This is a genomic window from Nitrospiria bacterium (assembly GCA_035498035.1).
GTDB lineage: Bacteria > Nitrospirota > Nitrospiria > JACQBZ01 > JACQBZ01 > JACQBZ01.
Window position 1 is genome coordinate 1 of record DATKAN010000034.1, and the last position, 57671, is coordinate 57671.

Consider the following 57671-nt stretch of genomic DNA (forward strand, 5'->3'; position numbering starts at 1 on the left):
GATCATTTCGATATCCATAAAAATTTCCTTGAGATTCCCCGCGATCGTGATTTCCTCCACCGGATAGGTCAACTCGCCGTTTTCGATCCAAAGTCCCATCGCCCCCCGCGAATAATCTCCGGTGACGTGATTGACTCCGAACCCGATCGTCTCCACGACATACAGACCCCGCTTTACGGAGCGCAGGATCTCCTCCGGGCTGTGCGTCCCCGGGACCAGGTAGAAATTCGTGTGCGATACGGACGGGACGTCTCCGACGCTCCGGGCCGCGTTGCCGGTGGAGCTCAGCCCCAATTTCCGGGCGGAGTAGCTGTCCAGCAGATAACTTTCCAGGACCCCTTTCTTGATCACGGTCGTCTTCCGCGTCGGCAGGCCCTCTCCGTCGAACGGCCGGGAGCCCAGCGCCGAGGGAATCAGACCGTTGTCCAGGACGGTGACGGACGGAGCGGCCATCGGCCGGCCCAGATTCCCGGCCAGGAACGATGCGCCTTTATAGACGGCGTACCCCGACACGCAGGCGCTGAGGCTTCCGATCAACTCGGCCGCAGTTTCGGGATCGAAGATCACCGGTACCTCCCCGGTCGCGATCTTCCGCGCCCCGAGTCTGCGGAGCGCACGCTGGGCGGCCGTGCGGCCGACCGACTCGGGAGAGGCCAGCTCCTTGACCTTCCGCTTGGCCGAGTACCAGTAATCCCGCTGCATCAAGCCGTTCTCCGTCGCGACCGGCGACACCGAAAACGAGACATGGCTGACCGGATAACTGCCGATCACATCGTTCGTGTTGGCGTACACCACGCGGCGGGCGGCATGCGAAAGTCCCGCCCCTTCGGAATTGGCGATCCGGCGGTCGTATCCCAATGCGGCCGCTTCCGCCTGCACGGCCAGATCGATTTTGTCCTCCATCTTCCACGCCGGCAGCGTGTCGTCGTAGAGGTCCAGATCCGGCAAGACCAGTGCGGTCGGCTCGGGAAGACCGGCATGCGGGTCCTCGGCCGTGCATCGGGCCAGATAACAGGTATCCTCCACCAGTCGGTCGACGGACTCGACCGAAAAATCGGAGGTCGAACAGACCGCGCTCCGGTTCCCGAAAAAAAGCCTCAACCCCAACCGCTTTTCATGGGCGTTGCTCAGCTTGTCGATCGATTTGAGCCGGACCTGAACGTCGAAGCTGTCGCCCTCCACGATCACGACATCGCCCGCCGTGGCCCCTTTGGTCCGGGCCTTTTTCAATACGGAAGTGACAAGATCCTCGTATGGAATCATTCCCGTGCTTTCCCGCCTATCCCGCCGTGCCGCCGACGGTCATGCCGTTGATCCTCAGGGTCGGCAGTCCGACGCCCACCGGCACCGACTGGCCGTCCTTGCCGCAGGTGCCGACGCCGGCGTCCAATTGAAGATCGTTGCCGACCATGGTCACGCGCTTTAAAACATCCGGACCGTTTCCGATCAGCGTGGCGCCTTTCACCGGGGCGGTCACCTTCCCGTCCTCGATCCGGTAGGCCTCGCTGGCCGAAAAGACGAACTTGCCGCTCGTGATATCCACCTGCCCCCCGCCGAAGGACACGGCGTAAAGGCCGTTCTTGACCGAGCGGATGATCTCGTCAGGACGGGACTCCCCCGCCAGCATGAACGTGTTTGTCATGCGCGGCATGGGAATATGCATGAAACTTTCCCGGCGGCCGTTCCCGGTGGGCGTCATCCCCATCAGCTTCGCGTTCAAGCGATCCTGAAGGTAGCCCCTCAATATGCCCTTTTCGATCAAGACGGTCCGATGAGTGGGCGTTCCCTCATCGTCGATGTTCAAGGACCCGCGCCGTCCCGGGATGGTTCCGTCATCGACAATCGTGCAAAGCTCGGAGGCCACCTGTTTTCCGATCAGGTCGGTAAAGGCCGATGTCCGTTTTCGGTTGAAATCCCCTTCCAAACCGTGGCCGATCGCCTCATGCAGAAGAATTCCCGGCCAGCCCGGCCCCAAGACCACGTCCATCATGCCCGCCGGGGCCTCGACGGCCGAAAGATTCAGGATGGCCTGACGGGCGGCTTCCTTGGCGTACGTTTCAAAAAGGCGGTTCTCCAGGAAAAACGAGTACTCGACCCGACCGCCCCCTCCGTGACTGCCAACCTGCCGGTTTCCGTTTTCTTCCGCGATGCAGGTCACGTTAAGACGGGAAAGCGGCTGGATATCGCCCACAATCCGGCCCTCGGAGTTGACGACAAGTACGGCTTTGTGCTCGCTGGCGAAGGAAGCCATCACCTTTTTGATCCTCGGATCGTAGCGGCGCGCCACGCTGTCGATCTGGTGCAGGAGGTCGATTTTTTCTTGAACTGAAATGTCCGAAACGGGCGTCCGAACCGGATAGAGATCCGGTCGGGCGACATCGCCATGGACCGGCACGGGCTTTCCGATGGATCGATCCGTCGTGATGTATCGCGCCGTTTGCGCGGCCGACTCCAGATTTTTTAATGTAATCTCATCCGAGTAGGCATAACCGGTTTTTTCATCGGCCACGGCCCGAACCCCGACGCCCTGGCCGATTGATTTGGCGGCCTTTTTAACCATGCCTTCTTCAAGGCTGACCGATTCGTTCGTACGGTACTCAAAATAAAGATCCGCGTAATCAATCTGTTTTCCCAGCGCCTTTCCAATGGTCTGTTCCAGCTGGATCGTATTCAGATTGAATTTCCTAAGGAAAAACTCTTCGGCCTTCGTAAGCTCCTTGGCCACAGCGTATCCTTTCTAATGATTTAAGGGATGTTTATACGGTATTATACGGAGAAACTAAAGCGAAATCAATAAGAAATAAACCATAATTCCGTATAAAGCGGCGGGGGAATAAATATAACATATTATTTTATATAGATTAATAGCCAATTTTCCACCGCCGTTTTCGGTCTGAAATGTCAGTGGGGAAGGCTCCGGATCAACTTTTCTATTTCTTCCTTTAATTCAGGTATTTCGGACATGTTATTTCGTATCGCTCCCAGGATTTTTTCCAGACGGGCCTTGCTTGTCATTCTTTTGTCTCGTAATACTTTTTCATCAAGCGTCCGATAGGCCCCGGAAAGACGCGGCTCCAATTCCGGACGCAAGGACTGAATACCCTCATAAATCTGATGAATGGTGGGGTCGATCTTTGATACAACAGTAAAGGTCCCGTCCTCCATCAACAAAACGGCGCCTATTCCATCGTTCAGGGGGACAACTTTGTTGATCTTCTTGCCCAAGGCTTCGGACCAGTTTAAGAATAACCCGGGGAACTTCTTAATGTAGGCCGCCTTTTCTTCATTGGCGGCCCATTTCTCCTCGATGGCGGACATTGGACCTTCTCCTGGGATCTTCCCCTGTTGGTTGTGGAAACCGAAAGGCGGCAGGGACGGTTCTAAAACCTCACCTATTTTTTATTATTATCGGGCATCAAAAGACGCTCTACAATTTCACCCTTGACGATATGACGATCCATAATCTCATCGGCATCCTCGAGGGTCCGAACCGTATACCAGACACCTTCCGGATAGATCACAACCGACGGGCCGTATGCGCAATGGTCCAGGCAACCGGCCTTGTTGGCCCGAACCGTTCCTTTCAGACCCCGCCGCTTAACCTCGGAGGAAAGGTGCTCCTGGATCTGTTTGGAGTTCTTCGCCGAACAACTTCCCCGCGGATCGTCCGGCGTCCGCTCATTGATGCAGACGAAGATATGTTTTTTGAAGCCCGGCATCACGGTTCCCTTTCCGACGATAAATAGACTTCTAGATGGCGTTCCACCGATCGGGCCAGCGCATCCAGATTGTATCCCCCTTCAAGGCAGGACAGGACCTTTCCCCCGCAATAAAGGCCGGCCCATTCCATCACCTTGCGGGTCATCTCCCCGAAACCCTCTTCCGTAACGCGCATGTTGGCCAGCGGATCGGCCCGATGGGCATCAAAACCGGCGGAGACCAGTATGAAATCCGGACGAAAGGCCTCGACGGCGGGACGGAGCGATTTCTCGAAGACCGAAAGGTATTCCTCATCCCCCTGACCCGGCGACAGCGGACAGTTCAACGTATAGCCTTCACCCGCGCCGCGGCCGTGTTCGTCCGCCCGCCCCGTTCCGGGGTAGAGGGGAAACTGATGAACACTGAAATAGAAGACGGTCGGGTCTTCCTCAAAAATATGCTGCGTCCCGTTACCGTGATGGACATCCCAGTCGACGATCATCACACGGGATACATGATGGCATACTTGGAGGTAGCGGGCCGCGACCGCGATATTATTAATAAGACAGAACCCCATCGAACGATTGGACTCGGCGTGATGGCCCGGCGGCCGAACGGCGCAAAACGCGTTTGTAAACCTTCCGGACATAATCCCGTCCGCCGCCGAAAGCGTTCCCTCCACGGCCAGGAGCGCCGCGTCGTAGGAATGGGGAGACATCACCGTATCCGCATCGATTCGGGCGAGGCCCTTGTCCGGCCCTAGGCGTTGGAGTCGTTCCTGGTAACCGGGCTTATGAACACGGGCGATCCACTCGGACAGACCCGTCCGGGGCGGATTCGGAGAGCAAACCGTCAGCTTTTTAATCAATCCGGTTTCCTCCAGCCGACCGATAATCGCTTTCAGGCGGAGGGAGGATTCCGGATGCTGGGGGCCGGTGTCGTGCAAAAGGTAATCGGGATGATAGATCAAGGCGGTCCGTTTCATGGGCCTATGCTAACACAGGAAGGGCGACAGAACAAGGGATTCAACCCAGCGAAAAAGGCAAGCGAGAGCCGGTGAAAGCGAGGATCGGGCTTTGCACGTCCGAGCGCGGGGTGTGGGGGCATCGGAGGAGCGAAGCCCGCACGGGCCCCAACATCGGATTGTCGCGACCCGAGCCCCTATAAATAGCATTGCGGATTTGGGCCAGTTCGGCTACAATGGGCTGAACCTTCTCAAGGAAGACCCATGCCGAAGCCCTTTCCAGTCCTGGTCTTTCTCCTGATTGTCATCATGACCGGATGCCATCCCCGAACCCCGGCCCCTCCGCCGCCCAAATTATTCAGCGGACCGACGAGTTACCCGGTCGGCACCAATCCCACGGCGATCGCCGAGGCCGACCTCAACAATGACGGAAATCTGGACTTGATCACGGCCAACTTCGGCAGCAACGATCTTTCCATCCTGCTCGGCAGCGGCGACGGCACCTTTCAGGATCAGAAAATCGTCAAGGTCGGTGTCCAGCCCAAATCGATCGTGGTCGGCCGTTTCGACGCCGATCCCTATCCGGACGTCGCGGTGATCCACAACTCCGACGCGTCCTTGATGATTCTCGCGGGAGAAGGAAGCGGGAACTTCCACGTGACACAGCGTGAAGAATTCCACAAGACCCCGACGGCCATCGCGGCGGCCGATTTCAATCAGGACGGAAAGCCCGATCTGGCCGTTTCCCTGCTGCTGGACCGCGTCCTGATTTTTAACGGCGAAGGCCATGGACGCTTCACGGCCGGCGACAGCTTCGATCCCGGCGACACGCCCACCTCCCTGGAACCGATCGACCTCAACCACGACGGTCATCCGGATTTATTGATCGCCGACAACGGCGAAATGCAACCGGGAATCGCGGTCTTTCTGGGCCGGGGAAACGGCAGTTTTGAAAGGTCGCAATTCTACAAAACACGTCTCCGGCCTCTCATCGTCAGTACGGGGGATTATAACGGGGACGGCATCACCGACCTGGTGGTGATCTACAGCTCCCAGAGCACGATGGCCGTTTTTCTCGGCCGCAGCGACGGCACGTTTCAGGATGGGATGGAGTTCGGATCGGAGGGCGGCCCGACCGCCGTGCTCACGGGAGACTACGACCACGACGGCAAACAGGACCTCCTCACCACGAATGATCTCACCGGTAAATTTTCGATTTCCTTCGGAAAGGGGGATGGAACGTTTGCCTATCCGCCCTCAATGTACCCTTCCGGGGACGGTCCGTTCGCCGTCGTCACCGGAAAGTTCAACAAGGAAAGCCCAAACGGCCTGGCGATCGCCAACAACGTCAGCAACACCGTTTCGATATTTCTCGCCAGGGAACGCCCAGCCGCCGGAAAACCGTAGGGGCGAATCTCGTATTCGCCCCCGTGTAGGCGATCACATGGATCGCCTCTGCCATCCATCATCCCCGACGCACCAGCCGGAAGATCATGCTCATACCGGGTTGAAGTTGGTTCATCCTGGCAAAGCCGGCCGCGGCCTGCATCACATACAGGGCCTCGGGTTCCTTCGGCCCGTAGGTCGGACAGGGATCGTCCGCGCAGGGCGGGGCCGCCTCCTCAATATGCAGTATCTTTCGATCGCGATCGAGCCAGAGAATGTCGATGGGGAAATGACTGTTTTTCGTCCAGATGGGGTGTGAATCTTCGTCGTCGTAAATATAAAGCATCGCCTGGTCGGGCGAAAGCTCCCTGGTAAAAAATAACCCGACCACCTGTTTCTCGGGACTGTCGGCCACCTGGGCCAGTATCTGTTTCCCGTTGGGGAGCTCGACCATAAAATAATTCGTCTCCTGATTGCCCATCATGAAGGGCATGGCGATCCCCATCGCGACTAGGGCGAGGACGAGGAGGATTCCTTTTTTAAGGTTTTCTTTATCAACCGCCATGAGGTGTATGATAGGTGTCCATGACCCAAATGTCAATTGTAACCGGGGCCCGTCCAGTATGTAGGGGCGTAGCATGCTACGCCCCTACGGCAGAAAAAAAGCCCCTCCGTCACCGGAGGGGCTTTTGTGAAACAGGACTCCCGGCCTTATTTAAAGCGATACGTGGCCGAAAGTTTCGAGGACAGTGTCTCCGGAACACCCGAAATCGCGTAGGTGCCGCTGAAGATAACATCCTGGTTGATCACGGCATCGATCATCAGGTTATCCATAACCGCCCACCCGAGTCCCAAACTGAACGTCGCAGCCCCGTCTGAAACAGTATTCGACTTGTCCAGACCCCCGACAAAAATGGGGCAGCCCCCCCCGGTGGGTGTACTATCTTTACAATTCGAACTATTGTAAAGAGGTTTAGACAATCCAATACGTGTCTTTACGACTTTAAAGGTTTGATGTTCAACTGCAATATTCACCGGGATCGCAAGGTTGTCTAACGTGACTTTGCCTCCACCTTGATTTACTTTTGCTTCACGGTTTGCACCCGCAAGGCCGATACCGGCCACAACCAGGGTGTCCGGATTCGGCTTGGAGTTCAAGGCCGTATCGAGCCTCCAGCCGAGGGTCGTGTCGTCAACCTTGACCCCCGTCCCGGACGAGTCCTTGGTCGAGGCATCAATCGATAGAATTTGGGCCGTGGTCAAGAGCTTGCTGTTGCCCATGTTTGCATGATGCCGGACCAAAATCGCAAAGCTGGGCCCCGCATCGCTTTTATACGTGTTGCCGCAGGACGGGGCGGCATTACTGCACTTGGATGAGGGTACGGTAATATCCACTGTGCCATCCAGCATCCCACCGCCAAAGATCCCGCCGGCTCCTAGATTCCACTCCGTGGACTCGTCCTTGCTTGTGACACCACCCACGGTATTCTTCTGATATTGATCGGCATAGCTCAGATATAAACCTATCGGCGTTGCGCTGTGCAGTCCGTAGAAGAGATCAACCCGGTTATTGCCCAATGGGGACCCAGTACCCGAAGGACCAAAAGCTGCCTGCTGATTCATCATCCCCAGAGGGCCGCTCAAGTTAAAACTGCTAAGTCCCAGAGGGGATGCTCCATTAATTGAGCCGTTGGTAGGTCTTCCAATATAAACGCCCCACGATCCGTAGGAGACGTCCATATTCATACCGCCCCACTGACTGCCCGAATTCATACTGTCATTGAAACCGGTCCCGGAAATCGCACCGCATCCGCCTACCCCTAAAGGAATACTCACACTACACGGCGACGATGTCGACTCGGTTCCCAGCTCCCCGTAGATGTTGTTTTTGTAATTGGTGACCTGTGCGGGATTGATCCAGATATTGAAATCGTCCTCGATCTGCCAGTTCGCCACGCCCAGACCGTCCATACGGGCATTGGTCGAGGGATTCGTGATCACCTGGGCCGAGGCGGTGGAAGCGAAAAGAAGGGTGAAAATCACTGCAGCAAGCTTCTTCATGCTCTGTTCCTCCTTGATAGGGTGTGTATACCGAGTTACGATATCAAACGATTGGTGCGGCTCTATTCCAATGCGGTCAAGTAAACAACCCTAAGACCTGCTGTATTTTGCGATCAGGCCCTTCACCTCCTTTCAAGTCCGTCCCATCCGACTAAGGCGTTTACGGCCGCGGCGGCCGTAAAACGACCGCGATCCGGAACCTCCCTCATGCCGAAGTCCGATCGTCCCCGATAGCAAAATCGGCGGCACTATACCACGAGCCTGATGACGTGTCAAGCTTTTTTTCTTTTTTTATCAAGCCGGAAGCGGATCGGGCCCCACCGGTGGGGGATTGTGTCCCCGGCATCCCATATGAGGGGCTGCATTTAGTACGATTAATATACTTAGTATACCGGCGTATTCGGCCGTCTAACCGACACCATCGGTGCCCATAAACTTAAACATCCAGATTCGTCCCGGCGCACATCTCCTGGCATGCTTGTGGCATGCGGCATCAGTGAAAAAGATCCTTCTGGACCGTCCAAGTCGTCCATCACACGGTCCAGAGACGAGCCCTCGTTTTCCACGCCCAGAGCCGCTCCTCCCTTCGCTTATATCGCGGTGAGCGCTTGAACATCTCCAAGGCGGTCCGATAGGCCAAGACCGCCTTCGTCCGGTCGCCGGCCCGCTGATAGGCCATCCCAAGAAGGTAATGACCCTCGACGCTGGAAGAGAAGATGGATCGGAACTGCTCGAGCCGCTGGGCGGCCTCGTCCGCCCGTCCCCGGTGGAGCAGGAATTCGCCCCACCGGAGATAGGGCTCGCCGTACCGGAGCTTCGGACTCCGTTCCATGGCTTTCCGGATCAAGTTTTCTCCCTCCGTAACTTTGCCGGTCCAGAGATAGGCCAGTCCGAGGTCGCAGACCGTTTCGTCCGAGTCGGGCATCCGATCCATCGCCTTTTCGAGATGGGGAACCGCCTCGCCGAAACGGCGGGCCTCGATCAGAATCCTTCCGAGGTCGCGGCGGGCCGTCGCATCGTGAGGATTGACCGAAAGCTCCCGGTTGAGCGCCCGGACCATGCCGGCTCGCCGGAACCGCCCAAGCAAGCGCCGGGATATACCGATGAATTGGTAGTCCAGGGCGAGATAGACGGCCAGTATCACCAGGAGGGCGAACACCGGACTGCCGGTTAAAAGAGTGATCAGAAAAAATAGAAAGAGATTTCGCATTTACACTAAAGCGGCCGCCGGGTCAATTTCTCGAGCGCCTGCTTGGCCGCCTGCTGCTCGGCTTCTTTCTTGCTCCGCCCCCGGCCGATGCCGAAGACCTCTTCCTTGATCATGAGCTTGACTTCGAAAAGTTTCTGGTGATCCGGACCGGATTCGCGCAGAACCCGGTAGGTAGGCAGGACATCAAATTCCCTCTGGCAGCATTCCTGGAGCTCCGTCTTGTAATCGATATCTTCCCGACCCTGGTCGAGACGACGAAACTCCTCCTCGAATATTTGAATGAGAACGGCCCGGGCGGTTTCAAAACCGCCGTCCAGATAGACGGCCGCGATCACGGCTTCGAGCGCGTCCGCCAGGATGGAAGGTTTTTCCCGACCGCGGGTCCGTTCCTCCCCGCGTCCGAGCAGCAGGAATTCGCCGACACCGAGACCCCCTGCAACCCGCGCCAGCGTGACCTCGCTCACGAGCCGGGCCTTCATTTTGGAAAGATCCCCTTCGGTCGACAAGGGATACAGCGAGATCAGCCGCTCGCTGATGGCCAAATCCAGCACCGCGTCGCCTAAAAACTCCAGGCGTTCATTATCCTGGGTCGCGCCCTCTTTTTCTGACGCCCGCAGCTCATTCAGATACGATTTATGGGTGAGGGCCGCGCGAAGATGATCCGGTTTGCGGAAAGAGTAACCTAAGATTTTCTGGAACGTGTCGAGGGGTTCAAGCGACATGGCGCTGTTTTAATGTTCATCATGCTTTTGAAAGACCAGGCAGGCGTTCGTGCCTCCAAACCCGAAGGAGTTGCTCAAGGCCGCGTTTAATGACGCGCGCCGGGCGGTATTGGGAATGCAGTCCAGATCGCAATCCGGATCCGGATGTTCGTAATTGATGGTCGGCGGAAGGATGCCTTTGACCAGCGCCAGGATCGTGAAGACGGCCTCGACGCCGCCGGCCGCGCCCAGGAGATGACCGGTCATGGACTTGGTGGAGCTGACCGGAATCCGTTTGGCGTGGTCCCCGAACACGGTCTTGATCGCCCGCGTCTCGATCTTGTCCGCAAAGGTGGAGGTGGCATGGGCATTGATATAGCCGATCTGGGCCGGCTGCAGTCCCGCGTCCTTGAGAGCCAGGGACATGCAGCGGGCGGCCCCGATCCCGCTGTCCGGAGGCGCCGTGATGTGGTAGGCGTCGGCCGTCATGGCATAACCGACCACCTCCGCATAGATCCGGGCTCCCCGCCGGCGTGCCGACTCCCGTTCTTCCAGCAGCAAGAGTCCGGCCCCTTCGCCCAACACGAAACCGTCCCGCTCCAGGTCAAACGGCCGACTGGCATGAACGGGATCCTCGTTGCGCGTGGAGAGGGCGCGCGAGGCCGCAAACCCGGCCACGCCCAGCGGCGTAATGGCGGCCTCGGTTCCGCCGGCGATCATGACATCCGCCTCGCCCCGCTGGATGATCCGAAAGGCATCCCCGATGCAGTTGTTTCCGGTTGCGCAGGCCGTCACCGCGGAGGAGTTCGGGCCCTGGAGCCCATACCGGATCGCTATCTGCCCGGAGGCCAGATTGATGATGGTCATCGGAATGAAGAACGGGGTCACCCGCTTCGGTCCCTTTTCCATCAGAATGCGATGCCATTCTTCAATGGCATTCAGGCCGCCGATGCCGGACCCGACATAGACCCCGATCCGTTCCGCATTCTCAGAGGTGACCTTCAACCCGGAATCGTCCATCGCCATCTGGCCGGCGGCGAGGGCGTAGTGGATGAAGGTATCCATCTTCTTGATCTCTTTCTTATCGATATAATTCGCCGGATCGAACCCCTTGACCTCGGCCGCGATCCGCACCGGCATCTGGGCCGCATCAAAACGCGAAATGGGACCCACGCCGCTGACGCCATCGCATAAGGCCCTCCACGTCGGATCCACCCCGATTCCCAACGGGGATACGACTCCCAAGCCGGTGACGACCACGCGGCGACTCAGAACCCCACCCCCTTCCTCAAAATGCCCGACACGATTGACATCGATCCATCCCTCAAAGACCGGCCTCCGGCGGATCTTCGTTAAACCCGTTCTTTGATGTAATCCATGACGTTTTGCACCGTGAGGATCTTTTCGGCATCTTCATCCGGAATCTCGATGCCGAACTCCTCCTCAAAGGCCATGACCAATTCGACCGTATCGAGAGAATCTGCGCCCAGATCATCGACAAAGGAGGCATCCGGCGTCACATCCTCTTCGTCCACTCCGAGTTGCTCCACAATGATCTTCTTCACCTTTTCATCCACGGCTGCCATTGGCTTGTACACCTCCCCTCTTGGGTTTATCCGATTTACTGCACCAATCAAATTGACGATGAATTCGCCATCGGTTCATACCATCAACATCCCGCCGTTGACATGCAGGACGTGTCCCGTTATATATCCGGCCTCCTCCGATACCAGAAATCGAACCGCATGGGCGATGTCCTGGGGCGTCCCAAGGCGGCCCAGGGGAATCTGTTTCATCAAACCCTCCCGAACCTCGGACGACAGGTTCTGGGTCATCGCCGTGTCGATGAAGCCGGGCGCCACTGCATTGGCGGTGATTCCCCGGCCGGCGTATTCGCGCGCCACGGACTTTGTAAATCCGATCAACGCGGCCTTCGATGCGGCGTAGTTGGCCTGCCCCGCATTGCCCATCACCCCCACGATCGACGCGATGTTGACGATCCTCCCTCTTCGCTGCTTGCTCATCAGGGGCAACACCGATTTCGTGCAGTGAAAGGCCCCCTTTAAATTTACGTTCAAGACCAGATCCCAGTCTTCCTCTTTCATCCGAAGAAGAAGGCCGTCACGGGTGATGCCGGCGTTGTTGATCAGGATATCGATCCGACCGAACTCCCGGATCGCCCGATCGACCATCCCGGCCACACCCTTGCCGTCGGTCACATCGGCCCCCACCGCCAGGCATCGGCGACCGGAGGTGGCCAGCTCATCGGCCGTCTGCTTCGCCTCCCCCAGATTGACGTCGGAGATGACCAAATGGGCGCCGTCTTGAATCAGGCTCTGTGAAATCGCTTTTCCGATGCCTCGGGCGCCTCCCGTGACAATGGCCACGCGTTCCTTTAAAGTCATGTTACCCTTTCGCTCCAATGAGTGACCCCTGGATTAAGCGGCCAGTGCACCGAGGGTCTCCTCCAAACTTTCCGGGTCCTCAATGTGATACGTTCTCGCCTCTTTGGCGATCCGCTTGACCAAACCGGACAAAACCGTCCCCGGTCCGATCTCGACAAACGTGGTGATTCCCTCTTGAACCATGCGTTGAATGGTATCGACCCAGAGAACGGGGGAGGCCAATTGCCGAACCAGCGCCTCCTTCGCCAAATCACCGGAGGTGATCGGCACGGCGTCCACATTCGTCACGACCGGTATCCTCAGCCGGAGGAGCTTCACGCCGTTTAAATCCCGGCTCAGGCGTTCCGCCGCCGGTTTCATTAAGGAACAATGGGAAGGAACGCTGACCGCCAACGGCATGATCCGCTTCGCTCCCCTCTCTCTGGCCAGCGCCATCGCCGCCTCGACCGCGGGACGTTCCCCCCCGATGACGATCTGAACGGGAGAATTGATATTGGCCGCCGAAACGATGCCCTGGCCAGAAGCCGAACGGCAGATTTCCTCCACCGTCCTTCGGTCCAGACCGAGGACGGCCGCCATCGCCCCGATCCCGGCCGGAACGGCCTCCTGCATGTACCGCCCTCGGTTCCGGACAAGCGTTACGGCATCGGAGAAGGCCAATCCGCCGGAGGCGACCAGCGCGGTATACTCGCCCAGGCTGTGCCCGGCCAGCATGGAGGCCGAAAGCCCTTTTTCCTCCGCCCATCTCAGGGCCGCGAGGCTGGTCGTGAGAATCGCCGGCTGCGTATGCTCGGTCAGATCCAGCCGGTCGGCCGGGCCCTCATGACATAGCTTTGCGATATCAAAACCCAGCGCCTGCTGCGCCTCGCGGTAAACCTGTCGGGCCGCATCGGATGCCGCGTATAACTTTGCGCCCATTCCGACATATTGAGACCCCTGGCCTGGGAACAAAAATGCAACCGTCATCGTCAAAGTATTCAGATATTGCTTAAATCGGATCTCGAAGTCAACAAAAAAATATCGTTTTATCGCACGAAAACGAGCGGATGAACGGGAATGAGGGGGGTGCCTCCGCCGGGATGCCTTCGCCGTGGCGGAACCTTGGCCGCCCGGACCGGATCGCCTACCACCGGACAAGGGCCGAGGCCCAGGTTAAACCGGCGCCAAAGGCCTCGAACAGCAGCAGATCTCCGTCTTTGACGCGCCCTTGGCGAACCGCCTCGTCCAGGGCGATAGGGATCGACGCGGCCGACGTATTCCCGTACCGGTCCACATTGAGAACCACTTTATCCATGGCCAATCCCAGCCGCTGAGCCACCGCTTGAATGATCCGAAAGTTGGCCTGATGGGGAATCATCAGGGAGATGTCAGAGGGTTGAACATGAGCCGACTTGAGGGTTTCGTACACCGCTTCCTCCAAGGTCCGGACCGCCACTTTAAATGTTTCATTCCCTTTCATTTTAATATACGGCTTCCTTTCGGCCAGCATCGAAGGAGAGGGAGGGATGCGCGACCCTCCACCCGGCACCTGAATGAGATCCCACAGCCGGCCGTCGGAACGGAGATGGGTTGACAGGACCCCATGCTCGCTTTTCGTTCGCTGCAGGACGGCCGCCCCCGCGCCGTCCCCAAACAGGACGCAGGTATTTCGATCCGTCCAGTCGACGATCCGGGACATTACCTCGGTCCCGATGATCAGCACGTTTTTATAAACGCCGTTTCGGATGTACTGGTCGGCAATGGAAAGGGCGTACAGAAACCCGGAACAGGCGGCGGAAAGATCAAAGGCCGCCGCCTGAGGCGCCCCCAGCCGGTCTTGAACCAGGCAGGCCGTCGATGGGAAAAACATGTCCGGCGTGATGGTCGCCACCAGAATCAGGTCCAGATCTCTTTCATTCAGGCGGGCCATCTCCAGGGCCCGACGGGCCGCGGGGACCGCCAGGTCCGACGCCGCCTCGCCCGGGTCGGCGATCCGCCGCTCCCGGATGCCCGTTCGCTCCACGATCCAGTTTTCGGTCGTTTCCACCATCCGTTCCAGGTCCCGGTTCGTCATGACCCGTTCGGGAAGATAGGCGCCGGTACCGATGATTCGAGTTTTCATTCAGTCTCGTCTGAGCGATTGGAGGTATTCTTCGTGTACTTTGCTGTAAAGGGTCATGCTCTCTTCGATGTCTTTCTGAATCCGTTCATTCACCCGGCCTTCGGCCTGGGTCTTGGCCACGCGGACGGCATTCTTGATGGCCTTGGCCGACGATCGTCCGTGACAGATGATCGAGATTCCATTCACCCCCAAAAGCGGCGCCCCGCCGTACTCGGCATAATCCAGCCGTCGACGGAAACGCTGAAAGGCGGATCGGAGGAAGAAATAACCGAACTTTCCCCCGAACGTGGCCGCAATTTCACGCTTTAAAAGCTTCCCCAAGACATCCGCCAGACCCTCGCTGATTTTCAGGGCGACGTTTCCGATGAAACCGTCGCAGACGATCACATCGGCCGTCCCCGAATAGACATCGCGTCCCTCGACGTTTCCGATGAAATTCATGGGGCTCGCCTTCAGAATTTTAAACGCCTCTTTGGTCATTTCATTGCCCTTTGTATCCTCCTCGCCGATGCTGATCAAGCCGATTTTGGGATTCGACTTTTGCAGCACCCATTCGGCGTACTCATTTCCCATGATCGCGAATTGAAAAAGATTGAGGGGTTTACAATCGACATTGGCGCCGACGTCGAGCAGGATCGAGTAACCCAATAAGGTCGGCATGATGGTGGCAATCGCGGGCCGCTCCACACCCTGGAGCGGGCCCAGGATGTATAGCGCCGTGGCCATCGTGGCACCGCTGTTTCCTGCACTGATCACGGCCACGGCATCGCCTTTGCGGACCAGCTCGGTCGCCACCCAGATCGATGACTCCCGTTTTCGGCGGATCACGACGGACGGAGCCTCATCCATCTCCACTTTTTGAGCCGCGTGTACGATCGAAATGTCCAGACCCGAAGGGGAATGACGGTCTAATTCCTTCCCGAGAACGGCGGAATCCCCAACCAGGATAATACCGACCCCCAATTCCCGGGCGGCCAAGACCGCCCCTTCAACAATGGGTCCGGGCGCATCGTCCCCGCCCATTCCGTCGACGGCCAATTTCATGGTAATCGTCTTCACTGTTCGAGCCCCTTGGGTATCCGGCTTTTCTCCGCTATCTGGCTACGACTAGGATTCTTTGATCGCAATGATCGTCTGGCCTTTATAGGTCCCGCAATTCAGGCAGACATAATGAGGCCGCTTGGGTTCGTGACATTGAGGACAGGGAGCCAGGCTCGGGGCCCGTAATTTTTTATGGGTCCGTCGTTTATCTCTTCGGGATTTGGATATCTTGTGCTTTGGATGTGCCATAGGGAATCAACCTCACGTTATTTTTTGATGATTTTCTTCAATTTCTCCTGGAAACGGGTCATCGGGCGACGGACATCCTCCTCCACACAACCACAGGACGTTCGGTTCAAGTCCGCGCCGCATTGAGGGCAAAGTCCTCGACAGTTGGGCCGACACAACGGATAGGTCGGCAGGGACAACAAGACTTGCTCTCTGACCACATCGGTCAGATCGATGATGTCGCCCGAATAGACGTACTCATCCAGATCCTTTTCATCGAGCTCGTGCCATTCCCCAGCCAACCGGTCGGGCTTCACTTCCATCGGCACCACGGTCATTTCGAACGAGGAATGGACCGGATAGAAAAGGGCCTCCAAGCAGCGAACGCACTGCAACTTCGCATGGGCTTGGGCTTCTCCCGAAACATACACGGAATGATCCGTCGGGACCAGCCGGGCCCGAACCCGAATGGAACCCTCAAACTCGGCGCCGGGACTTTTCAGGTCGAGGGTCGCGGGATCCGCTTCGTAGTCAAGATCAAGCCCCTCTTGCGGGATTTCGGACCGATGAATCTGCATTTAAATCATATTAAAACTTTCAAATTATAGGGATCATGCGGCAATTTGTCAAGGAAATTGACCGCCTCGATGAATACACAATGCCGTATTGCAAATCACGCGGAAAAGCATGATAATGTATTTTTATGGAGATTTTCAACGCCCATTCTCCCGGAAAACTCCGCGTCGGTCTCCTCCTGTTTCTGACCCTGCTCGTGGGAGGGGTTTACCTCGGATTTCAGCTGATCCCATATTGGATGGACGCCTACGACATGAAAAATTTCCTGGACGAGAAAGCCCGCACGGGCCAATTGGTGTCGGACGACGAAATCCGCGGATCCATTATCGCCAAGGCGCATGAGTTAGGCATCGAATTGTCGGACCGGGATATCGATATCCATCGATCCTCAACAGACATGTCCATCTCGACCGCCTGGGAGCTGGATTATAATTTTTTCGGCCTTTACACTCATACGTTTACTTTCGCGCCCCAGGTCAACGTCAACTACCAATAAACCACGACCCGTCCAGAGGAGGCGCCGCCTGAGGACTCAACGTTAACAACGGGAAATCCCGTTCCCGATTAAAATGTCCGGCCGCCGCGATCATCGCGCCGTTATCCGTACAATAGGTCGGATTTGGTATGTAAAGCGATCGTCCGCTATCCTCACAGGCTTCGGTTAACCGTCGACGGAGAAGAGTGTTGGCGGCCACTCCACCCGTCACACACACGGATCGGACTCCGTATCGCTCCGCCGCCGAAACCGTTTTTTCGACCAGGACATCCACGATCGCCTGTTGAAAAGCGCCCGCAACGTCCGGGATGCTCAGGTCCGACCCATCCGGGAAACCCGATCGTTCCAGATAATAACGCAGAGACGTTTTCAAACCGCTGAAGCTCATATTCAATGAATCGTTATTAAGGTAAGGCCTTGGAAAGTTGATCCGCATGGAATTTCCCGCCCTGGATACCCGATCGATCGCCGGTCCCCCCGGGTAGGGCAAGCCCAACATCTTGGCTCCCTTATCAAAGGCTTCGCCCGCGGCATCGTCGATGGTCCACCCCACTAATTCAAAAGGACCTCGGGCCGGAACAAAGTAAATATTGGTATGTCCGCCGGAAACCACGAGGGCCACGGCGGGAAGATCAACGGTCCGGTTTTCCAAATGGACGGCCGCAATATGGCCTTCAAGATGATTCACCCCGATCAGCCGCAGCCGGTGACGATAGGCGAGGGCCTTTGCGAACGAAACACCCACCAGCAACGCGCCCATCAATCCGGGGCCTTGGGTCACCGCGACACCGGAGAGATCCCGAAGTCCGACACGGGCCTTGTCCAAGGCGGCACAGACCACGTCCGAGATCACGGCGGTATGTTGACGGCAGGCCAATTCCGGAACCACCCCCCCGTATCGTTGATGAACCGGCTCCTGTGAATACAAAACATTGGACAAAACCTCCCGTCCATCCTTAACGACAGCGGCGGCCGTTTCATCACACGATGTTTCGATACCTAACAGAAGCAAGCGGCCTCCTTGTGGATGCGTTGGACAAATCGCATCCAAAGCGCGGGCGGAATCCACATCCGTATGGCCTGGGTAAATGAAAAAGCTACGGCGGAAGATTCACATGTTTTTCTGACCCCTTGAGTGGTTTGCAGTCGATGATTATGCATTTCAAGGTGATTCACGGCCTGCAAATGAATCGGATCCATATGAATGGCCGTTGGGTGGACCCGATCAAAGGAAACTGGATACCGTTTTGAACAAGATAGAATTTTGGGGGGAGCGTGAATGTGGAAGAAAATCTAATGCTTCTCGGTCCTTCAAGCCTTGGCCCCGGGTTCTCATCCCGCCTCACTTTCTTCGGAGTCTCGTGCTAGATGCTTATCAAGCATCTTCGCCCGGGGAGCACCTCATTCCGCTATTTGCGTGTTGACCCAGCCGATCAGACCTCCGCCATAACCTCGTCTTCAACAAAGGCAAGTAAATTGTCCTTGAGGATCACCTTAATCCGCTTGGCATCTTTAAAGCGCCCCTTCAACAATTCCTCGGACAAAGGATCCCCGATGTTCTTCTGGATCACACGCCGCATCGGTCGCGCTCCATAAGCCGGCTCATAACCTTCTTTGGTCAGCCAAGCTTTGACCTCGGGTGTCACATCCAATTGGATACCGCGATCCGCAAGACGCTGATTGACCTCCTCGATCAGGATATCGACAATTTTAATCAGGTGCTGCATCTCGAGGGGATGGAAGACCACCACTTCATCGATTCGATTGAGAAACTCCGGATTGAAGCCCTTCTTCAACTCGGTGAGCACGTCATCTTTCATACGGACCCGTTTTTCCTCATCCGCATCTTTCTGAAAACCCAGCGTGGCCCCTTTATGGATTAGCTTGGTGCCAAGGTTCGAGGTCATGATCAGCACGGAATTTTTGAAGTCGACCTTGCGGCCGAGGCTATCGGTCAAGCAACCGTCTTCCAGAACCTGAAGAAGCATATGAAAGATTTCCGGGTGAGCCTTCTCAATCTCGTCGAACAAAACGACCGAATAAGGCCGACGACGAACCGTTTCAGTCAATTGGCCGCCCTCTTCGTATCCGACATAACCCGGCGGGGCCCCCACAAGTCGCGAACCCGTGAACTTCTCCATGTATTCCGACATGTCGATACGGATCAGGGCGTTCTCATCATCAAACAAGAACTCCGCCAGCGCCTTGGCCAGCTCGGTTTTACCCACGCCGGTCGGGCCCAGAAAGATGAACGACCCGATCGGTCGTTTGGCCTCCTTCAAACCGGCTCGGGAACGCCGGATGGCTCGACAGACGGCCGCAATCGCCTCTTCCTGTCCCACGATCCTTTTGTGAAGTTCCTCTTCCATGTGAAGAAGTTTCTGGGATTCCGCTTCCTCAAGTTTATACAAAGGAATTCCGGTCATCTTGGATACGACATATCCCACATCCTCCTTCGAGATCACGGGCCGGTTTTTTTCCTGACTTTTCTTCCATTCCCGCTTGGCTTCTTCCAGTAACCGTTTGTGCCGCTCCTCTTCCTCGCGAAGCTTGACAGCCTCTTCAAAATTTTGAAGCGTAACGGCCAATTCCTTATCGCGTGTGACCCGTTTTAATTCCTGCTCCAATGATTTAAGCTCCTCGGGCAGCGAATAACTCTTCATTTTGGCCCGCGAACCGGTTTCGTCGATCACATCGATGGCTTTATCCGGCATGAAGCGGTCCGTAATGTAACGGTCCGCGAGGCGCACGGCCTCTACGATCGCTTCTTCCGTAATCTCAACGCCGTGGTGCTCTTCATAGCGATCCCGGAGTCCTTTGATGATCCGAATTGTCTCATCCGCACTCGGCGGTTGAACAAAGATCGGCTGGAATCGCCGCTTTAGGGCGCCATCTTTCTCGATGTGCTTTCGGTATTCATCCAGCGTCGTGGCTCCGATGCATTGAATCTCACCCCGCGCGAGCGCCGGCTTGAGCATGTTGGACGCGTCAATGGAACCTTCGGCCGCGCCAGCCCCGACCAAGGTGTGAAGTTCGTCGATAAAAATGATGATATTCCCGGCTTGGACGATTTCCTTCATGACCACTTTAAGCCGCTCTTCAAATTGTCCCCGGTACTTGGTCCCCGCCACCAAAGAACCCAAGTCCAGGGCAATGACGCGTCGATTCAGGAGATTGTCCGGGACTTCGGTCGATACAATACGCTGGGCCAGACCTTCGACGATAGCGGTCTTGCCCACCCCGGATTCCCCGATCAGGGCCGGATTGTTTTTCGTCCGCCGACACAGGATCTGCAAAACGCGTTCAATTTCATCCGCCCGGCCGATCACGGGATCCAACGCTCCTTCACTGGCCAATTGGGTCAGATCTCTGCCGAATTCTTCCAAGGCAGGCGTATTGCTTTTCTTCTCGCGCTCGCGGGGTACGGACTTGCGGAGGAAATTAACCGTGAGTTGACGCGCGGTAAGCAGATTGGCGCCCAAGCTTCGTAGGATTTTCCCTCCGATGCCTTCTTCCTCCCGGAGGAGCCCTAGAAGGAGGTGTTCGCTCCCGATGTGATTATGGCCCAGCAAGCGGGCCTCTTCAACGGCAAACTCGATGACTTTTTTTACACGGGGGGTAAAGGGAATTTCCCCGAACGTCATGGTGCTGCCCCCGCTGGGAAGATTGCGTTCGATTTCCAGGCGGACCTGTTCGGGGGAAAGCCCCATCTTCTTTAATATCGCAAGCGCGATGCCGTCCGTCTCTCGTAAAATGGCTAGGGCCAGATGCTCCGTACCCAGATAATCATTCTGATGACGCTCGGCTTCTTCCCGCGCTAAGATGATGATCTTTCTTCCCTTATCTGTAAATCGTTCGAACATCGGTCCTCCTCACCCTTTTCCCCCCAGCAATTCGCACCCTCGAGTCACCCGGTCGGTACGACAGGATCTTGATTTCGCTACATAAACGGCGGGAAACTTCCCGCCGATAATCTTTTTATTTTATTGCCCTTCTGGACACGAATTGAAAGCGAAGTCGTCTGAATTTATTGTAACCATTGGCCAATCTATTGTCAAGATATTTCTCCCGAAACAGGGCACGGGTTCGAATGTCCGAAGATAACGGACAATGTGAGCGCCTGGACAAATCGGGGTAATTGTTCTGTCGGATTTACTATACGACCGGATGTGGATCTTGAGTACGCGCAGCCCGAACGGTATCGAATTGAGAGGAATGGATCGCACGGCCCTGCCACTGGAACTCCGCCAGATCAAAACCAACCTCTAAGGCAAGTTTTTCCAATTCCAGGGCCAGTTCAAGGTCATTCTTTCCTTCAAGATGTCGATGTTCGTACATGCTGTCCCAGCAAAGCAGAATCGATTCTCCTAAACAGCCAAACACTTCATTCTTGTGAAGAAGCCCAAAATCAAAGGAACACTTCATATCGGAAAGATATCCAACTCCGCCTTCCACCACGACAATATCCGGCCGCTGTTCCATAAGGTTTAAAGGGGTACTGGTCGGCCGACTGTCATCGATAATCAGAGTCCCCGCGGGAAGCTCCGCAGGGCTCAATACGGCCGAGATGGCATTGGTTGCAGCTACAATGACATCGGCCTTCTGCGTTAAAGAAAGTCCTTTGGAAAGCAGTACCGGAGCTTTAACCTGTTTCGATAGCTCTTCTCCAAGTTCATTGAGCACCTTGACCCGCCGATCCACGAGGATCAGCTTTCCCACCCTATCGGCCAACAACTTGCTTGTCAGGGACCCCACCAGGCCCGCCGCTCCCACAACAGCCACGGTGCACTCTTTCAATTCCAATCCCGCCCGCCGGGCCAAAGCCTCCGCCGCCTGTCTGAGCAAGACTGAAGTGTAGATGCTTCCACTCGTAATCAGGGCCTTGATTCCGTCCAAAGCTTCCCACTTTGTGCGCATGACGGATGCGGATAATGCACCCAATCCGATCACTTTAGGTCCCAGTTTTTCGCCCAGCCGGACCGATTGAACGATCCGCCTTCGGGCTTTGTTGAGGTTCTTGAACATCAGCTCGGCCGTCAAGGGACAAAAAACGACGCGACCCTTCATCGGCCGCCCATCCCGGGTTTTTATCCCCGAAATGGAAGGTCCCAGCACCGGCCAAAGATGACGTGAAATGGCTGCGGTAAACCAGCCCGGAGCATACCGAAGCAATGGATATTTCCGACAAACATCGGATAGATAACGGGGATGCACGACAAATACATAATCGACCGAACCGACCAGAAATTGCACAATCGACCGTGGCATCAATTGGAGTAACAGATCTCGGATCGTGCTGATCAGGTGCCTCATGCTTCCTAGGACCCCAGTGAATTGCCGGTTTATACGTAAAGTGTACTTTGCCTCTCGCCATTGTCAACCCCTTTTCCTCAGGTTTCTTCCTACTCAAACGGCGTTCTTTGTGATAATATTAATATTGCTAATATTCTAAGGTTTGTTTTCGTTCTTCCAAATTATACGGTGAAAACATATGGAAACGAAAACCATAATCCTATTTTTAACAGCCGCCCTAAATCTCGCCCTCTCCTTAATCGTTTACAGCCGAGGAGGCAAAAACCCCATCACCCGCTCATACGCGGCCGCGGTGCTTTCGGTGGCCGCCTGGGCGTTTGGCCATGGCATGTTCACCCTTAATGACGACCCGTCCCCTCTCTTTTGGTTTTACTTCACCTACGTGGCCGGAGCCTTCATCGCGACCTTCTTTTTTCAATTTGCAAGGATTTTTCCCAACGAGGTCGTTTCCCCTCTACCGGCTCTGCCGGCCAAGATATTGAGTATCGGCTTCCCGATTCTGGTCTCCGCCGGCCTGCTCATGCCGAACATCCTGATTCAATCCTTCACACAGCTGGATCATCACAGACAGGTCGTTTTTATCAAGTCCAGCTACCTATTCTATACCATCGGATTTTCCCTCCTGATGGGAGGGGGCTTTCTCCATCTCTTGAGTCGGTATCGGGGGTCGTCAGGACGCCAGAGGATGCAGATCCGCTACGTCGTGGCAGGAACCGGAATCGCGGCAGGGTTCGGAAGCTACTTCAATCTATGGCTGCCCTGGACTGGGGATACAAGCCTGATGTGGCTGGGTCCTCATTTTTCCCTCATCATGATCGGCTTCATCGCGTATGCGATCATCAAACATCGCTTGATGGACATTCGCCTCATTCTGAGTCGAACGATCGTCTACTCGCTGCTCTTGGCCAGCACGTTGATGCTCTACGCCATGCTGATCCTCCTCGCGCAGCGATTCTTTCAAGACAAAACGGGCTACATGACCAGCCTCGTGATCGGCTCTCTCCTGATCGCATTGGGGTTCGAACCGCTGAAAAAATTATTCCAAAGAACGACCGAAAGAATCTTCTTCCGGGGGGAGTTGGATGCCCAACGACTGCTGGGTGAGTTGAGCGAAACCTTTAGCACGGTCAAAGATCTGGACAGCCTTCTTAGAAGCATCGCTCAGCAGCTGTGCCATGCCTTCCGTACGGATCACGGCATTTTAGCGGTCCTGACGGACGCGGAGGAATTGTCGGTCGGCACCGACCGGGAAGGCCCCGGGCCGCGGGTCCCTCTTTATAGGAACCATCCCCTGATCCAGTATTACGCCTCCATTTCGCCGATGCATTATCTCAAGATGCCCACCAAACGGGAGGCCCTTCTCCAGGAGGAGTTGGTGGAAACCGCTCAGGCGATGGGATTGCTCGAGGAAGGGATGCGCGTGAACCTGCTCTCGGCCATGCAAGATCTTAACGTCGCCATATCGGTGCCCATCTTCTCCAAAGACCAGCTCAGCGGATTGATCCTTTTGGGCCACAAACGATCGGGAGACAGTTTTTTCCTGGCCGACCTGAAACTGTTGGAGATCATCGCACGGCAAGCGGGGGTGACCATCGAAAATGCCCGCCTGTATAAAACCCTCCAGCAACAAATGGAAGAACTGAAAGGGAGCCAGACGCAGCAATTGATTCAATCCGCCAAGCTGGCCTCCATCGGAGAACTCGCGACCAACGTGGCGCATGAGATCAACAACCCCCTCACCAGCATTTTGGGCTTTACGGCGCTCATGCTGGAGGACATGGAAGATCAGAATCCTCACAAGAAGGATTTAAAGATCATTCAAAGCGAAGCGATGCGTTCCCGGGACATTGTGAGAAATTTACTCGACTTTGCCCGCAAGCGGGGGATCAAGAAGGAGCTGATCGACATCAATCAACTGATTCAGAATACATTGAACCTGCTTCGTCACCAAGCCGAGATTTCGAATATCGTTTTGAGAGAGGAGTACGGACACGACCTTCCCACGCTGATCATCGACGGCGACCAAATGAAACAGGTTTTTATCAATCTCTTGAAAAACGCCTTCGACGCCATGCCAAAAGGCGGAACGTTGACCGTGACGACCTTGGCCCACAATTATGACGGTTCGTCAACTCAGCCGGGGTTCGGTGAAAATGAACCCGTTTTTTTCCGGAAGATGATCGAAATTCGGATCCAGGATACGGGCATCGGCATTGACAAAGAGCATCTTCCGAAGATTTTTGATCCGTTTTTCACCACCAAGGAAGGAATGGGAACCGGGTTGGGATTGGCGGTGAGCTATGGTATTATCGAAAGACACGGGGGCCGGATTGCGGTTTTCAGCGAGGTGGGAGCCGGGGCGACGTTTGTCGTCAAACTTCCGGTTAAAGAAGAAGCCATGATACACCATTAAAAGAAGATCAAGCGATGCCGCAAGAAAAAGTTCTGGTTGTAGACGACGAACCGACGATCGTGGAGCTCTGTACCCGTTTCTTGAACAAAGAAGGGTACAACGTCAAAACCGCTTCGAACGGACTGCAGGCGCTTCAACACTTCCATGATGAACCGTTTGACCTCCTGTTGACCGACATCCGGATGCGCGGGATGAGCGGCTTGGAATTGATCGATGCCGCCAAGAAGCACGATCCGGGGATTGCGATTGTCGTGATCACCGGCCACGGCACCGTGAATATGGCGATCGAGTCGCTCAAGCTCGGCACCCTGGGCTTTGTCATAAAACCGTTTACGATGGAGGAGCTGCTCACCGCCGTTCGCCACGCCACGGAAAAGAATCGGCTGGTCAAAGAGAACATCCGCCTCCGATCCCTGATGCCTTTGTTTGAGATCAACCGACGGCTGGTGACCACCGACCTGGAACATCTATTTAAAGAAATCGCGCAGAGTGCCCGGCTTGAAACGAAGGCGGAGCGCGCCTCGCTCATGTTGTTTGACGAAACCCGTCAGGAGCTGGAATTGAAGGCTTATTCCGGTTTTTCCGTGGTCGTTCCCTCCAAGATGACGAAGAAGCTCGGCCAGGGCGTGGCCGGTGTGGTGGCCCAAACAAGAAAACCGCTCATTATCCAGGGAGGCGTTCAGCAAAACCCAACCCTGGCGAACGTCCTGGAGGACGCCGAGGTTCTCTCTTCGGTTTCGATCCCGCTCATCGGAAAGGGGTATCCGAAGATGTCATCCCTCAGCCGTCCACCCGTGACGCACGAACGTTTGATCGGGGTGCTGAACATCTCGAAAAACAGTCCCGGTTCCACGCCGTTTACCGAAAGCGATCTGGAGCTGGTGACCCTCCTGGCCGGGCAAGCCTCGGCCGCGATCGAGAACGCCCAGCTCTACCAGGACCTGCATCAAAGCTATGTCAAGACGATCCGGTCGCTCGTGGCCACCATCGAGTTAAAAGACACCTACACCTCGGGCCATTCCGAAAATGTTTCAAGGTACGGCGCGGCCTTGGCCCGGGAAATGGGATTGTCGGCGAACGAAATCGACGAGATCGAAATCGGGGGCATTCTGCACGACATCGGAAAGATCGGAAGCAGCGAAGATATCCTCTTGAAAAAAGACCGCCTGACCAAGGAAGAGTTTGAGATAATGAAGGCTCATCCCGCCAACGCCGTTAAAATTCTAAACCCGGTGGGCCTCTCCGAGAATATCCTCAAGATTGTTCTCCACCATCACGAACAATGCAACGGGAAAGGGTATCCGACCGGTTTGACGCGCGAGCAGATTTCCTTAGGGGCGCGGATCCTGATGGTCGCGGATACGATCGATGCCATGACCTCCGATCGACCCTACCGAAAGGCCCAGCCCATTTCAAAACTCCTCGGCGAGCTCAAGAAATATTCCGGCCAGCAGTTCGATTCGGACGTGGTCGGGGCCTTCGAGCGTCTCTTACAAAAAGTCGGCCCGGATTTTTTCCGTCATCAATAATCTTCCGCGATTGGGGAAGGCCCCTTTTCCAACCGATCCAGGAGTCGAACGATCACCTCGATGCCGGCCAGGTTCACCCCCAGGTCCCGCGTCAACGAACAGATCATTCGGATCCGCTGGAGGTCGCGATCCCCGTACAATACGGTTTTACGACCGTCCTCCAATATCCCCTCCTCATGACGGATCAGTCCACGCCGTTCATAGATCCGGAGGGTCTGCGGCCGCAAGCGATAGACCTCACAGACGGTCGAGATCGTCACGTACCGTTGAACCGCTCGGGGCTTTTTCCTTCGTGTTTTCGGCATCGCTCACTCCAGACCGTCCCGGATTTTTTTGTCCTCCCCGCGTTCGATCCTCAGCCGTCGGAGTTCGTTGAAAAGCTCCCGCTCCTTGGGGCTCAACCGATCCGGAACCATGATGCGTAGCTTGTAGTATAAATCGCCCATGCCCTCTCCCTGCGGCTTGGCCAGCCCTTTCTCCCTCAATCGAAGGCGCTGCCCCGATTGGCTGCCCGGAGGAACTTTCAAAAGAACCTTGTGATCCAATGTGGGAACGTTGATTTGGGCGCCCAGGGCCGCCTCATCCGTCCAGACGGGAAGGTCGGCTTCCAGATCGTACCCGTTGAGACGGAACAGACGGTGGGGAAGAACCTTGACCGCAAGGTACAGGTCCCCCGCCGGGGCGCCCTGCGCTCCTTTATCCCCCAGGCCGGCGAGTCGGATCTTCGAGCCTTCTTTAACGCCCTTGGGAATTTTAACGCGGACCTCCCGTTGTGTCCGGATCTGACCCCGTCCCCCGCAGGTTCCGCACGGCTGCGCGGAGGTGACGACCTGCCGCTTCCCCTGGCTGTAGGAAGAGGTCATGATCATCCCGCGGCCCTGGCATGTCGGGCAGGTTTCGGCCACGGAGAGATTCAACAATTTACGGGAGCCCCGATGGAGTTCTTCCAGGGACAATTCGATTTCCGATTGGAGATCCGCGCCCGGATGAGGACCCGCGGCGAACGGGCCGGTCTCGAATCCGGCCATCCGGTCTCCGAAAAACGTTGTAAAGAAATCACCGAGGTCGAAATTCTCGGTCGACCACTCGTATCCGGGGCGCGCGTATTGCCGCGCGTAATCGCGGTCCCGTTGAATCTGCTCCCAGTTTGAGCCGAGATCGTCATACTTCCGGCGCTTTTCGGAATCGCCGAGCACTTCATAGGCCTCATTGATCTCTTTAAAGCGCTCCTCGGCGGACTTGTTTCCCGGGTTAAGATCCGGATGGAATTCCCGGGCCAACTTCCGGTAGGCCTTCTTGATCTCGGACTCGGAGGCATTCTTGGCGATGCCCAGGATCTTATAGTAATCTTTATATTCCATCGAATGATTCGCGGGAGACCCGCGGTTTATTTGAGACTCAGCATATATCGCGTCAGATCGTCAAGTTCCGACGGAGACAAGGGAAAGGCCGGCATGATCGATCCCGGCGACACGGCTTGGGGATCCTTGAAATGACGGGTCAGCCAGTCCCGGTCCCGGGCTTTTCCCTCGTAGGAGAGGTCCGGCCCCACCGCCCCCCCCGATCCGTGAATGCGGTGACAGCCGTCGCATTGCAGTTTGGCGTACAGCTCCTGGCCTCTCACCACCGCGGGTTCGGTGATCGGGAGGGAGTAGATTTCCTGCAGCGAAACGGTCATCAGGCCGAACACTCCGACCAGGAATAAAACTCCGACGAGTATCGCCGTCAGCCGGCGAACCGGATTGCGCGCCGGGTTACGATCGATGAACGGCAGGAACATCAGGATCCCGTAAAAAATCGCGGGCAGAATCCAGGTGGCCAGGGGCTCGAGCGGGCCGTGAACGTATTTGAGCCCCTGATAGTAGAACAAAAAGTACCATTCCGGAATCGGCTTGAAGCTCGTGTCGGACGGGTTGGCCTTGTCGGCCAAGGGAAAGGGCAGGTAGATCGCCAGGGCCACCACGATCAGAAAGACCCCGCCCATCACGACGGCATCCATGAAGACCTGCCTCGGATAGAACGGCTCACCCGCGGTGCGGCGTCTCCGTTCGGTCCGGGCGGCGGCCCCCTTCGCGGCGGCCCTCCGCTCTTCGAACATGCCGGCCGGACCGACCCGTCTTAAAATAAACAGGTGAAGGGCAATCAGGCCGAGCGTCAGGAGGGGCAGGAATAGGATGTGCAGGGCAAAAAAACGCGTCAGGGTGAGGGCGCCCAGGTGATCCCCGCCCCGGATGATCCGAACCAGGGCGTCCCCGATCCACGGCACCGTTCCGACCATGTTGATCCCGATCTGGGTGGCCCAGTACGCCTTCTGATCCCAAGGCAGGAGGTAGCCGCTGAAGGCGAACGCAAGCGTCAGAAGGAACAACACGACGCCGACCATCCACATCACTTCCCGGGGAGGCTTGTAGGCCCCGTACAGATAGACCTGCAGCATGTGGAGCCCGATCGCCACGACCATGGCGCTGGCTCCCCAATGATGCAGTCCTCTCACGAAAGCCCCGAAGGTCACCGACGACATGATGAACTGTATGCTGTCGTAGGCGTGGTCCGGGGTCGGCGCATAATATATCGCCAGAAACATCCCGGTCAGGAGTTGAAGTGAGAAAAGAAACAGGGTGGCGCTTCCGAAGACATACACCCAGCTGGTCCCGCCGGGTATCGGCTCGTTGAGAAGCATTTCCCCGATGGGCCCGAGCCGCAGCCGCCGGTCCAACCACTGATAGACGGCTCGAAACATCGTCACAACTCGATTTGCTGGGGAGTGCCGGCCTTGAATTCTTTATAGATGACGAACAGGCGGTCGTTCTCCACCTTGACGGGGAGGCGATCCAAAGGACGCGGGGCCGGGCCGGCGATGACTTTTCCGTTCACGTCGAATATGCTTCCGTGGCATGGACACTTGAAGGTTTGATCGCCGGTATCCCAATGGTACCCGCATCCGAGGTGGGTGCAAAGGGGGGAAAAAACCGTGACCGCCCCGTCGGGCTGTCGCACCGCCCAGACCGATTTGGTCGCGGTGGTCTTCAGCCATCCGTCGTCGAGCGTCACGACATAGGAGAGTTCCCGTGGCACCCCGACCGCCAACTCGTCCGGGCTGCCGGCCTCGGCCCATCCCTGAACCCGCCGGTGAAAGGCCGGGGAGATCACATAGCCGACCAGAGGGATCGCAAGGATCGACCCGATCAAACCCATGATGGATCCCGTTATGCGAACGAGGAATGTCCGACGCTCCATCCCTGTAATCTCATGATGAGTGAACGAGAAGTAGTGTAACCCCTCGGCCGGCGGAAATCAAGAACGGCTGATGAAGACTATCGAAACCGGATCTACCGAACCGCGATGATCTCCTCGGCAATCCGGTCCCAAAGACGAAGGCCTTTGGACGAAAGCCGGACACGCGGAGGATCCAGGACTATCAACTCGTCCAGGCTCCATTTTTCCAGGGTTTGTTGAAGGCGTCCGGAGTCGGTCGATGGATACCGTCTCCGGATCTCATCCAGACGGATCCCGTCCGTTTTTCTCAGCCCGAAAATCAACGCCTCCCGGAACGCCAGGTCCGGGCCGATCGACTCGGATTCCTCGATCGCGTCGCCGCCCTTCTCAATGTCCCGAATGTAGTCGCCGATATTCTCCAGCTTGGAAAAACGGCGCCCCCCCATGTAGGAGTGGGCGCCGGGACCGAGGCCGAGGTACTCCTGCTGACCCCAGTACCCCAGATTATGGCGACAGGCATAACCGGGCCGAGCGTAGTTCGATACCTCGTAGTGACGGTAGCCCGCGCCGGCCAACTTCGCCCGCGTCCACTCGTCAAAGCGGATCTGCCGATCCTCGTCGGGCAACACCAGAAGACCGCGGTCATAATCCGCACCGAACCGTGTCCCCTCCTCGATGGTCAGGGCGTAGGCTGAAAGGTGCTCCGGGCCGAGGCCGATTGCCTCGTCCAAGGTCCGGTTCCAATCTTCAAGACGCTGGCCCGGAAGCGCATACATAAAGTCAAGATTCACGTTTTCGAATCCGGCCGCCCGCGCGCTTCCGTAGGCCTCCCTCGCAACACGCGAGGTGTGCGCGCGCCCGAGCCAGGCCAGCTCCTGATCGTGAAAGGACTGCACCCCGAGGCTCAGCCGGTTGACTCCTCCCGCCCTCAGGGCCGTTAATTTTTCCCGATCGACGGTCCCGGGATTGGCCTCCACGGTCATTTCGAGGGCTCCTCCAAAATAAAAATGACGGCGTGCATGATCCAAGACATCCAGGATCTGATCCGCATGAAATATGGACGGCGTCCCGCCCCCCATGTACACAGTGGCGATACGGCGTCCACGAATTTCGGGCCGGTCTCCGTACCGCGCGATCTCCTTTTTTAAGGCCGTAAGAAAACGAAGGCTCTGTGGCTTGTCGTAGCGGATCGAGTTGAAGGCGCAATAATGGCACTTGCTCCAGCAGTATGGAAAATGGAGGTAGAGGGAAAGGGGATCGTTCATGAAGTCAGTATACAACAACCGGGCGGGTCAAGCAAAAGAGAATCCGGCTTTCCGGACCTTCGAGCGGATTTAGTCGTGCGGCGGACGCGTCCGCGGCGAGACCTTGAATTGCGCGATGATCGCCCTCAACTCTTCTCCGGTGATCGTTTCTTTTTCTAGCAGCACCGAGGCCGCGTGGCGCAGGAGACCCTGCTGCTCCACCAGAATCTTCCGGACACGGGCGTACTGCTCGTCGATAATCCGGCGGATCTCGTCATCGATTTCCCGCGAGGTCTCATCGCTGTAATCCCCCGGCAATGAAGGCTGCCCGGTTTGGAGAAAAAGCGGCTGACGTTCCATGTCGAAGGTCACCTGCCCCAATTTTTCGCTCATGCCGTAGGTCTTCACCATGCTTTTGGCGATCTGGGTGGCTTTGAGAAGATCGTCCTGGGCCCCGGTCGAAACTTCATGGTAGACGACTTCTTCGGCGATCCGGCCGCCCAGCAACACGGCGATCTTGTTCTCCAGCTCCGATTTGGTCATCAAAAAGCGTTCCTCCGTGGGCAGCTGGAGGGTATATCCCAGTGCGGCGATCCCGCGAGGGATGATCGAGACCTTCTGGACCGAATCCGTCCCCGGGATCGAGAGCGTCACCAGGGCGTGCCCCACCTCGTGATGCGCAACCCGCTCTCGTTCGGCTTTATTGAGGACCCGGTTCTTTTTCTCCAACCCGGCGATGACCCGCTCCACCGCCTCCTGCAGCTCGGGAAGACCCACTGTGTCTTTTTTCCGCCTCACCGCGAGGAGCGCCGCCTCGTTGACGATGTTCGCCAGATCGGCCCCCACGAATCCGGGGGTCATGGAAGCAATCACTTCAAGGTCGGCGGCGGATTCCAGCGGGACATTCCGCGCGTGGATCTTTAGGATCGCCAATCGGCCGTTCTTGTCCGGCCGATCCACCAATACATGGCGGTCGAAACGACCCGCGCGCAGCAGGGCCGGATCCAGGATCTCCGGCCGGTTCGTCGCGGCCATCAGAATGACCCCCACGCGAGGGTCAAACCCGTCCATCTCGGACAGAAGCTGGTTCAAGGTCTGCTCCCGTTCCTCATGCGCCATGGGGCCGATCCCGCGGGCCTTGCCCAGCGCATCGAGCTCGTCGATGAAAATGATGCAGGGGGCCTTCTCCTTGGCCTGCGTAAACAAATCCCGAACGCGCGCGGCGCCGACGCCCACGAACAATTCGACAAACTCCGAACCGCTGATCGAAAAGAAAGTCACCCCGGCTTCACCGGCCACGGCGCGCGCCAGCAGCGTCTTGCCGGTTCCCGGAGGCCCCACCAGCAGGATGCCTTTTGGAATCTTTCCGCCCAGGCGGCCGAATTTTTCGGGGGTCTTTAGGAACTCGATCACCTCCTGCAATTCAATCTTGGCCTCGTCCACGCCGGCCACATCGTTGAACGTGACCTTGACCTCCTTTTCCATGTAGATCTTGGCCTTGCTCTGACCGACCGTCATAAATCCGCCCTGACCCTGACCCAGCCGTCTCATGAGGAAGAGCCAGACCCCGAAGAAAAGCGCGATCGGGACGATCCAGGACAGCAACTGCTTCAAAAAGGTGCTTTCGATCACGCCGACCACCTTGACATGGCCGGCCATAAGATCCCGGACCAGTTCGGGGTCCTCGACACGCACCGTGTCGAAGACCCGGCCCTTGGCTTCCCCCCCGACCTCGGGTTTCATTTGGCCATGAATGACGACCGAGGCGATCGAGACCTCGGCCACCTTGCCGGCGGCCACCGCGTCCTTAAACTCGCTGTAGGAAATTTCGGTCGGGTTGAAAATGGGGGCCACAAAGAGCTGAAAAAGGGTCAGAAGCCACAGGGCCACCACGATATACCAGATTGAAAATTTCCAACGTTTGGTATCCATCTCGGGTATCTTGCTCGGCATGGGGGTGTTTCAGGCCTCCCGGCCCTTCGACGTTCTTTGTTCTCAAGTTAGCAGGTCGGCGGTCTCGCTGTCAATGCACGGAGGCCTCGGATTAAAAGCGGTCCCGCGGATCACCGGCTCAGGTGGTACGGAACGCTCGTGACCACCACGTCCTTATGGAACAGCAGCGCGCCCTTGAGCAGGAGCGCGGTTTGGTTGTGGAGCAGGTGATGCCACCACCGCCGAGGGACAAACTCGGGAAGAACGACGAAGACGAAGCCGTCGCCCTGCTCCTTTTGGACCCGGTCGATATAATCCAGCAACGGACCGGTCACCGAACGATACGGCGAGTCGAGGATCACCAGATCGATTCCCGGATTCCAGCGCTTCCACATCGATTCCATCCGTTCCACCGCGGACGCATCGGTGTTGACATAGACGGCCCGGACCTTCGTCGAGATGGATCGGGCAAATTCCAGGGCCGTCAGTACCGGCTGCGTGATCCCGGAAATGGGGACCAGCACGGTATGAACGACAAGCCGAGGGGGCTCCGTCGGGCGCACGCTCAGCTGACGCTCGACCAGCTGATAGTGGAAGCGAATGCGACGAAACATCGAGACCAACACCGGAATGATCACCAGCACCACCCACGCCCCATGGATGAACTTGGTCATCGCGATCACGATCAGGACGGTTCCGGTCGCGAGCGCCCCGAAGCCGTTGACCGCGGCCCGCCATCGCCATCCCGGGTCCCGACGCCGAAACCACCGGACCAGCATCCCCAGCTGCGACAACGTGAACGCGAGAAACACCCCCACCGCATACAGGGGAATCAGGGCGTGGGTGTCGGCGCCAAAGAGAATCAGCAGCACGGCCGCCATTCCTCCGAGAAGAAGTATCCCGTTGGAGAAAACGAGGCGATCGCCCAGATGGGCCAGCTGCTGGGGCAGAAAGCGATCCTGGCCGAGCAACGAGGCCAGGCGGGGAAACCCGGTGAAGCTGGTATTGGCCGCGAGCAACAGGATGATCGCGGTCGTCACCTGGACGAAATGGTACTCGAGGGGGGATCCGAGAACCGCCCGGCTGAGTTGGGAGAGAACGGTCTCCTCCGGACGCGGACGGATTCCGTAGTCGAGCGCCAGAAAGGTGACGCCCAGGAACAGCGTTCCCAGCGTCGCCCCCAGCAGGATCAGGGTTCTTCCGGCATTCCGGGTCGGAGGATCACGAAAAGCGGGAACGGCGTTCGCAATCGCTTCCACCCCGGTCAGCGCCACGCTCCCGGAGGAGAACGCCCGGAGAATCACCCACCAGCCCACGGCCGACGCCGCTTCGGAGGGAATGACGGGGGCGACGAGATCGGTCACGGTCCGCCCGTGCCGGATCAGCTCGAGTACGCCGCTTCCGACGACCCAAACGACGCTGAAGATGAAAAAGTAGGTCGGCAGCGAGAAATAGGCACCCGCTTCCCGGACGCCCCGCAGGTTTCCGAGCGTGATCAACAACACGAATGCGAGCGCCATCGTCACGCGATGTTCATATAGGCCCGGATAGGCCGAGACGATCGCGGCCACCCCCGCCGCCACGCTCACCGCCACGGTCAAGACGTAATCGACGACCAGGGCCGCGGCCGCGATCAGCGCGGGGTGGAGCCCCAGGTTCTCCCGGGCCACGTTGTAAGCTCCGCCGCCCGCGGGATAGGCGTGAACGGTCTGATAGTACGAGGTGAGAACGATCATGAGGAGGAGGGCGATCACGACCGCGATGGGCGCCCCGAAGGACACGGCGGCCGCCTCCACTCCGAAAAGAACCAGCAACATCTCCTCCGTCGCATACGCGATCGAGGAGATCGCATCCGACGCAAAGGCCCCCAGCCCCACGAGAACCGATACGCGTTCTCTTTTGGCATGGATGCTTCGGAGCGGATGGCCGACCAGAAAACGCTTGAAGCGGGTCAGCGGAGTTTCCCGGGAAGGCGGATACGGCATTCTTGGATCGAACGAATGGGGCATTCGGCTCATCGGCTCCCACCCCTCCTGCTCCGTCGTTCTGAAATATCCCGTCTTCCATTGTTCAAAACCCAATCAAACGGGTTCATCATATACAACCCCCAGCCAGAGGAGACTTCCCAAAAAGGCCGCGGCGGCCGCCACGGCCAAGGCCGCCGGCCACCCCCACGCCTCGCCGATCATCGGGGTCAGCGTCGGCGAAAGGGTCCCGCCCAAATTGGCCCCCATGTTCATCAGGCCGGACAGGGCCCCGGAATGCCTGTGGGACAGATCGATCGTGCTGGCCCAATACGCGCCCACCGTTGAATAAAGGATCCCGGCGCCGAGCGAAAGCAGGACGATCGCGATGTAAGGATCCCGGGCCATGGCCCCGGCGAAAATCAACAACCCGGTCAGGAGCATCCCGGCACCTCCGACGCCGGCCCGCCCTTTTCGTCGGCCGTACTTCTGCGTCAGCGCGTCGCTCACCCACCCGCCCAAGGGGCAGAAGAGGGCCATGGCGATGAATGGTCCGCTGGCCCAAAACGACCCTTGCAGAACCGTGAAATGACGCACATTCACCAAATAAAGAAAAAACCAGGAAAGATAAATATAGGCGATATAACCCAGCATCGTATAGCTGAGCGTGAGAAACCAGACCGATCGAATTTTTAACAAGGCGGCCATGGAGGGCTTGGAGGAAGAAGGGGTTTGAGATTCTCCGGCGCTCCGGGTGATCCAGTCCAACTCCCGCTGATCGACCCCGGGATGCTCACGAGGATGGTCCCGGGAAAAAAGATACCACCCCGCCGCGACGAGCAGGCCGATGCAGCCGGTCACGTAAAAGGCCGTTTTCCATCCGTACCGGATCATCAGCCAGGCGACCAGGGGCGGCGTCACGGCCGAGCCCAACCCGATCCCCCCGATTGATACCCCCATGCCCAAGCCCCGTTCGGAAGGCGCCAACCAGTTCGCCACGGTTCGATTGAAATTCGGAAGGGCCGCCGCTTCGCCGACCCCGATGAGAAACCGGATCAGGAGCAAGGAACCCAAGACGCCGAGCCATGCGCTGAAAAACAGACGATCGGCCTCGGCCGTCAGTACGGTGAAAAGAGACCACCAGAACACGGCCAAGGTCAAAACGCTCCGGGCCCCCCATTTATCGCCCAGCCAGCCTCCCGGGATTTGAAAAAGGGCGTATCCCAGGACAAAGGACGAGAAAACGGCGCCCATCTGGACGGAGGACAGACCGAACACCGGCATCAGCTCTTTTCCCGCGACCGAGATGTTGACACGGTCCATATAGGTGACCACGCTGATCAGAAAGAGCAACCCAAGAATCTGCCAGCGGACGCGACTTCGCCTATTTTCCACCATTCCGTTGTATCGTCACCAGGTTAAACAGACCGTTATTCTATCCAACACGGTCCGGTCCTGTCAAAGACAAGGGATAAATTTTCCCCATAGGGTACCGGAACTTGAATATTCCGGACCGCGATTGAACCTTTCGAAGGTGACTGTTGATGGATTTTTTTGGGGAGGGTTGGGATTTTAATGGCGGGTCATCCGGGGCCGGACGTGAGCTGCAAGACGCGGCGTACCGCGAAGCTCGCACGCTACGGTAAATTTGCAGATAGCCACCGCACTCTTGTCCGGTTACTTTACTGTATTTGAGCCCATGGCGGCTCTCACGCTTGAGACCTTTCGGTACATCCAATAATAGAAACAGATCCAATCAAGCGACAGGCGGTATCGGACCCGGTCATAAAGGCTCATGGCCTACTCCCTTCTTACGAAAAACGAAACAATTTGGGAAAGCGGATCGTACGCTATCTGCGTTATAGGAAAATTTACCCCTGAAAAATCCGGGGGTCAATAACCCTTTAGTGGGTTTCTTCGAACCGGAGGGATAAAATCATGAAGGCGGATATACCGAACCGCCTGAATGGAAGGAATACCACCCTTAAGGGGTGTCCGGCTTCCTTTTATTCCAAAGGACCCAGACCCAAGAGACCAAAATAGCGCCCCCCCCGTCGGCCAGGACATCGAATACTTCGGAGTCCCGATGCGGGACAAAGGACTGGTGAAACTCGTCCGAGGCCCCGTAAGCCACCGCGATCAACACGGCCGATACCGCGATGGCCGGCGAAACGGCGCGGGGAAAGGCTTTTCGCAAGGCCCGCAACAATAAAAAACAGAACAGGGCGTATTCGGTCGCGTGCGCGAACTTGTCCCATTGCGGAAACGGGCCTTGGCCTATGAAATCCAAGGATTGGGAGGAAAGGATGAAGATCATCCCGGCGTACAACAGGACGGGCCCCCAGACAGTCCAAAAGGCTTTAAAATCCAAGCGACGAATAGGCCAGCCCCCTGCCGGATCCGGATGGGCCGGTCCCGCCGCGGTCCAGTGAAGGAATTTTCATGGAAGGCTCGATCGCCTCCGGTCAACGGCCGTAACGAGCCAAGAGCTTGGCTTTGGCCAAAGCATTCTGATTCAAGTAGTAACCCACCATCGCCCCGCTCGCGTCTTCTTTGAGCGGCAACTGATCCACTTTCAAAGCGTACACGGTAAAAATATAACGATGGGGCTTATCACCCGCCGGCGGACAGGGACCGCCGTAGCCCGGCTGGCCATAATCGGTCTTGCTCTGAACACTGCCTTGAGGCGCCAACCCGCTGTCCGGCTTTCCGGCATTGGCGGAAAGTTTGTTGACCGAGGGTGGAATATTGAAGATGATCCAATGCCACCAACCGCTTCCGGTCGGCGCATCCGGATCATACACAGTGACCGCAAAGCTTTTGGTATCCTTGGGGGCATTCTGCCATTGGAGTTCCGGAGAAACATTGCCCCCCGTGCAGCCAAAACCGTTGAAGACCTGTTCGTTCGCGACCTTCCCATTGTCTTTGACCACCGGGCTGCTTAAATGAAAACCCGCCGCAAAACATGGAACGGCGATGAGAACAAAAAACAAGGTTAACGCAATTCGAGTCATCTTCATCTCCTTTCGTCGATTGAACATAATGGGTTAAGATTCCCTTATTTGGCTCGAAGGCCCGCCGTTTGAAAATCATGCCCGATGAAACGGAGGTGACTTATTCCTTCGCCCCGGCCTGCCGCAGCAGGTTCGCGACGACCGCATGGTCTTTTCGCGTCGCACGCGTGAGGGCCGTCATCCCCCCGTCGTCCTTCACGTTAACGTCCGCGCCGTGGACCAGGAGGATTTTCACGGTTTCCGTCTGGCCCTGATCCGCGGCCAGGATCAAGGCGGTCGCTCCTCGATGGTTTTTCGCCTGGACGTCCGCGCCGGCCGCCAGCAATAGGTTCACGGCGTCGGATTGTCCTTTCATCGCGGCCCACATCAAGGGCGTCGTGCCGTCGCCGCCTCGTTCATTCGGATCGGCCCCCCGACCCAGCAAAACCTTCACGGTTTCGGGGTAGCCGCTCTGGACGGTGTAGATCAGGGCCGTCGACCCCTGCCTGTTTTTGGCGTGGACGTCCGCGCCGGCCGCCAGCAGGATTTTCACGACATCGGCGTGGCCGTTGAGGGCCGCGTACATCAAGGCGGTCGTTCCGAACGCATCGGTCGTTTCCACCCCCGCCTTCCGGTCCAACAAAACGTGAACAGTATCGGCGTGGCCGTTCTCGGACGCCCACATCAAGGCGGTCGTGCCGTTTTCGTCCTTCGCCTCGATCTCCGCCCCCCGATCCAGCAGGCGCTTCACGGCATCGGTCTCACCGTCTCCCGCCGCCAGGATCAAGGGGGTTGCGCCCCCCTTCTCGGCGGCTCCGTGTTCTTGACTCGGCGCGGCCTCCGGAATACCGAAGAGGATGAAAACGGCCATGATGAGCGTGCGTGCGATGGTCCTCTTCCTCCTGATCAACAAAAAACGACGAAGTCGGGTTCGACTCATTCTATCCAACAGAAACCGACCCTGTCAAAGAATTACGTCCTACGCCGGGCACCCATCGCGGCTTACGGTTGCATCCGCAACGGGGAGTCCCTCACGGGGCCGACCGGCCCCGGAGCTTTTCGATGGCGATCTCCCGCATCCGGAATTTCTGAATTTTCCCGGTGACGGTCATCGGGAACTCCTCCACGAACCATATATAGTGCGGGATTTTAAAATGGGCGATTTTTCCCTTGCAGAACTCCCGGATGTCATCCCCGGTAGCGGTCTCGCCCGGATGGAGCTGAATCCAAGCGGCCACTTGTTCGCCGAAATATTCGTCCGGGACGCCGAAAACGGCCGCTTCAGCCACTTTGGGATGCGTGAAAAGGTAGTCCTCGATTTCCCGCGGGAAAATCTTCTCCCCGCCGCGAATGATCATTTCCTTCAACCGGCCGGTGATCCGGACGTAACCCTCCGCGTCCATCGTCCCAAGATCGCCGGAATGAAGCCAGCCCTGTGGGTCGATGGCCTTCCGGGTGGCCTCCTCGTCGCCATAATACCCCCTCATGACATGATAGCCGCGAAAACAGATTTCACCGACCCGACCGAGCGGCACGGTTTGTCCCGTGGACAGATCCACGACCTTGACCTCCTGATGCGGCAGGTTCTTTCCAACGGTCTCGGTGCGGCGTTCCGGGGTATCCTCCCGTGTCGCGATATGGGTGATCGGGGACGACTCGGTCTCTCCGTAGGCGATCAGCATCTCAGGGCAATGCATCTCCTCCATCACCCGCTTCATGATCGCCGGGGGGCAGGGCGCGCCGGCCATGACGCCCGTTCGAAGCGTCGAAAGATCGAACTCCCGGAATCGGGGGTGTTCCAGCTCGGCGATGAACATCGTGGGCACGCCGTGGAGGGCGGTGGCCTTTTCTCGCTCAACGGCTTGCAGGACCTGCCCCGGATCGAAATGCTCGCACGGGATGACGAGGCAGGCCCCGACCGACAGGCACATCAGGGTGGACACCACCATGCCGAAGCAATGGTAAAACGGCACGGGGACGACCAAGCGGTCCGTCTCCGTGAAATGAAGGGCCTGGGCGGTGAAGTAGGCGTTGTTCAGAATGTTGTGATGCGTTAGAACGACGGCCTTGGGAAAACCGGTCGTGCCCGACGTGTACTGGATATTGATGGGATCGTCCCGATCCAACAGGGCCGTCATCGCCCGGAGCCTGTCCTCCGTGACCGGACCGCCGGCGGTGAGCGCATCCCGCCAGGTGAGAAACCCGGCCCGCGGACGTTCCGTTCGATCCGGCGCCGCCGGATTGTAGACAACGACTTGACGAAGGGCGGGAAAGGCCTTGCTCTTCCATTGGCCCGGGGCACCGTCTTTGAGTTCCGGGATGAGCTCGACGAGCATCGCGATGTAGTCGCTGGTGCGAAAGCTTGGGATCACGAAGAGACACTGCACCTCCGAGCGTTGCAGCGCGTACGCGACTTCCCGGGAGCGGTAGGCCGGATTGATATTGACCAGGACGGCGCCGATGCGCGCGGTCGCCAGCTGCAAGAGGAGCCACTCGATGTTGTCCGTGGACCAGATCGCGATGCGATCCCCTTTGCCAAACCCCATTCCGATAAGCCCGCGCGCCAGGAGATCGATCGCACGCGCCAACTGCGCATAGGTCAATCGACGGTTCTGATGGACCGAGACCACCGCTTCCTGATCCGGAAACCGTCCCGCCACTTCGGCGAAGTGTTCCGGGATCGTCGCGCCGAGCAGCGGCTCGAGACCGCCGCGATGAAAATAGCTGGTTTGGGTGTGGGTCATAATTATCGCGACCGGGTATTTTCCTTATTCACGATTCAATATTTACCAAAATTTCCCGCATAGAAAGTAAATCGTAAATTGTAAATAGGGAAAATTTCCCTGGCGGGAAATTTTTTGCCCCCCCGGGGGGGGATTTGAACACCCGGCCAACGGTTTAGGAAACCAAAAAAGCCAGTTGGGACCAATAAACACCAAGTACCATTAAATACTATAGACGCTTGGTATGTCAATGGGTTAAGTGGAATTTCATCGTGATAGATTGTGATTGGATGTTACCACTAGCCGGGACTAAACTGGGGACCGAACCGTGACAAAAACCGTGACTTAAAACCGGGGGGAATAGGGGAAGGAATCCCTCCTTAGGGAATCTAAAAACGTGCGATTCACCCCTAAAACAAAATGGACGATAAATTCTCCGTTACTGGTGTTATTGCTTACGTTATCGTCTTGCGCTTATCCTGTCCCTATTGAAGATGCCGGTTACCCTAAGCTCGATGCAACAAACGCAGAAGGTAACGCTTATTTTAAATCGCGCGAACAACCCAGGGGGCACTGGCAATATAAACTAATTTCAATGAGAGTAACAGAAACTGGCGAAGAAACCGGTTACCTTTATTACTGGGTCGGTTCCTCCAATGTGTCCATCTGGAAGATGATTTTCAGAAATGATAAGCTCATCTCACATGAATTAGTACCGCCTGCTGACCTAGGCTCCCGAACAAACTTCCGTTCTCAGGGTCAATCTCTAGATTGATTCTTCCGGGAATAAGTTCAACGGATCAATTCATCGACCTCTTGAGCCGTCATTTTCATTGATCGTCCCTCTTTAAAATGCTTTTTCTATAGTGCCTTCCAGAGTATCTTTCCATTCTTGTCAAACAGAACCAGGGATGAGGATCGAATAAGCCAAGGCCCGGATCACCGGTCTCCCCCATACTCTGGACGCAGGATAGGGTGAGGTTTGCGGTTCTTGTCGGGCAAGGCAGAGACTGGACTACCGCTCCCATTCAGATTCAGGCTAGTGTGAGGTTTGCCGTCCTTGTCGACGAGTATGAGGGCTGGGCCATCATCCGCCACATCCAGGATGGCCCGATCCCTCCCGTTCTTGTCGACCAGAACGAACTTTTGCGCCCTGACCTCTTTTTGCGGCGTGGGATTATCACTCGCGAGAACCGTTTGTCCGCCCCAGAAGGCCATGAACAAACCCAGGGTAGCCAGCGATGATGTTAAAGATACCCCGACAATCAGCCAAAGTTCCTTTCGATTCATGGCAACTACCTCCTCCTTTTTCAGTTCGCCCTAATCCAAAATATTCGTAATCGATGGCATTCAGGATTGGTTCATTGAATAACCCTTACTTGTTTGTGTCATGCCGGACCTGTAATCTCCTTACTTCCGACAAATCTTCCTTCTTTTTCAAAAGACCCTTAGTATGGAGAAGATTGACAAGAGCTTCTTGGGTATAGATCAGAGATCCTAAAATTTCATTTAGCGATGCAACTTCTTTACCCTCATTTTTTTGGCCACGCGGTCTCCTTGTAATTGTTATTTCCCTTTATAAACCTCCGCATGATCCTTATGGGTCTTCCAATTTTCCTTTTATTGGACCAAACCGGGAGTCTAACCGTGACCAAAACCGGAAAAATTGAGGAGTCCGAAAATGATGATGTTGCACAATTCGTTGAAAACTTGGTGCCCCCGGGGTGATTTGAACACCCGGCCAACGGTTTAGGAAACCGCTGCTCTATCCAACTGAGCTACGGGGGCAAAAATGTTCGCAGGGGCGGTTTGCGAACCGCCCCTACCGTTTTAATCTGTCATTGAATAAGGAGACAAAAAAATCCGTACTGGATGATACCCTGATCTAGGGATGGAATCAAGAAGGGAGATGAGCACAAGGCGCTTGATTTCAAGGCTAAGGCACAGCCAAGTTGTTTGGCCCCATTCCATATACCACACTTGACATAATCGATGGGAGAACATACACTTCTGGCGTAGATCCAGGACAATCACGGTGACGTAACAACCTATGAGCGCCTATCTCACACCGGCCATTATATGGCTCAGTCTCGGAGTGCTTCTCCTGATCATTGAGGTCGCGACCAGCGGCTTTTGGATGGGATTTTTCGGGGCCGGCGCGCTGATAACCTCCTTGGCCGTCTGGATCGGTGTTACCGAAGGAATTGACACCCAGATCGCCATCTTTCTGGTGACCTCCATCCTGCTTCTTTTAGCCCTGCGTGGACCGCTCACCCGCTGGTTGAACCGCGGGGCGCCTTCAACAACATTTGGCGATACAGGCCAGGCCGCAGTGGTCGTGCAGGAGATTCCTGCGGGCGGGATGGGGCGAGTTTCCTATCAGGGAAGTACTTGGGATGCGGAATCCGATCGGGGCCAAGCCATCCCGCGCGACACTCGAGTTCGGATTGTGCGTCAAAAAGGGATCCGGCTCTACGTGCGGGCCGATCATGCATCTTCATAATCTTCAGCGGGAGATCGGATGGAACCCATGGGAATACCAATCAATGTAGCCTGGCTTCTTCTTATCGCGCTCGCCATTTTGCTCTATGCGCTCGGCGTCCGTATCGTGCCCCAGCAAAGCGCATTCATCGTGGAACGACTGGGGCGGTATCACGCGACGCTCGCAGCCGGCCTGAATTTCATCGTGCCCTTCATCGATCATGTCAGCTACCGTCACACCTTAAAGGAACAGGCCATCGATATTCCGGAACAGATCTGTATTACCAAGGATAATGTCCAGGTCGGCGTGGATGGCGTGCTTTTCCTTCGCGTCATCGACGCCCAAAAGGCGTCGTACGGCATCACGAATTATCAATTTGCCATCACGCAGTTGGCGCAGACAACGCTTCGGAGCGAAGTGGGAAAAATTCCACTGGATCGGACCTTCGAGGAACGAAGCACCATTAACGCGCTGGTGGTCACCGAATTGGATAAAGCGACCGAGCCCTGGGGTGTGAAGGTCCTCCGATACGAGATTAAAAACATCAAACCTCCCGATGACGTCTTAAGCGCCATGGAGAAACAGATGCGGGCCGAACGCGAGAAGCGGGCGGTGATCTTAACCTCCGAAGGAGAACGGGACGCGAAAATCAATCAGGCGGAAGGTCAAAAGCAACAGGTCATCAAACAATCGGAGGCTACAAAGCAGCAACAAATCAATGTGGCCCAGGGCCAGGCGGAGGCGATCCGAGAAGTCGCCGAAGCGACCGCTCAGGCCGTGCGCCAGGTTGCGGCGGCCATTTCAAGCCCGGGCGGGCTGGAGGCGATCAACCTCCGCGTGGCCGAGCAATGGGTCTCTCAATTCGGCAATGTGGCCAAGACGGGAAATACGTTGATCCTGCCGGCCAATTTCGGCGACATGGCTTCGTTAATTGCCGCGGCGATGACGACGATCAAATCCACCACTCCTGATGGGCAGGGGCCGGAACAGCCAGGCCCGAAGCGCGCGTCATAGGAATAAGCATATCCAGCTGAAATATTTTCGCGTTACAGGAATGGAATCGATCAGGGAATTCGGCGGGGCGAGGGGCGATTTTGCGGTCTATCGATTGTAGGGATCCGGACTGGAAGAAAAGACGGGCTTCGGCAACTGGGACTCCCGGTATTCCCGAATCATGTCCTTGACCGCGACGATCACGGCCTTCTTGGTTCGATGGAACAGTTGCTGTTCGATCGCGTTCAGCAGGTCGTGATAATCGTCCTTCAGAGACATGCCGACCATCATCGGCTTGAGCAACTTCAAAATCAAAGGCACGTTGGGATCGATTTCAACTTCCAACACCTTTCCGGTCGCCGCGTCCACCTCCGCGATCACCTGAAATACCTCGGCATCGGTGAACTCCTTCGGAAGCCGGGCCATTCCCCCGAAAATCATCGAAGTCCCTTTGGTCGTCCCTTTGGTTGGCATGGACCGATTATACGATGAAGCCATATCGAAATCAAGAGGGAGACGGATTACTGAATCTCCCCCTTGTAAATCTTCATGATCGTCTGGAGAAATTTGAGCGCGGCCGGCTTGGGACGCTGGAACGAGTTGCGGCCGATGATCGATCCGAAGCCCCCGCCGTCGCGGATCGCGCGGGCCTCGTTGAAGACGCGTTCATCGTCCTCCTTGGCGCCCCCGGAGAAGATCACGATGCGCCGGCCCTCGAAGGAGCTTTGGACGACGTGACGGACGCGGTCGGCCAGCGTCTTGATCGGGATGCCCTGGGCCTCGTAAACCTTCTTGGCCGCGGCCTGTTCGAGATGATCCGTCGGGAGTTTCACTTTAATAATGTTCGCGCCCAGCTGCGCCGCGATCTGGGCCGCGTAGGCCACCACATCGACCGCGGTCTCGCCCTCCTTTGAAAGGCTCGAGCCGCGCGGATAAGACCAGACCACGACGGCCAGGCCGTTGGCCTTGGCCTCCTCGGCGATTCCGCGGAGCTGCTCGTACATCGTCTGACATCGGGACGACCCGGGATAGATCGTGAATCCGACCGCGGAGCATCCCAGCCGAAGCGCATCGCGGACGGAAGCCGTCTGCGAGGGGAGCGGGTCCTTCTCATCGTGGAGGGTGTCGTGATTGTTGACCTTGAGGATCAACGGGATCTCGCCCGCGAACCTCGCCGCGCCGGCCTCGATAAAGCCCAGGGGCGCCGCGTAGGCGTTGCAGCCGGCCTCGATCGCCAGGTCGAAATGATACGACGGATCGTAGGCCGGCGGATTGGTCGCGAAGCTCCGGGCCGGGCCGTGCTCAAAACCCTGATCCACCGGAAGGATCACCAGTTTGCCGGTGCCGCCGAGCGTGCCGTGGCGCAGGATGCGCGCCAGGTTGGTCCGGACCCCCGGACTCTCGCTGTCATACCCGCTCAGAATCTCACGAACACGGTCCTTCATACCCCCCTCCGCTCTTTCCGGTTTGAACGACGGATCTGTACGCCTTCGTTTATAACAAACTCCCGAAGAACTGTCAATCAAAGGCGGCGGTAGCGCGATCCTGCCTTGACATCTGGATCGGATTCGGGTTAGATTCCCGTGGGTCGATTTCAACCTGTTCAAATGGAGCTGCGGACGCCATGAAACCCTCCCGTCGAAAGCCGGCCTCCAAAACCTCCCGGAAAGTTTTTCGTCTCCGGCCGGAAAGCCGCCGCGCCGAACTGTTGTCCCTGGCGAAATCGTACGGGATCAAGGGGCTGCACCGGATGAACAAGCCCCAGTTGATCCAGGCGATCCAGTCCCATCAGAAAAAATCCCGCGTGACCCGTGCGGTGCCGGCGCGCGCCCATCCGCCGCCGGCCGCCGCCCGCCCGAAACAAAGCTACGACGATCTCCCGTGGTCGTACGGCGAGACCGAGCTGGTCCTGATGCCCGTCGATCCCTTCCAGGTTTACGCCTATTGGGATTTCTCTCCGGAGGACTGGAACGCGGTTCTCGCCCGGAAACAGCGGGTTGTCCTCCGGGTTTACGACGTCACGATGATCCGGTTCGACGGTTCGAACGCCCATTCGTTTTTCGACGTCCCCGTCGCGCTCGAAGCGCAGAACTGGTACGTCAATCTCTGGAGCGCCGAAAAATCCCTCTGCGCCGAGCTCGGCTGGATGCTCCCAGACGCTTCGTTCCAGCGCATCGTCCGTTCCAATTTCATCCAGACCCCTCGCGCGGGGGTCTCGATCTATGAGGACGCCCGCTGGGTCGAGATCCGGTGGACCCGTCGGCGGCCGGCCCGGTTCATCCGACGGAAAAGACCCGGACCCCGTTTACGGCCCGCTTTCTGGCCCCCTTTGGAGGCCGGGGCGGCCGGGATTACAAGCGCGACGGCCGAAGAATTCTCGTCCCGTTTGATCGGGATGAAACCTCCCCTGAAGCGGCCGGCCTGACCGACGATGCCCACCGGTTATCTCAGTCTGGTCCTCCACGGCCACCTCCCGTATGTACGACATCCGGAACACGATTACTTCCTTGAAGAGAACTGGTTTTATGAGGCGCTTTCGGATACCTACCTCCCGCTTCTGGAGGTCTTCGAGGGGCTGGTGGAGGACGGAATCCCGTTTCGCCTGACCCTCTCCCTCTCGCCGACGCTCATGTCCATGATGGCCGATTCGCTCCTCCAGACCCGCTACCTGCGACATCTGGATCGCCTGATCGAGCTGTCCGAAAAAGAAATCCGTCGGACCCGTCATCAAGCGGACTTTCAGGCCGTCGCGCGAATGTACCACGAGCGCTTCAGCCGGAGCCGGGACCGGTTCCAAAACCGATACCGCCGGAACCTCCTTCAGGCCTTTCGCCGATTGGAGGAAGAGGGCGTTCTCGAGATCATCACGGCCGCCGCGACCCACGGCTATCTCCCTCTGTTGAGCGCGCGGCCCTTCGCCGTACGGACCCAGGTCCGGGCCGCGGTCGATTACTTTCGGCAGACGATGGGCCGGTTCCCGGACGGCCTCTGGCTTCCCGAATGCGGCTATTATCCCGGGCTGGATGCCGTCCTCCGGGAGGAAGGCCTCCGGTACTTCTTCGCCGAAACGCACGGCCTCGTCTACGCCCAGCCCCGCCCGCGATACGGAAACTATGCCCCGATCTATTGCCCCTCCGGCGTGGCGGCCTTCGGCCGGGATCTCGAATCCTCCAAGCAGGTCTGGAGCGCCGAGGAAGGTTACCCGGGCGACTACGATTACCGGGAATACTACCGGGACATCGGCTTCGACCTGGACCTGGAGACGATCCGCCCCTACATCCACCCCGACGGGATACGGGTCAACACCGGTATCAAATATTACCGGATCACCGGCAAGACCGAGGACAAGCAGGTCTACCATCGCTCCCGCGCGATCGAGAAAGCCGCGGCGCATGCCGGGAATTTCATGTTCAACCGGCAACGCCAGGTCGAATACCTCGCCTCCACGATGGACCGGACGCCCTTGCTGGTCGCCCCCTACGACGCCGAACTGTTCGGACATTGGTGGTTTGAAGGACCGGAATGGCTCGATTTCCTGATTCGCAAGCTGGCCTGTGATCAGGACACCGTGGAGCTGGTCACCCCGTCGGATTACCTGGACGAGTTCCCGGTCAATCAGGAAGCCGCCCCGTCCGGGTCGAGTTGGGGGTTTAAAGGATATAACGAGGTCTGGCTGAACGGGCGGAACGATTGGGTCTGGCGTCACCTCCATCAAGCCGCGCGCCGGATGGAAGAGATGATTCATGAGCATCCGAAGGCAAACGGGACGCTGCGTCGCGCGATGAACCAGGCCGTTCGGGAATTGTTATTGGCCCAGAGCTCCGATTGGCCCTTCATGATGAAGACGGGCCAGCAGTCGGAGTACGCCGTGAAGCGGTTCAAGGACCACGTGCTGCGCTTCACGCGTCTTGCGGACGAGATCGAATCAAAACGGATCGACGAGGGGTGGCTGAAGGAATTAAGCGACCGGGACAATCTTTTTCCGGAGATGGATTATAGGCGGTTTCGTTTCTAAACCATCCAGGGCGACCCGGCGGGTGGCCCCTACCTATGCGGGGCCTGTTTTTTCCGGCTTCGCCGGGCCGGACTCCCTCCCGATCGCCAGGCGGTAGAGCTTCTCGTATTCTTTGGCCGAGTGATCCCACGAAAAGTCGGCCGCCATGCCGGCCCGCATCATCCGGTACCAGGGATCCTTTTCCCGGAACAGCTTCAGGGCCAGTTGCACCGTGGTGAGCAGCTCATGGGAGCTGGCCTGCTCGAACACAAACCCGGTGGCCTTTCCCTCCGCCACGTTGGACGGGGTCGCGTCGACGACGGTGTCGGCCAGCCCGCCGGTCTTTCGCACCACGGGAATCGTCCCATAGCGCAGACTGTACAACTGGTTCAATCCGCAGGGTTCGTAGCGGGACGGCATGAGAAACAGGTCCGACCCGGCCTCGATGCGGTGGGACAGGGCCTCATCGAAGGCGAGGTGGACCGATAGTTTCTCCGGGTAACGCTGCATTGCCTGCTTGAGTTTTTGCTGAAGGGCCGGGTCTCCGGTGCCGAGGACGACCAGCTGGAGATTCAAGCGCATCAACTCATCCAGCACCTCGATCACCAGGTCCGTCCCCTTCTGCGGCGTCAGTCGCGTAATCATGCCGATCAGCGGAACGTCCTTCACCGGGAGACGACACTCCTTCTGCAGCGCCTCCTTGCACGCCCATTTTCCTTTCAGGTTCCGGGCGTCATACGCCTGGGCGATGGAGGGGTCATGGGCCGGATCCCACTTCCGGTAATCCACGCCGTTGACGATCCCGAAGAGGTCCGGCCGGCGGGTCTGGAGCACCCCTTCCAAACCCTGGCCGAACTCCCGGGTCTGGATCTCCCGGCTGTAGTTCGGGCTGACCGTGTTGAGGATACCGGCAAACACCAGCCCGGCCTTCAGCAGATTCAGTTTCCCGAAAAACTCCAGCCCGTCGGGGGAGAAATATTTGGGAGGGAGGCCCAGCCGGGCGAACTCGCTCCCCGGAAACAGGCCCGGGTAGCCCAGGTTGTGAATCGTAAACAAGAGGCCGGTCCTGAGGTAGAGGGGTTCGGCGGGAAAGAAAACCCGCCGGTAGACGAAGACCAGCGCCGTCTGCCAGTCGTTCCCGTGCAGAACGTCGGGCGACCAGTCCAGCCGTTTCGGTATTTCCAGTACGGCCCGGCTGAAGGCCGCGAACCGCTCCAGATTATCGGGATAGTCCTTGCCTTTTTCCTGGTACAGCTCCTGACGCCCGAATAGACCCTCGTGCGACACAAACAGGACCTCGACCGGGGTATCGGGAAGGGGCGCGGACCAAAGTCCGAATGGATAGTCTTTCCCCGCCAATCGAACCGTGAAATCGCCCCGCGACCGGAGTCCCCAGCGTTTTTCATCCACCGCGCCGTAGCGGGGCATCACCACCTTGACCTCGTGCCCCGATCGGGCGAGGGCGGCCGGGAGCGCCCCGGCCACATCGGCCAGGCCGCCGGTCTTGGCAAAGGGAGTGACTTCCGATGCGGCAAAAAGGATCCGCACTAATCCCCCGTCTCCACTTCGCGGAGGAACTTTGCGGCCTCTTCCGGGGGCGTCGGGTTGATGTAAAACCCCGTTCCTCTTTCGAAACCCGCAATTTGAGTCACATGCGGCATGATCTCCAGATGCCAGTGATAATAATCCTCATCGTGATAGGCTTGATTAAACGGCGAACTATGAATGATGAAATTGTAGGGGGGGTTGTTGAGGGCCTTGTTCTGGCGCTTCAACGTATCGCTTAAAATTCGGGAGAGCGCCTCGAATTCATATTTCTGCGAATCTTCAAAATACGGATCGTGGGTCTTGGGAAGGATCCAGGTCTCGAAGGGAAAGCGGGCCGCATACGGGGCGATGCAGACATAATGCTCATTCTCGCTCACCAGGCGGACCTTGGAAGTCAGTTCCTGGCGAACGATATCGCAAAAGATGCATCGTTCCTTGAAATTGTAATACTCCTTTGCACCCTTGAGCTCATCGAGCACGTTTTGGGGGACGATGGGCATGGCGATCAGCTGAGAATGTCCGTGCTCAACGCTGGCCCCCGCCGCCTCGCCGTAGTTCTTGAACAGCAGGATGAAGCGAAACCGCTTGTCTTTTTTCAAATCCAGGATCCGGTCGCGGAAGCTCCACAGGACATCCTCCACCTGCTTGGCGGCGAGAGTGGCCAGGGTCTGCTTGTGATCCGGAGTTTCGATGAACACTTCGTGCGCGCCCACACCGTTCATCTTGTCGTAAATCCCTTCTCCTTCACGATTGAGCCCCCCTTCGACCCGAAGGGCCGGAAATTTGTTCGCAATCACCCGGACGGTCCACCCCGGCGTGTTCGGTCTCGAGCCTTCCGGGCGGTAGGCCAGTATCTCGGGCGGCGTCTTGTCCTCGTTGCCGGGGCAGAACGCGCAAAAACGGGGTTCCATCCCCGGGGCGGGGCCCACGGGACGATAGTCGTTGGATCGCTTGCCGCGTTCGGTGGCGATGATCACCCATCGTCCGACAATCGGGTCTTTCCGCAACTCAGGCATCGTCGGTAAACTCCTCCTTTCAAACGCTCCACATCAACTGTTCAAAGTCCCGATCCGGCACCTCAAGCGTGAGGTAGCCGTTGGGAGGATAGGTGGCGATCACCTTCTCTTTTTCCCGGATCTCGAGAATAAAATGCCGCCGTTCCTTCGGCTTCCAGCCCAGCCACGCGAAGGGAAGGGCCAGCTCGATGATTTTACCCATGGCCAGGGTGCCCGCCTCTCCCAACGGCTCGTAGCGAATCCCGTCCGAGCTCCGGTGGACGACCACCCGCGGCGCTTCGGCCGGGGCGCAGGGGATCACCCAGCGATACTCCACCGGACCGTTGAAGAAATGGATATGGAGCTCATACCGTTTGCGTTTTTCCGGACCGCAACCCTCCGCCGGATCGATGCGCAAGTAACAATGCGTCTGATCAAATCCATAGAAGATGGCCGAGATCAGGATCGCCTCTCCGAACCGCGTGCTGCGACGCGTCGCGTCGTAGAAACCGGCCCCCCGCCACTCAAAATAGGTGGTGCGCTTTCCGTCCAAGGTGGGATGGATGAAGTTCACCGGCTCGTCCACGTGCTTGGCGGGGTGGAGGTGGATGATGGGCCGCGACAGGTATTCGGGGACCTCCCGTCCCAGATGCCGGAAGGCGCCGGCGAGGTGATCCCGGAACAGCCGGTCGAACTCTTCGTCGTGCGCGCTGGAGAAATCGTCCCCGTACCACCAGAACCAGTCGCTGCCCTCGGCCGCGTAGATCGCCTCCCGCGCCGCCTCGCGCCGCGCCGCCGGGACGGCGCCGTCGTTGAGGAGAGGGCCGAGCGCCCTGCGAGTGCGGTTCAGGTAATCCCAGGCCTGGTTCTCTTCCTCGGAGCCGATCCAGATGTCGAAATCATGATGAATCCAGGAGCCGGAATGGAGACGGCCGATCCGCTGCGCGGGCGGTTGGGATTCGATCGCGTCCGTGATTCGGGCGGTCCGGAAACGATCTGAGGCGGAAAGGCGTCCGTACAGTTCGTTCAGAAAATGTTTTCCGCCCTCGGGATAATACTCCCATGGATTTTCCCCGTCCAGGATGATCGTCGCCAGCGCGCGGCCGGCCTGACCGGCCGTGGCATCCTGGATGGCCTGAAACCGCTTGAATAAGTCGTCGACGGCCGAGCGGGGGTCCATGCGCCCCATCGAAAATCCGATCCGGTTGGACAGATCCTGGTCCCGGAACACGATCGCCAGCTCCCGGCCTTCGGACTCCACAAGATAGGGCCGGTAGAGCGCCTCGAGCCGGGAACGGGTCGGCAACGACTGCAGCAGGATCTCCTCGTCCGTCGCGATCCACCGGATGCCGGCCTCGGCCAGGAGCGGGATGATCTCGGGACAGACCGATCCTTCCGACGGCCAGCAGCCCAGGGGCCTGCGTCCGAGCCGCCGGGCGTGGTACTCCACCGCCCGCAGGATTTGCGCCCCCGCGTCCTCCGGCGCCTGGAAACGCTCCGGCAGGGTCGCGTGCGGCATGCACCGGCGCGCGATATCGGTGTCGTAGATTAAGGGCAGGATGGGGTGGAAAAACGGACTGGTGGTCAGCTCGATCTGACCGGCCGACTCCAGGTCACGGTAAAGCGGGATCACGCCCCGGAGCACGTCCTGCTGGCATCGGATCACCTCGGCCTTGTCCGCTTCCGTAAAATCCCGGCCTTTTCGCCGGAGCTCCTGAAGCGTCGGCGACCGCTCCACGGCCTTGAACCCGAACCAGACCAGGTTGAATAGCACCTGGAGGTCCCGATAATCCTTCGGCCCGAATCCCCCGGCGACGGATCGCAGGCCGTCCTCATCCCAACGGACTCCGCGTCGCCGCAGGAGCTCGTCGTACCGCGGCCAGGGTTCCACCATCGTCTCCCGGTTGGCCATGAAAAAATACCGCAAAAGGAAACGCCGCTCTTCCGGATCAAGGTCCGCGGCCGGCTTGAGCGTCTTCTCCAGAAACAAATCCCTGGCCCTCCCCTCCTCGTAATCCTGCAACTGGAGCAGCAACGACGGGACCAGGTTCACGGTGACGCGGATCTCCGGAAAGTCTTTTAACACCGCGGCCATGTCGTGATAGGCCCGGATCGCGTGCAAGCGGACCCACGGAAGCCTGTAGTCGCCGGTGAGCGTGTCTTTATAATAGGGCTGGTGGTGATGCCAGAGAAAGGAGATCCCGAGAGGTTCCATCGCGGCCTTCCGAATGGATATAATTGTAGCACAAATCAACGCGGGGACATAGGCGCGAGGGGGTCAATACTGGATCAGGGAGAGGATATCGTGATCCTTTAATTTATCACGACCCTTCAGTTCGGTGAGCTCCACCAGGAAGGCCAGGCCGCAAATCTCGCCGCCCAGCTGCCGGACCAGGTCCACCGCCGCCGCCATCGTGCCGCCCGTCGCCAGCAGATCGTCCACGAGAAGAACGCGCTCGCCCCGCGCGATCGCATCCCGATGCACGGCGATCGTGTTTTTTCCGTACTCCAGGGAATAGGTGGACTCGTACACGTCCGCCGGCAATTTTCCCGGTTTCCGCATCGGAACGAACCCGGCGTTCAGCAGGTGCGCCAGCGGGGCCCCGAAGATGAAGCCCCGCGCCTCGATGGCGACCACTTTATGGACGCCGGTGTTTTTGTAGGCAAGGGTCAGGGCCTCCAGGATCGCGGAGAAGGCCTTCGGGTCCTTGAGCAGGGTCGTGATATCGTAGAAAAGGATCCCCTTCTTGGGGAAGTCCGGGATTTCGCGAATCGCCGATTTCAGGCCGTTGAGCCGGCCCGGGCGTTGAGGACGCGGGGGGTTCATCAGAGGATCTCCTCCGGTTTGATCGTCTTCTGGTCGATGATCGCGCGCAGCTTGGTGATGGCCGAGTGCTCGATCTGCCGAACCCGCTCCCGCGTCAGGCCGAAAACATTTCCGATCTCCTCCAAGGTATGCGACATCTCGCCGGCCAGGCCGAAGCGCAGGGTGACCACCTTGCGTTCGTTCTCTTTGAGCGTCGCGAGCCATTTTTCGATCTCTTCCCGGTTTCGGATTCCGATGGCCATGATCGAGGGCGGCATCTGCGACGTGTCCTCGATGACGTCCTTCAGCGAGGTGTCCTCCCGGCCCCCGATCGGGCTGTCCAGCGAATAGGTTTTTCGAATGAGCTGCTGGATTTCCAGGATTTCGTCCTCTTTGACCTTCATCCGGCGGGCCACTTCCTTCGCGCTGGGAACTTGATTTATCTCCTGCATCAACTGCTCCGAGATGGCCATGTAGTGGTTGAGCTTCTCGACCACATGCACCGGCAGACGGATCATCTTGCTCTGATTGATGATCGCCCGTTCGATGGCCTGCCGGATCCACCAGGAGGCGTAGGTGCTGAACTTGAAACCGCGCTTGTAATCGAACTTTTCAACGGCGCGGATCAGCCCGATGTTTCCTTCTTCGATGATGTCCGAGAAGGGCAGGCCGCGGTTGATGTAGCGCTTGCCCATGCTCACCACCAAACGGAGGTTGGACTCGATCATCTGACGGCGGGCGTCCTCGTCCCCTTGCTCCTGAATCCGCTTTCCAAGATTCTGCTCCTGCTCAAAGGTCAGCAGGACCGATTTGCGGATCTCTTTCAGGTAGCTCTTGATGGCGTCCATCGTTTCGGCCGGCTCGGCCTCGGGCTTCTCCTCCGCCCCCTCGTCCAGGCCGGCCTCGACCGGCTCGGACTCCTCGTCCAGGCGGTTGGATTTATCCTCGTCGTCGGAAAAACTGGTCATGTCGGAGCCCCTCTGCTTTTGGCGTTGGCCGCGTCGTGATGACGGACGGCTAGGAACGATATCGGATCGAAAAATCCTTAAAGCCTTTCTCGCCCGTTTTCCAGTTGACCTGGATCGCCTCGACCTTCGCGCGTGGCGGTCCGATTCGCAATTGATCGATCAGGATCTCGATCACCTCCCGGTCCCCCTCCGCCACCACCTCAACGGCGCCGTCGGCCAGGTTGCGGCAGAAACCGGTCAGGCCCAGTCGTAGCGCCGCCTCCTGCGCGAACGCCCGGAAATAGACACCCTGAACCCGCCCGCTGACAAGAATCTCGGCAAAAACAGGCATAAACGAATAAAGACACGACCCTTCTCCCGGTTTTCGAGATCTGGGGGAAAAAGATGAGCGAATCGAGACCGAACTTCGATGGCGGTTATTGTAATAAACAACGGCCCGTATGGCAAGAAAATTCATCGGGCGCCGACCGAAGTCTCGGGGAGGACCGGTCGGGCGAGGCGACCGGATTAGGCTTGAGACCGGAGGGTGGGATCCATGGCGGGGGGACGGGAAATACACGGGGGAGGATCAGGTGATTTTGAATCTGGCCATCTCCTCCCTCAGCCGTTCCGTCTGTTTTAAGACCTCCTCCACCGACCGGCTCATCTTCTGGGCCATCGGCACACTCTGCTGGGCGATCTGATGAATTTCCAGAATCGACTTCCGGATCACCTCATGGCCCTGCTTCTGTCCGGTCATGGCCTTGGCGATCTGTTGAATACGCAGGGTCACGTTCCCCATGGCGCCGCTGATTTGTTTGCTGCCGTTGGCCTGCTCTTCCGTGGAGATTTTGACCTGTTCTGTGATCGATCGCATCCTGGCGGCGGCCTTCATGATATTGAGGATGCCGCTTTCCATTTCTTTCATGATCGCGTTGACCTCTCCGGTCAAGGCGTTCATTTTTTCCATGAGCCGAACGGCCTGGACGGTGGACTGAACCTGATCAACGGTCAGTTTTTCAATGCGGCGCGACATTTCGGAGGACTGTTTGGATCCGACCAGAATCTTGGCGAGCGAATCCCGCGCGCTGCCGGAAAGACGGATTCCGTCTTCCACGCTCCGGGCGCCTTCCTGGATCGACGCGACCGCCTCTTTGGCCTCCGATTGAACGTCCTGAATCAGCTGGGCGATCTGCTTCGTGGAGGCCGAGGTTCGGTCCGCCAGCTGTTTGATCTCGCCGGCCACGACGGAAAAGCCCTTCCCCTGCTCCCCCGCCTGCGCGGCCAGGATGGCGGCGTTCAGGGCCAGCAGATTGGTTTGGTTTGTCACATCTTCGATGACCGTCAAAATCGTCCCGATATGCTCGGTGCGCTCGCCCAGCTTATGGATTACCTGCGACGCCTTTTCGACGGTCATCCGGATCCGTTCCATGCCCTCGATGGTCTTCTCGATGGATACGGTCCCCAGCTCGCCGGCATCCTGGCTAACCGTTTCCGTCAAGCGAGCGGATTCCTTCGCGCTGGTTTCCACGTCCCGAATGGACCTGTTCATATGCCCGAACGACGCGGTGGTCTCCCGGGCGCTGCTTGACAGGGCCTCGGCACGCTCCACCACCCGCCGGATGGAGTCGGACATATGACCCAGGGAAGCGGCGCTTTCCTCCACCGATGCGGAGAGCGTGGTCGCGTTTTCGGACACCTGGTCGATCGAGGCGCTCATCTCCAGCAGCGATGAAGAGGTCTCTTCCGCGGAGGAGGAGAGGCTGTCGAGGTCCTCCGAGGTGCTCTCGACGGCGTCGTTCATCTCCTCGATCGAAAACGATGTTCTTTCGGCCTCCCGGGCTTGACGGTCCGCACCCTCGCTGACCCGCTTGGCATCGGCCAGCATTTCCCCCGCCACGGAAGCCACCTGCTGGGAGAGGCGGTGGATCTGCTGTATCATTCCTTTCAGGCTGGTCGACATTTGCGAGAAAGCGCCCGCCAGAATCCCAACCTCGTCGTCCGTGGCGGCTTCGACCGTGTGGCTGAAATTCCCGCCGGCGATCTGGGAGGCGACCTGCGTCATCCGTTGCAAGGGTGCGATCATGAGCCGGACGAAAAACAGGGATATAAACACCCCCGATCCGACCAGAATTCCCAGGACCGAAACCGTCAGGACGAGCGAGTGCCGTAATTGATCCTCCAGGCGCTGCAGCGAAACCCCTAGACGGACCACTCCGGCCTTATTGGAACCCGGGGCCGCTTCGCCCTTTTGACCCTCCGAGGGCGCGGAAGGATCGCCGGTAAAGACGGGGGCCGCGATATCGTAAAAGTCCTTCGACCCCAGAGTATAACGGAAAACGTTGGGTCGGTCGATCCTCAGGGCCTGCTGGGTGAGAGGATCGTTGAGGGTTTTTCCGACCTCCGATTCATCCGTGTGGGCCACGACCTCGCCCATGGAATTCACCACGACGATATAGGCCAGATCGGTTTCCTCACCGATCCCCTTGATCATCTGTTTCAGGGAAGACGGGTCCTTTTGCAAGATCGCGTCCAGGCTGCTCCGCGCGATATTATTAACGATCACCAGGCCCCGCTCCTGGAGCTGTTCCTGGGAGGACCGGTTGAAACCGATGATGAGGATGACGGCCAGGATCGAGCCCATGACGATGAAGAGCGAGTTCACAAAGAGCATGAACTTTAAGGTCAGACTCAGCCCCGCCCTTTTATGATTCGCCCGGCTCACGAAGCGGTCCCAGATTTAGGATGGATGGGAAGACAGTCAAGATGGAAACCCCCGAGCCCGGAAAGCACTCGGGGGTTTTGAACCGTTCAATGCGAGACCCCGGCCTGCTTCGGCACGTGGGAATCGGTCTTCCGATTCAGAAAGGAGCTCACCAATGCAAGACACAGAATCAAACCCGTCGTTATCCCCACCGCCGCGGCCAGCCCGGAACGTCCCGAGGCGGCGGCCGCCCCCTGGACCCCCATCGATGCCGCGGTGGGCGTGAAGTTGGTGGCCAACTGACCCGTGAAATGCATGCCCACGATCGCCGCCCCCATCACCAGCGCGCTCACGATCTTTTGCAAGGTCCCGATTCCGCTGGTCTCGCCCCGTAGATGGAAGGCGAGCCACAGCGCGACCAGCGACACCACGATCGCCACGACAATGGACGCCGCAAAGAAGGTCCTGTCGTACCACATGGTGGCGTCAAGCCGCATGGCCGCCATTCCGGTATAATGCATCGTCCCGATGCCGACCCCCATAAGAACGGATCCGGAAACCAGCGGGACCAGGCCCATGGCGTCCCGGCTCACGATGAACAGCGCGATTCCGGATGTCGCGACCGCGGCCAGCAGCGAAGCCGCCGTCGTCATCGTGTCATAGGAAACCGTCACCGGCAGACTGAACGCCAGCATGGCGATAAAGTGCATCGACCATATTCCAACCCCCATGGCGATCGCCCCCCCCATGAGCCAGAGTTTCCGGGCCGAACCTTGACTGGCCGTCACGCGCCCGGCCAGATCGAGCGCGACGAATGAGGCCACGGCCGCGATAACATAAGACAGGAAGACAAGGCTCATATCGTAACTGCCCACCATCGTTACGGTCATATCTGCGGATTTCATCGTTCACCCTCCGTTCCCGGGTTTCCAACACCCGAACGCTCAATTAATAAAAAATAGCGGAGAGTTTGATTGCTGTCAAGAAAGTCGGCGGGTTGCTTCGAG

General features: G+C 57.8%; 51 protein-coding genes and 1 tRNA gene. 8 read left to right on the forward strand and 44 right to left on the reverse strand.

Annotated features, from left to right (window positions below):
* The 5 genes from VMN77_06920 to VMN77_06940 form a co-directional block, all read right to left on the reverse strand.
* Nucleotides 1-1263: TldD/PmbA family protein (locus VMN77_06920; protein ID HTN43514.1), on the reverse strand; the 1263-nt coding region annotated here is incomplete at its 3' end.
* Nucleotides 1264-1279: 16 nt separating this feature from the next.
* A complete protein-coding gene (gene tldD / locus VMN77_06925) occupies nucleotides 1280-2725 on the reverse strand; it encodes a metalloprotease TldD (GenBank protein HTN43515.1) in 1446 nt (481 codons plus the stop codon).
* A 176-nt stretch (nucleotides 2726-2901) separates the two neighbouring features.
* Entirely contained in the window at nucleotides 2902-3318 is a 417-nt protein-coding gene (locus VMN77_06930; protein HTN43516.1) for a hypothetical protein, read from the reverse strand.
* Nucleotides 3319-3392: 74 nt separating this feature from the next.
* Nucleotides 3393-3719, reverse strand: coding sequence for a (2Fe-2S) ferredoxin domain-containing protein (locus VMN77_06935; GenBank protein HTN43517.1), 327 nt, complete (start codon nucleotides 3717-3719; stop codon nucleotides 3393-3395).
* Nucleotides 3719-4684, reverse strand: a complete 966-nt coding sequence (locus VMN77_06940; protein ID HTN43518.1) for a histone deacetylase — start codon at nucleotides 4682-4684, stop codon at nucleotides 3719-3721. The genes VMN77_06935 and VMN77_06940 overlap by 1 nt, the downstream gene beginning before the upstream one ends.
* A gap of 243 nt (nucleotides 4685-4927) precedes the next feature.
* On the opposite strand from VMN77_06940, the gene VMN77_06945 reads away from it, so the two are divergent.
* On the forward strand, nucleotides 4928-6070 hold the full coding sequence (locus VMN77_06945) for a VCBS repeat-containing protein (GenBank protein ID HTN43519.1): 1143 nt from the start codon (nucleotides 4928-4930) through the stop codon (nucleotides 6068-6070).
* 58 nt (nucleotides 6071-6128) lie between these two features.
* On the opposite strand, the gene VMN77_06950 is transcribed toward VMN77_06945, so the two are convergent.
* From VMN77_06950 to VMN77_07005, 12 genes are all read right to left on the reverse strand, one after another.
* Nucleotides 6129-6614 (reverse strand): DUF192 domain-containing protein, encoded by a 486-nt coding sequence (locus tag VMN77_06950; protein HTN43520.1) that lies wholly within the window; start codon nucleotides 6612-6614, stop codon nucleotides 6129-6131.
* 146 nt (nucleotides 6615-6760) lie between these two features.
* Complete coding sequence (locus tag VMN77_06955; GenBank protein ID HTN43521.1) at nucleotides 6761-8110, reverse strand: hypothetical protein; 1350 nt, start codon at nucleotides 8108-8110, stop codon at nucleotides 6761-6763.
* A gap of 532 nt (nucleotides 8111-8642) precedes the next feature.
* Nucleotides 8643-9320, reverse strand: a complete 678-nt coding sequence (locus VMN77_06960; protein ID HTN43522.1) for a tetratricopeptide repeat protein — start codon at nucleotides 9318-9320, stop codon at nucleotides 8643-8645.
* A gap of 5 nt (nucleotides 9321-9325) precedes the next feature.
* Nucleotides 9326-10042, reverse strand: a complete 717-nt coding sequence (rnc, locus tag VMN77_06965; protein HTN43523.1) for a ribonuclease III — start codon at nucleotides 10040-10042, stop codon at nucleotides 9326-9328.
* Nucleotides 10043-10051: 9 nt separating this feature from the next.
* A complete protein-coding gene (gene fabF, locus VMN77_06970) occupies nucleotides 10052-11281 on the reverse strand; it encodes a beta-ketoacyl-ACP synthase II (protein HTN43524.1) in 1230 nt (409 codons plus the stop codon).
* A gap of 92 nt (nucleotides 11282-11373) precedes the next feature.
* The gene (gene acpP / locus VMN77_06975) at nucleotides 11374-11607 is read right to left on the reverse strand and encodes an acyl carrier protein (protein HTN43525.1); all 234 of its coding nucleotides are present in this window, start codon (nucleotides 11605-11607) and stop codon (nucleotides 11374-11376) included.
* A 75-nt stretch (nucleotides 11608-11682) separates the two neighbouring features.
* Nucleotides 11683-12426, reverse strand: a complete 744-nt coding sequence (fabG, locus tag VMN77_06980; protein ID HTN43526.1) for a 3-oxoacyl-[acyl-carrier-protein] reductase — start codon at nucleotides 12424-12426, stop codon at nucleotides 11683-11685.
* A 33-nt stretch (nucleotides 12427-12459) separates the two neighbouring features.
* Nucleotides 12460-13392 (reverse strand): ACP S-malonyltransferase, encoded by a 933-nt coding sequence (fabD, locus tag VMN77_06985; protein HTN43527.1) that lies wholly within the window; start codon nucleotides 13390-13392, stop codon nucleotides 12460-12462.
* 157 nt (nucleotides 13393-13549) lie between these two features.
* The gene (locus VMN77_06990) at nucleotides 13550-14527 is read right to left on the reverse strand and encodes a beta-ketoacyl-ACP synthase III (GenBank protein ID HTN43528.1); all 978 of its coding nucleotides are present in this window, start codon (nucleotides 14525-14527) and stop codon (nucleotides 13550-13552) included.
* Nucleotides 14528-15571: a phosphate acyltransferase PlsX gene (gene plsX / locus VMN77_06995; GenBank protein ID HTN43529.1), complete on the reverse strand. Its 1044-nt coding sequence runs from the start codon at nucleotides 15569-15571 to the stop codon at nucleotides 14528-14530. It lies immediately after the preceding gene.
* A gap of 63 nt (nucleotides 15572-15634) precedes the next feature.
* Nucleotides 15635-15817: a 50S ribosomal protein L32 gene (gene rpmF / locus VMN77_07000; GenBank protein HTN43530.1), complete on the reverse strand. Its 183-nt coding sequence runs from the start codon at nucleotides 15815-15817 to the stop codon at nucleotides 15635-15637.
* Between the two features lie 17 nt (nucleotides 15818-15834).
* The gene (locus VMN77_07005) at nucleotides 15835-16374 is read right to left on the reverse strand and encodes a DUF177 domain-containing protein (protein HTN43531.1); all 540 of its coding nucleotides are present in this window, start codon (nucleotides 16372-16374) and stop codon (nucleotides 15835-15837) included.
* Between the two features lie 125 nt (nucleotides 16375-16499).
* Between VMN77_07005 and VMN77_07010 the strand changes: the two genes are divergently transcribed.
* Nucleotides 16500-16868, forward strand: a complete 369-nt coding sequence (locus tag VMN77_07010) for a hypothetical protein (protein HTN43532.1) — start codon at nucleotides 16500-16502, stop codon at nucleotides 16866-16868.
* Here VMN77_07010 and tsaD read toward each other — a convergent pair.
* From tsaD to VMN77_07025, 3 genes are all read right to left on the reverse strand, one after another.
* On the reverse strand, nucleotides 16855-17880 hold the full coding sequence (gene tsaD / locus VMN77_07015; protein ID HTN43533.1) for a tRNA (adenosine(37)-N6)-threonylcarbamoyltransferase complex transferase subunit TsaD: 1026 nt from the start codon (nucleotides 17878-17880) through the stop codon (nucleotides 16855-16857). The two genes, VMN77_07010 and tsaD, sit on opposite strands and share 14 nt — an antisense overlap.
* Nucleotides 17881-18301: 421 nt before the next feature.
* On the reverse strand, nucleotides 18302-20731 hold the full coding sequence (locus tag VMN77_07020; protein HTN43534.1) for an ATP-dependent Clp protease ATP-binding subunit: 2430 nt from the start codon (nucleotides 20729-20731) through the stop codon (nucleotides 18302-18304).
* Between the two features lie 292 nt (nucleotides 20732-21023).
* Nucleotides 21024-22181, reverse strand: a complete 1158-nt coding sequence (locus VMN77_07025) for a hypothetical protein (protein HTN43535.1) — start codon at nucleotides 22179-22181, stop codon at nucleotides 21024-21026.
* Nucleotides 22182-22359: 178 nt separating this feature from the next.
* On the opposite strand from VMN77_07025, the gene VMN77_07030 reads away from it, so the two are divergent.
* Complete coding sequence (locus VMN77_07030) at nucleotides 22360-24594, forward strand: ATP-binding protein (GenBank protein ID HTN43536.1); 2235 nt, start codon at nucleotides 22360-22362, stop codon at nucleotides 24592-24594.
* 14 nt (nucleotides 24595-24608) lie between these two features.
* Nucleotides 24609-26123, forward strand: coding sequence for an HD domain-containing phosphohydrolase (locus VMN77_07035; protein HTN43537.1), 1515 nt, complete (start codon nucleotides 24609-24611; stop codon nucleotides 26121-26123).
* Here the strand turns inward: VMN77_07035 and VMN77_07040 are convergent.
* The 14 genes from VMN77_07040 to VMN77_07105 form a co-directional block, all read right to left on the reverse strand.
* Complete coding sequence (locus tag VMN77_07040) at nucleotides 26117-26428, reverse strand: MerR family transcriptional regulator (protein ID HTN43538.1); 312 nt, start codon at nucleotides 26426-26428, stop codon at nucleotides 26117-26119. The genes VMN77_07035 and VMN77_07040 overlap by 7 nt on opposite strands.
* 3 nt (nucleotides 26429-26431) lie before the next feature.
* Nucleotides 26432-27484, reverse strand: a complete 1053-nt coding sequence (locus tag VMN77_07045; protein HTN43539.1) for a J domain-containing protein — start codon at nucleotides 27482-27484, stop codon at nucleotides 26432-26434.
* Between the two features lie 26 nt (nucleotides 27485-27510).
* Nucleotides 27511-28863, reverse strand: coding sequence for a cytochrome b N-terminal domain-containing protein (locus tag VMN77_07050; GenBank protein HTN43540.1), 1353 nt, complete (start codon nucleotides 28861-28863; stop codon nucleotides 27511-27513).
* Nucleotides 28864-28865: 2 nt separating this feature from the next.
* Complete coding sequence (locus VMN77_07055) at nucleotides 28866-29318, reverse strand: Rieske 2Fe-2S domain-containing protein (protein ID HTN43541.1); 453 nt, start codon at nucleotides 29316-29318, stop codon at nucleotides 28866-28868.
* Nucleotides 29319-29452: 134 nt separating this feature from the next.
* Nucleotides 29453-30604, reverse strand: coding sequence for a radical SAM family heme chaperone HemW (hemW, locus tag VMN77_07060; protein HTN43542.1), 1152 nt, complete (start codon nucleotides 30602-30604; stop codon nucleotides 29453-29455).
* Nucleotides 30605-30673: 69 nt separating this feature from the next.
* Nucleotides 30674-32536, reverse strand: a complete 1863-nt coding sequence (ftsH, locus tag VMN77_07065) for an ATP-dependent zinc metalloprotease FtsH (protein ID HTN43543.1) — start codon at nucleotides 32534-32536, stop codon at nucleotides 30674-30676.
* A 110-nt stretch (nucleotides 32537-32646) separates the two neighbouring features.
* Nucleotides 32647-34533, reverse strand: coding sequence for an APC family permease (locus tag VMN77_07070; protein HTN43544.1), 1887 nt, complete (start codon nucleotides 34531-34533; stop codon nucleotides 32647-32649).
* A gap of 63 nt (nucleotides 34534-34596) precedes the next feature.
* Complete coding sequence (locus VMN77_07075) at nucleotides 34597-35877, reverse strand: MFS transporter (GenBank protein HTN43545.1); 1281 nt, start codon at nucleotides 35875-35877, stop codon at nucleotides 34597-34599.
* 586 nt (nucleotides 35878-36463) lie between these two features.
* Nucleotides 36464-36850 (reverse strand): VanZ family protein, encoded by a 387-nt coding sequence (locus VMN77_07080; protein ID HTN43546.1) that lies wholly within the window; start codon nucleotides 36848-36850, stop codon nucleotides 36464-36466.
* A gap of 94 nt (nucleotides 36851-36944) precedes the next feature.
* Nucleotides 36945-37499: a YbhB/YbcL family Raf kinase inhibitor-like protein gene (locus VMN77_07085; protein HTN43547.1), complete on the reverse strand. Its 555-nt coding sequence runs from the start codon at nucleotides 37497-37499 to the stop codon at nucleotides 36945-36947.
* Between the two features lie 94 nt (nucleotides 37500-37593).
* Nucleotides 37594-38412 (reverse strand): ankyrin repeat domain-containing protein, encoded by an 819-nt coding sequence (locus tag VMN77_07090; protein HTN43548.1) that lies wholly within the window; start codon nucleotides 38410-38412, stop codon nucleotides 37594-37596.
* Nucleotides 38413-38503: 91 nt separating this feature from the next.
* A complete protein-coding gene (locus tag VMN77_07095) occupies nucleotides 38504-40216 on the reverse strand; it encodes an AMP-binding protein (GenBank protein ID HTN43549.1) in 1713 nt (570 codons plus the stop codon).
* Between the two features lie 918 nt (nucleotides 40217-41134).
* The gene (locus VMN77_07100) at nucleotides 41135-41485 is read right to left on the reverse strand and encodes a hypothetical protein (GenBank protein ID HTN43550.1); all 351 of its coding nucleotides are present in this window, start codon (nucleotides 41483-41485) and stop codon (nucleotides 41135-41137) included.
* 421 nt (nucleotides 41486-41906) lie between these two features.
* A tRNA-Arg gene (locus tag VMN77_07105) sits at nucleotides 41907-41983 on the reverse strand.
* Nucleotides 41984-42245: 262 nt separating this feature from the next.
* On the opposite strand from VMN77_07105, the gene VMN77_07110 reads away from it, so the two are divergent.
* Nucleotides 42246-42698: an NfeD family protein gene (locus tag VMN77_07110; GenBank protein HTN43551.1), complete on the forward strand. Its 453-nt coding sequence runs from the start codon at nucleotides 42246-42248 to the stop codon at nucleotides 42696-42698.
* 18 nt (nucleotides 42699-42716) lie between these two features.
* Nucleotides 42717-43691 carry a stomatin-like protein gene (locus tag VMN77_07115; GenBank protein HTN43552.1) on the forward strand — a complete coding sequence of 325 codons (975 nt, stop codon included), beginning with the start codon at nucleotides 42717-42719 and terminating at the stop codon, nucleotides 43689-43691.
* 87 nt (nucleotides 43692-43778) lie between these two features.
* On the opposite strand, the gene VMN77_07120 is transcribed toward VMN77_07115, so the two are convergent.
* Both VMN77_07120 and VMN77_07125 read right to left on the reverse strand, forming a co-directional pair.
* Entirely contained in the window at nucleotides 43779-44144 is a 366-nt protein-coding gene (locus VMN77_07120; protein HTN43553.1) for a DUF3870 domain-containing protein, read from the reverse strand.
* A 47-nt stretch (nucleotides 44145-44191) separates the two neighbouring features.
* Nucleotides 44192-45115: a class I fructose-bisphosphate aldolase gene (locus VMN77_07125; GenBank protein ID HTN43554.1), complete on the reverse strand. Its 924-nt coding sequence runs from the start codon at nucleotides 45113-45115 to the stop codon at nucleotides 44192-44194.
* A gap of 179 nt (nucleotides 45116-45294) precedes the next feature.
* On the opposite strand from VMN77_07125, the gene VMN77_07130 reads away from it, so the two are divergent.
* Both VMN77_07130 and VMN77_07135 read left to right on the forward strand, forming a co-directional pair.
* Nucleotides 45295-46095, forward strand: coding sequence for a DUF4912 domain-containing protein (locus VMN77_07130; GenBank protein HTN43555.1), 801 nt, complete (start codon nucleotides 45295-45297; stop codon nucleotides 46093-46095).
* Nucleotides 46096-46101: 6 nt separating this feature from the next.
* Nucleotides 46102-47685: a 1,4-alpha-glucan branching protein domain-containing protein gene (locus VMN77_07135; protein ID HTN43556.1), complete on the forward strand. Its 1584-nt coding sequence runs from the start codon at nucleotides 46102-46104 to the stop codon at nucleotides 47683-47685.
* Between the two features lie 33 nt (nucleotides 47686-47718).
* On the opposite strand, the gene glgA is transcribed toward VMN77_07135, so the two are convergent.
* From glgA to VMN77_07175, 8 genes are all read right to left on the reverse strand, one after another.
* A complete protein-coding gene (glgA, locus tag VMN77_07140; GenBank protein ID HTN43557.1) occupies nucleotides 47719-49212 on the reverse strand; it encodes a glycogen synthase GlgA in 1494 nt (497 codons plus the stop codon).
* Complete coding sequence (gene galT / locus VMN77_07145) at nucleotides 49212-50228, reverse strand: galactose-1-phosphate uridylyltransferase (GenBank protein ID HTN43558.1); 1017 nt, start codon at nucleotides 50226-50228, stop codon at nucleotides 49212-49214. Before galT ends, glgA begins: the two co-directional genes overlap by 1 nt.
* A 19-nt stretch (nucleotides 50229-50247) precedes the next feature.
* Nucleotides 50248-52422 (reverse strand): glycoside hydrolase family 57 protein, encoded by a 2175-nt coding sequence (locus VMN77_07150; protein HTN43559.1) that lies wholly within the window; start codon nucleotides 52420-52422, stop codon nucleotides 50248-50250.
* 63 nt (nucleotides 52423-52485) lie between these two features.
* Nucleotides 52486-53034 carry an adenine phosphoribosyltransferase gene (locus tag VMN77_07155; protein HTN43560.1) on the reverse strand — a complete coding sequence of 183 codons (549 nt, stop codon included), beginning with the start codon at nucleotides 53032-53034 and terminating at the stop codon, nucleotides 52486-52488.
* Nucleotides 53034-53981: a sigma-70 family RNA polymerase sigma factor gene (locus VMN77_07160; protein ID HTN43561.1), complete on the reverse strand. Its 948-nt coding sequence runs from the start codon at nucleotides 53979-53981 to the stop codon at nucleotides 53034-53036. The genes VMN77_07155 and VMN77_07160 overlap by 1 nt, the downstream gene beginning before the upstream one ends.
* A 49-nt stretch (nucleotides 53982-54030) precedes the next feature.
* Nucleotides 54031-54312 (reverse strand): acylphosphatase, encoded by a 282-nt coding sequence (locus tag VMN77_07165; protein ID HTN43562.1) that lies wholly within the window; start codon nucleotides 54310-54312, stop codon nucleotides 54031-54033.
* A 237-nt stretch (nucleotides 54313-54549) separates the two neighbouring features.
* A complete protein-coding gene (locus VMN77_07170; protein ID HTN43563.1) occupies nucleotides 54550-56685 on the reverse strand; it encodes a methyl-accepting chemotaxis protein in 2136 nt (711 codons plus the stop codon).
* 86 nt (nucleotides 56686-56771) lie between these two features.
* A complete protein-coding gene (locus VMN77_07175; GenBank protein HTN43564.1) occupies nucleotides 56772-57569 on the reverse strand; it encodes an MHYT domain-containing protein in 798 nt (265 codons plus the stop codon).
* Nucleotides 57570-57671: the final 102 nt, after the last annotated feature.

Bases quoted from the DNA above. Each gene is read 5' to 3' on its own strand.
- VMN77_07125 (HTN43554.1), bottom strand. From the start codon at position 45,115: ATGAAGGACCGTGTTCGTGAGATTCTGAGCGGGTATGACAGCGAGAGT.
- VMN77_06945 (HTN43519.1), top strand. From the start codon at position 4,928: ATGCCGAAGCCCTTTCCAGTCCTGGTCTTTCTCCTGATTGTCATCATG.
- VMN77_07135 (HTN43556.1), top strand. From the start codon at position 46,102: ATGCCCACCGGTTATCTCAGTCTGGTCCTCCACGGCCACCTCCCGTAT.
- VMN77_07075 (HTN43545.1), bottom strand. From the start codon at position 35,877: ATGGTGGAAAATAGGCGAAGTCGCGTCCGCTGGCAGATTCTTGGGTTG.
- VMN77_07095 (HTN43549.1), bottom strand. From the start codon at position 40,216: ATGACCCACACCCAAACCAGCTATTTTCATCGCGGCGGTCTCGAGCCG.
- fabD (HTN43527.1), bottom strand. From the start codon at position 13,392: ATGACGGTTGCATTTTTGTTCCCAGGCCAGGGGTCTCAATATGTCGGA.
- VMN77_07120 (HTN43553.1), bottom strand. From the start codon at position 44,144: ATGCCAACCAAAGGGACGACCAAAGGGACTTCGATGATTTTCGGGGGA.
- VMN77_07035 (HTN43537.1), top strand. From the start codon at position 24,609: ATGCCGCAAGAAAAAGTTCTGGTTGTAGACGACGAACCGACGATCGTG.
- VMN77_07040 (HTN43538.1), bottom strand. From the start codon at position 26,428: ATGCCGAAAACACGAAGGAAAAAGCCCCGAGCGGTTCAACGGTACGTG.
- VMN77_07085 (HTN43547.1), bottom strand. From the start codon at position 37,499: ATGAAGATGACTCGAATTGCGTTAACCTTGTTTTTTGTTCTCATCGCC.
- VMN77_06930 (HTN43516.1), bottom strand. From the start codon at position 3,318: ATGTCCGCCATCGAGGAGAAATGGGCCGCCAATGAAGAAAAGGCGGCC.
- VMN77_06940 (HTN43518.1), bottom strand. From the start codon at position 4,684: ATGAAACGGACCGCCTTGATCTATCATCCCGATTACCTTTTGCACGAC.
- VMN77_07130 (HTN43555.1), top strand. From the start codon at position 45,295: ATGAAACCCTCCCGTCGAAAGCCGGCCTCCAAAACCTCCCGGAAAGTT.
- VMN77_06960 (HTN43522.1), bottom strand. From the start codon at position 9,320: ATGCGAAATCTCTTTCTATTTTTTCTGATCACTCTTTTAACCGGCAGT.
- VMN77_07160 (HTN43561.1), bottom strand. From the start codon at position 53,981: ATGACCAGTTTTTCCGACGACGAGGATAAATCCAACCGCCTGGACGAG.
- plsX (HTN43529.1), bottom strand. From the start codon at position 15,571: ATGAAATTGGCCGTCGACGGAATGGGCGGGGACGATGCGCCCGGACCC.
- VMN77_07115 (HTN43552.1), top strand. From the start codon at position 42,717: ATGGAACCCATGGGAATACCAATCAATGTAGCCTGGCTTCTTCTTATC.
- acpP (HTN43525.1), bottom strand. From the start codon at position 11,607: ATGGCAGCCGTGGATGAAAAGGTGAAGAAGATCATTGTGGAGCAACTC.
- rnc (HTN43523.1), bottom strand. From the start codon at position 10,042: ATGTCGCTTGAACCCCTCGACACGTTCCAGAAAATCTTAGGTTACTCT.
- VMN77_07070 (HTN43544.1), bottom strand. From the start codon at position 34,533: ATGAGCCGAATGCCCCATTCGTTCGATCCAAGAATGCCGTATCCGCCT.
- VMN77_07090 (HTN43548.1), bottom strand. From the start codon at position 38,412: ATGAGTCGAACCCGACTTCGTCGTTTTTTGTTGATCAGGAGGAAGAGG.
- VMN77_07045 (HTN43539.1), bottom strand. From the start codon at position 27,484: ATGGAATATAAAGATTACTATAAGATCCTGGGCATCGCCAAGAATGCC.
- VMN77_07010 (HTN43532.1), top strand. From the start codon at position 16,500: ATGGAGATTTTCAACGCCCATTCTCCCGGAAAACTCCGCGTCGGTCTC.
- VMN77_07110 (HTN43551.1), top strand. From the start codon at position 42,246: ATGAGCGCCTATCTCACACCGGCCATTATATGGCTCAGTCTCGGAGTG.
- fabG (HTN43526.1), bottom strand. From the start codon at position 12,426: ATGACTTTAAAGGAACGCGTGGCCATTGTCACGGGAGGCGCCCGAGGC.
- VMN77_07005 (HTN43531.1), bottom strand. From the start codon at position 16,374: ATGCAGATTCATCGGTCCGAAATCCCGCAAGAGGGGCTTGATCTTGAC.
- VMN77_06950 (HTN43520.1), bottom strand. From the start codon at position 6,614: ATGGCGGTTGATAAAGAAAACCTTAAAAAAGGAATCCTCCTCGTCCTC.
- VMN77_07025 (HTN43535.1), bottom strand. From the start codon at position 22,181: ATGAGGCACCTGATCAGCACGATCCGAGATCTGTTACTCCAATTGATG.
- VMN77_07050 (HTN43540.1), bottom strand. From the start codon at position 28,863: ATGTTTCGAGCCGTCTATCAGTGGTTGGACCGGCGGCTGCGGCTCGGG.
- VMN77_06955 (HTN43521.1), bottom strand. From the start codon at position 8,110: ATGAAGAAGCTTGCTGCAGTGATTTTCACCCTTCTTTTCGCTTCCACC.
- galT (HTN43558.1), bottom strand. From the start codon at position 50,228: ATGCCTGAGTTGCGGAAAGACCCGATTGTCGGACGATGGGTGATCATC.
- VMN77_06990 (HTN43528.1), bottom strand. From the start codon at position 14,527: ATGAAAACTCGAATCATCGGTACCGGCGCCTATCTTCCCGAACGGGTC.
- VMN77_07100 (HTN43550.1), bottom strand. From the start codon at position 41,485: ATGAATCGAAAGGAACTTTGGCTGATTGTCGGGGTATCTTTAACATCA.
- VMN77_07030 (HTN43536.1), top strand. From the start codon at position 22,360: ATGGAAACGAAAACCATAATCCTATTTTTAACAGCCGCCCTAAATCTC.
- hemW (HTN43542.1), bottom strand. From the start codon at position 30,604: ATGAACGATCCCCTTTCCCTCTACCTCCATTTTCCATACTGCTGGAGC.
- rpmF (HTN43530.1), bottom strand. From the start codon at position 15,817: ATGGCACATCCAAAGCACAAGATATCCAAATCCCGAAGAGATAAACGA.
- VMN77_07150 (HTN43559.1), bottom strand. From the start codon at position 52,422: ATGGAACCTCTCGGGATCTCCTTTCTCTGGCATCACCACCAGCCCTAT.
- VMN77_07175 (HTN43564.1), bottom strand. From the start codon at position 57,569: ATGAAATCCGCAGATATGACCGTAACGATGGTGGGCAGTTACGATATG.
- VMN77_07155 (HTN43560.1), bottom strand. From the start codon at position 53,034: ATGAACCCCCCGCGTCCTCAACGCCCGGGCCGGCTCAACGGCCTGAAA.
- VMN77_07055 (HTN43541.1), bottom strand. From the start codon at position 29,318: ATGGGTTTGATCGGGTCGATCCTTGCGATCCCTCTGGTCGGCTATGTG.
- VMN77_07165 (HTN43562.1), bottom strand. From the start codon at position 54,312: ATGCCTGTTTTTGCCGAGATTCTTGTCAGCGGGCGGGTTCAGGGTGTC.
- VMN77_06935 (HTN43517.1), bottom strand. From the start codon at position 3,719: ATGCCGGGCTTCAAAAAACATATCTTCGTCTGCATCAATGAGCGGACG.
- VMN77_07020 (HTN43534.1), bottom strand. From the start codon at position 20,731: ATGTTCGAACGATTTACAGATAAGGGAAGAAAGATCATCATCTTAGCG.
- ftsH (HTN43543.1), bottom strand. From the start codon at position 32,536: ATGCCGAGCAAGATACCCGAGATGGATACCAAACGTTGGAAATTTTCA.